The 57,671-nt window shown below is 43.9% G+C and carries 42 protein-coding genes (2 of these 42 cut by a window edge); 20 read left to right on the forward strand and 22 right to left on the reverse strand.

From position 1 onward, the window contains the following. Positions 1-403: the 3' portion of a hypothetical protein gene (locus tag BMX56_RS16900; protein WP_090650567.1), read on the forward strand. It extends 143 nt beyond the left edge of the window; the window shows 403 of its 546 coding nt (coding positions 144-546); its start codon lies beyond the left edge, outside the window; it ends in the stop codon at positions 401-403. 214 nt (positions 404-617) lie between these two features. Here BMX56_RS16900 and BMX56_RS16905 read toward each other — a convergent pair whose 3' ends face one another. The 3 genes from BMX56_RS16905 to BMX56_RS16915 all read right to left on the reverse strand — a co-directional run bounded on the left by BMX56_RS16905 (position 618) and on the right by BMX56_RS16915 (position 4,712). Beyond that, positions 618-2,012 (reverse strand): arginine decarboxylase, encoded by a 1,395-nt coding sequence (locus tag BMX56_RS16905; protein ID WP_090650569.1) that lies wholly within the window; start codon positions 2,010-2,012, stop codon positions 618-620. Positions 2,013-2,240: 228 nt separating this feature from the next. After that, the gene (gene ctlX / locus BMX56_RS16910; protein ID WP_255369861.1) at positions 2,241-3,164 is read right to left on the reverse strand and encodes a citrulline utilization hydrolase CtlX; all 924 of its coding nucleotides are present in this window, start codon (positions 3,162-3,164) and stop codon (positions 2,241-2,243) included. A 105-nt stretch (positions 3,165-3,269) separates the two neighbouring features. Further along, positions 3,270-4,712 (reverse strand): arginine deiminase family protein, encoded by a 1,443-nt coding sequence (locus BMX56_RS16915; RefSeq protein WP_090650573.1) that lies wholly within the window; start codon positions 4,710-4,712, stop codon positions 3,270-3,272. A 122-nt stretch (positions 4,713-4,834) separates the two neighbouring features. On the opposite strand from BMX56_RS16915, the gene BMX56_RS16920 reads away from it, so the two are divergent. Together BMX56_RS16920 and argS are read left to right on the forward strand one after the other, a co-directional pair. Continuing rightward, positions 4,835-5,464: a hypothetical protein gene (locus BMX56_RS16920; RefSeq protein WP_090650575.1), complete on the forward strand. Its 630-nt coding sequence runs from the start codon at positions 4,835-4,837 to the stop codon at positions 5,462-5,464. A gap of 62 nt (positions 5,465-5,526) precedes the next feature. After that, the gene (gene argS, locus BMX56_RS16925; RefSeq protein WP_090650579.1) at positions 5,527-7,455 is read left to right on the forward strand and encodes an arginine--tRNA ligase; all 1,929 of its coding nucleotides are present in this window, start codon (positions 5,527-5,529) and stop codon (positions 7,453-7,455) included. A 112-nt stretch (positions 7,456-7,567) separates the two neighbouring features. On the opposite strand, the gene BMX56_RS16930 is transcribed toward argS, so the two are convergent. The 6 genes from BMX56_RS16930 to BMX56_RS16955 form a co-directional block, all read right to left on the reverse strand. Next, positions 7,568-7,858 (reverse strand): YXWGXW repeat-containing protein, encoded by a 291-nt coding sequence (locus BMX56_RS16930; protein ID WP_090650581.1) that lies wholly within the window; start codon positions 7,856-7,858, stop codon positions 7,568-7,570. Between the two features lie 48 nt (positions 7,859-7,906). After that, a complete protein-coding gene (locus tag BMX56_RS16935; protein ID WP_090650584.1) occupies positions 7,907-8,812 on the reverse strand; it encodes a 3-hydroxyacyl-CoA dehydrogenase family protein in 906 nt (301 codons plus the stop codon). A 318-nt stretch (positions 8,813-9,130) separates the two neighbouring features. Then, positions 9,131-9,748, reverse strand: a complete 618-nt coding sequence (bioD, locus tag BMX56_RS16940; RefSeq protein WP_090650587.1) for a dethiobiotin synthase — start codon at positions 9,746-9,748, stop codon at positions 9,131-9,133. Continuing rightward, positions 9,738-10,868 carry an aminotransferase class I/II-fold pyridoxal phosphate-dependent enzyme gene (locus BMX56_RS16945; RefSeq protein ID WP_090650589.1) on the reverse strand — a complete coding sequence of 377 codons (1,131 nt, stop codon included), beginning with the start codon at positions 10,866-10,868 and terminating at the stop codon, positions 9,738-9,740. The genes bioD and BMX56_RS16945 overlap by 11 nt, the downstream gene beginning before the upstream one ends. 107 nt (positions 10,869-10,975) lie before the next feature. Beyond that, entirely contained in the window at positions 10,976-11,350 is a 375-nt protein-coding gene (locus BMX56_RS16950; RefSeq protein WP_090650592.1) for a Spy/CpxP family protein refolding chaperone, read from the reverse strand. A 74-nt stretch (positions 11,351-11,424) separates the two neighbouring features. Next, a complete protein-coding gene (locus BMX56_RS16955) occupies positions 11,425-12,201 on the reverse strand; it encodes an XRE family transcriptional regulator (protein ID WP_090651060.1) in 777 nt (258 codons plus the stop codon). A gap of 86 nt (positions 12,202-12,287) precedes the next feature. On the opposite strand from BMX56_RS16955, the gene BMX56_RS16960 reads away from it, so the two are divergent. Then, positions 12,288-12,644: a GIY-YIG nuclease family protein gene (locus BMX56_RS16960; RefSeq protein WP_090650595.1), complete on the forward strand. Its 357-nt coding sequence runs from the start codon at positions 12,288-12,290 to the stop codon at positions 12,642-12,644. Here the strand turns inward: BMX56_RS16960 and msrB are convergent. The 4 genes from msrB to BMX56_RS16980 all read right to left on the reverse strand — a co-directional run bounded on the left by msrB (position 12,634) and on the right by BMX56_RS16980 (position 19,601). Next, positions 12,634-13,107 carry a peptide-methionine (R)-S-oxide reductase MsrB gene (gene msrB, locus BMX56_RS16965; protein ID WP_090651061.1) on the reverse strand — a complete coding sequence of 158 codons (474 nt, stop codon included), beginning with the start codon at positions 13,105-13,107 and terminating at the stop codon, positions 12,634-12,636. The two genes, BMX56_RS16960 and msrB, sit on opposite strands and share 11 nt — an antisense overlap. Positions 13,108-13,240: 133 nt before the next feature. Next, positions 13,241-13,828, reverse strand: a complete 588-nt coding sequence (locus BMX56_RS16970) for a fasciclin domain-containing protein (protein WP_090650598.1) — start codon at positions 13,826-13,828, stop codon at positions 13,241-13,243. Between the two features lie 113 nt (positions 13,829-13,941). Then, positions 13,942-17,160, reverse strand: coding sequence for a PD40 domain-containing protein (locus BMX56_RS16975; RefSeq protein ID WP_090650601.1), 3,219 nt, complete (start codon positions 17,158-17,160; stop codon positions 13,942-13,944). A 110-nt stretch (positions 17,161-17,270) separates the two neighbouring features. Continuing rightward, complete coding sequence (locus BMX56_RS16980; protein ID WP_090650604.1) at positions 17,271-19,601, reverse strand: penicillin-binding protein 1A; 2,331 nt, start codon at positions 19,599-19,601, stop codon at positions 17,271-17,273. 273 nt (positions 19,602-19,874) lie between these two features. On the opposite strand from BMX56_RS16980, the gene BMX56_RS16985 reads away from it, so the two are divergent. Continuing rightward, positions 19,875-20,753, forward strand: a complete 879-nt coding sequence (locus BMX56_RS16985; protein ID WP_090650606.1) for a polyphosphate kinase 2 family protein — start codon at positions 19,875-19,877, stop codon at positions 20,751-20,753. 31 nt (positions 20,754-20,784) lie between these two features. Here the strand turns inward: BMX56_RS16985 and BMX56_RS16990 are convergent, their stop codons facing one another. From BMX56_RS16990 to BMX56_RS17020, 7 genes are all read right to left on the reverse strand, one after another. Continuing rightward, positions 20,785-21,138: a magnetosome magnetite crystal formation protein family gene (locus tag BMX56_RS16990; RefSeq protein ID WP_090650609.1), complete on the reverse strand. Its 354-nt coding sequence runs from the start codon at positions 21,136-21,138 to the stop codon at positions 20,785-20,787. A 79-nt stretch (positions 21,139-21,217) separates the two neighbouring features. Next, positions 21,218-24,265 carry a GH92 family glycosyl hydrolase gene (locus BMX56_RS16995; RefSeq protein ID WP_090650611.1) on the reverse strand — a complete coding sequence of 1,016 codons (3,048 nt, stop codon included), beginning with the start codon at positions 24,263-24,265 and terminating at the stop codon, positions 21,218-21,220. Between the two features lie 99 nt (positions 24,266-24,364). Beyond that, positions 24,365-27,505 (reverse strand): efflux RND transporter permease subunit, encoded by a 3,141-nt coding sequence (locus tag BMX56_RS17000; RefSeq protein ID WP_090650616.1) that lies wholly within the window; start codon positions 27,503-27,505, stop codon positions 24,365-24,367. Between the two features lie 133 nt (positions 27,506-27,638). Next, complete coding sequence (locus BMX56_RS17005) at positions 27,639-28,739, reverse strand: efflux RND transporter periplasmic adaptor subunit (protein ID WP_255369862.1); 1,101 nt, start codon at positions 28,737-28,739, stop codon at positions 27,639-27,641. A gap of 22 nt (positions 28,740-28,761) precedes the next feature. Next, positions 28,762-30,036, reverse strand: coding sequence for a TolC family protein (locus tag BMX56_RS17010; protein ID WP_090650621.1), 1,275 nt, complete (start codon positions 30,034-30,036; stop codon positions 28,762-28,764). Between the two features lie 563 nt (positions 30,037-30,599). After that, on the reverse strand, positions 30,600-31,385 hold the full coding sequence (locus BMX56_RS17015) for an amidohydrolase (protein WP_090650623.1): 786 nt from the start codon (positions 31,383-31,385) through the stop codon (positions 30,600-30,602). Between the two features lie 180 nt (positions 31,386-31,565). Beyond that, the gene (locus tag BMX56_RS17020; protein ID WP_090650626.1) at positions 31,566-32,711 is read right to left on the reverse strand and encodes a methionine aminotransferase; all 1,146 of its coding nucleotides are present in this window, start codon (positions 32,709-32,711) and stop codon (positions 31,566-31,568) included. A 491-nt stretch (positions 32,712-33,202) separates the two neighbouring features. Here BMX56_RS17020 and BMX56_RS17030 point away from each other — a divergent pair, with 491 nt between their 5' ends. The 15 genes from BMX56_RS17030 to BMX56_RS17100 all read left to right on the forward strand — a co-directional run bounded on the left by BMX56_RS17030 (position 33,203) and on the right by BMX56_RS17100 (position 54,844). Then, the gene (locus tag BMX56_RS17030) at positions 33,203-34,483 is read left to right on the forward strand and encodes a serine hydrolase domain-containing protein (protein ID WP_177183841.1); all 1,281 of its coding nucleotides are present in this window, start codon (positions 33,203-33,205) and stop codon (positions 34,481-34,483) included. A 17-nt stretch (positions 34,484-34,500) separates the two neighbouring features. Further along, the gene (locus BMX56_RS17035) at positions 34,501-35,079 is read left to right on the forward strand and encodes a cupin domain-containing protein (RefSeq protein WP_090650633.1); all 579 of its coding nucleotides are present in this window, start codon (positions 34,501-34,503) and stop codon (positions 35,077-35,079) included. Between the two features lie 17 nt (positions 35,080-35,096). Beyond that, entirely contained in the window at positions 35,097-35,579 is a 483-nt protein-coding gene (locus BMX56_RS17040; protein WP_090650635.1) for an SgcJ/EcaC family oxidoreductase, read from the forward strand. Positions 35,580-35,584: 5 nt separating this feature from the next. Further along, positions 35,585-36,424 (forward strand): hypothetical protein, encoded by an 840-nt coding sequence (locus tag BMX56_RS17045; RefSeq protein WP_090650638.1) that lies wholly within the window; start codon positions 35,585-35,587, stop codon positions 36,422-36,424. Between the two features lie 95 nt (positions 36,425-36,519). Continuing rightward, a complete protein-coding gene (locus tag BMX56_RS17050; RefSeq protein ID WP_090650640.1) occupies positions 36,520-37,113 on the forward strand; it encodes a dihydrofolate reductase family protein in 594 nt (197 codons plus the stop codon). Positions 37,114-37,552: 439 nt separating this feature from the next. Continuing rightward, positions 37,553-38,443, forward strand: a complete 891-nt coding sequence (locus BMX56_RS17055; RefSeq protein WP_090650641.1) for an SDR family oxidoreductase — start codon at positions 37,553-37,555, stop codon at positions 38,441-38,443. A gap of 6 nt (positions 38,444-38,449) precedes the next feature. Next, positions 38,450-39,376: an NAD(P)H-binding protein gene (locus BMX56_RS17060; RefSeq protein WP_090650643.1), complete on the forward strand. Its 927-nt coding sequence runs from the start codon at positions 38,450-38,452 to the stop codon at positions 39,374-39,376. A 16-nt stretch (positions 39,377-39,392) separates the two neighbouring features. After that, a complete protein-coding gene (locus BMX56_RS17065; RefSeq protein ID WP_090651062.1) occupies positions 39,393-40,316 on the forward strand; it encodes a helix-turn-helix domain-containing protein in 924 nt (307 codons plus the stop codon). Between the two features lie 327 nt (positions 40,317-40,643). Continuing rightward, positions 40,644-41,513 (forward strand): OmpA/MotB family protein, encoded by an 870-nt coding sequence (locus BMX56_RS17070; RefSeq protein WP_090650646.1) that lies wholly within the window; start codon positions 40,644-40,646, stop codon positions 41,511-41,513. A 178-nt stretch (positions 41,514-41,691) separates the two neighbouring features. Further along, on the forward strand, positions 41,692-44,010 hold the full coding sequence (locus tag BMX56_RS17075) for a PSD1 and planctomycete cytochrome C domain-containing protein (RefSeq protein WP_090650649.1): 2,319 nt from the start codon (positions 41,692-41,694) through the stop codon (positions 44,008-44,010). 1 nt (position 44,011) lies between these two features. Next, a complete protein-coding gene (locus BMX56_RS17080) occupies positions 44,012-45,469 on the forward strand; it encodes a DUF1501 domain-containing protein (RefSeq protein WP_090650651.1) in 1,458 nt (485 codons plus the stop codon). Positions 45,470-45,652: 183 nt separating this feature from the next. Continuing rightward, entirely contained in the window at positions 45,653-47,809 is a 2,157-nt protein-coding gene (locus BMX56_RS17085) for a c-type cytochrome domain-containing protein (RefSeq protein ID WP_090651063.1), read from the forward strand. A gap of 168 nt (positions 47,810-47,977) precedes the next feature. Next, on the forward strand, positions 47,978-51,337 hold the full coding sequence (locus BMX56_RS17090; protein WP_090650654.1) for a transglutaminase family protein: 3,360 nt from the start codon (positions 47,978-47,980) through the stop codon (positions 51,335-51,337). Positions 51,338-51,360: 23 nt separating this feature from the next. Next, a complete protein-coding gene (locus tag BMX56_RS17095; protein WP_090650657.1) occupies positions 51,361-53,913 on the forward strand; it encodes a circularly permuted type 2 ATP-grasp protein in 2,553 nt (850 codons plus the stop codon). A 55-nt stretch (positions 53,914-53,968) separates the two neighbouring features. Then, the gene (locus tag BMX56_RS17100) at positions 53,969-54,844 is read left to right on the forward strand and encodes a transglutaminase family protein (RefSeq protein WP_090650660.1); all 876 of its coding nucleotides are present in this window, start codon (positions 53,969-53,971) and stop codon (positions 54,842-54,844) included. Positions 54,845-55,261: 417 nt separating this feature from the next. On the opposite strand, the gene BMX56_RS17105 is transcribed toward BMX56_RS17100, so the two are convergent. Next, positions 55,262-56,359: a zinc-binding metallopeptidase family protein gene (locus tag BMX56_RS17105; RefSeq protein ID WP_090650663.1), complete on the reverse strand. Its 1,098-nt coding sequence runs from the start codon at positions 56,357-56,359 to the stop codon at positions 55,262-55,264. A 348-nt stretch (positions 56,360-56,707) separates the two neighbouring features. Continuing rightward, positions 56,708-57,671 carry the 3' portion of an alpha-2-macroglobulin family protein gene (locus BMX56_RS17110; protein WP_090650665.1) on the reverse strand. It continues 4,628 nt past the right edge of the window, so the window shows 964 of its 5,592 coding nt (coding positions 4,629-5,592); the start codon falls outside the window, past its right edge; its stop codon occupies positions 56,708-56,710.

The following is a 57,671-nucleotide window of genomic DNA, read 5'->3' on the forward strand; positions in this document are numbered from 1 at the left end:
TAGTGTGCTGAATAACCCGCAAAAGAAATACGGAATAGCCACCGCCAGCGACCCCTGTGTACAATGCCTGCTGCAGGTAATACACGAAAGTAAAAGCTTTAAGGCCAACACTGCCAGCCTATCGCCAGCGGATATCAACTATACGGTTAACTGGGTAAAAGCTGCCGACCCAGCCCTAAAGCCAGATACGAGCAACAAAACCAATGCAGTGCGTGTTGATGTTAAAAAAATAGAAGATGGTGAAGATAAAGTGCTATGCTCCTATGTGTATAATAATGTAAACGGCACCATGTACCTCATCAACACCCAAAACAAGCTGGAACATGCCGTATCCAGTATCACCCCCGAATTACTTAAAAAGATACGCAATAGTTGTTACTGGGGAGTAGCGTCGGGAAAGTAGGGTAGATGTGCAGATTTCAGATTACAGATGTGCAGATGAAAGGGAATATTTGAGGATTTGAAAATTTGAAGATTTGAAAATGGTCGTATTCATCGGACGAAATCCTGCATCACCTGAAAAATCTGTTTAATCCCTGTTCAGACAAAAAAAGCGATGAGTAAAACCCATCGCTAAATATTTTGCTGCAAACTGCCAACTCAAAACTGCCAACTGCTTAAGTGGTGTAGCCCAGTATCTTCAATACCTGTTTGCTGTTTTGCTCTTCGCCAAAAACTTCAAAGTTGAATGTTTCGTCGCGGTTGCGGCGGATGATGACGTGTTTTGGTGATGGTAATAAACAGTGGTGGATACCGCCGTAACCACTTAGCACTTCCTGGTAGGCGCCTGTGTTAAAGAAGCCAAGGTATTGTACTTTACGGGTTTTTGGCATAAACACACTGTTCATGTGCGCTTCCTGGTTGTAATAATCCTGGCCGTCACAAGTAATGCCGCCAAGGTTTACGCGCTCGTATTCGCTATCCCAGTTGTTTACAGGTAACAGGATGTATTTTTGGTTAAGTGCCCAAACATCGGGCAGGTTGGTGATGAATGAACCATCCAGCATTAACCAGCGCTCACGGTCATTTTGTTGTTTACGGCCCAATACTTTATACAGGATGCCCGATGCTTCGGCAACGGTATATTTACCAAATTCGGTAATAATATCAGGCTCCATGGTATCGTGCTCTGCGCAAATTTCTTTAATACGGCTCACAATCTCATTAATCATGTACTCGTAATCAAAATCAAACACCAGCGAATCCTTAAACGGCATACCGCCGCCAATATCAAGGGTATCCAGGTGCGGGTTGATTTTTTTGAACTTGCAATAAAGCGTTACGTATTTCTCCAGCTCGTTCCAATAATAAGGGGTATCTGAAATACCAGAGTTGATAAAGAAATGTAACAGTTTTACCTGGAAGTTAGGGTTATCTTCAATTTTGTTGTGGTAAAAATCGATGATATCTTCCATACGCACCCCTAAGCGCGAGGTATAGAATTGAGAATCGGGCTGCTCTTCGGCCGCTATACGGATACCCAGGTTACATGGGGTATCCATCTCAATTTCATCGTCGTAAAGGTTAAACTCTTCCTTATTGTCCAATACCGGGATGATGTTTTTAAAGCCATCATGCAGCATATCAATAATATACGTTTTGTATTGGAAGGTTTTAAAACCATTGCATATTACGGTAATATCTTTATTAACAGCACCTTTTTTCTCCAGGGCATCAATCATTGGCATATCAAAAGCCGATGATGTTTCCAGGTGAATCTCGTTTTTAAGCGCCTCTTCAACAATGTGCTTAAAATGCGAACTTTTGGTACAATAACAATATTTATAGCTACCGCGATAGTTATTTTTTATTATAGCCTGCTGAAACAACAGTTTGGCCTGCTGGATCTTTTTGGAGATCTGTGGCAGATAAGTAAAGCGTAGGGGGGTACCATACGTTTCAATCATCTCCATTAAATTAAGGTCCTGAAAGTAAAGTTCGTCGTCGATGATTTCAAAACCATCTTGCGGGAAACCAACACTTAAATCAAGAAATTCCTGGTAACTCTGCATCCTTAAAAAATTTGGGGCAAAAATGTGATTTTAAAACGGAATAATTGGCTATTTGTTGGGATAAAATTTATGGTTTGAATGTAATTTTAGTATCAAGTAGATAGTATCAAGTATCAAGACAGGAAAAAGCAGCAATCTATGTGCTATTCCGCTCTTGAAGAGGGCGAGCGGGCAGCGATGCTTTAATATGGTGGTGCCGTTGAGTATTGTTAAATGATGCAATAATTATTATTGAACCGGCAAATGCACCTCGGCCATCATACATCTTGCGCTTCCGCCACCATTGGTTTCAATGGTATTTATATCAGCGTAAATTATTTTTCCATACTTTTCCAGGCTGGATCGTTGTACATCAATCAAAACTCTGTAAGCGTTTTTCGACATTACAATTAAGGTCTCGCCTTTATTGTTTTTTACCTCCAGCATGTTGCCTGCAAAGTGGTTCATTTGCTCAAAGCTAATGGTGATAACTTCCTTTTGGGTTGATTTGAGGGTTTCTAAAACCACGATACGTTCATGTGGATTTGGGATACTATCGGCACAAATAACCGCGAATTTGCTGCTCACGCACATTAATACATTGGTATGGTAGATAGCTTTACCATGCTTATCTGCCGCGTCAAAGCTGATGGCTTTGTAGCCGGCCTGCTCGCAAAATAGATCTAACACCTGTTTATCAGTACGTGGTGACAAGCATGCATATGCAATTTTGTTTTCCCTATCCAGCACCATGCTGCCGGTACCTTCCAAAAAGCGGTCATCGGCCTCAAAGCGGCTCAGGTCAATAACGTGCCCCACTTTAAATTTATCTTCCAGGCCGGTTATAATATCCTCCCGGCGCTCCAACCTTCGGTTTTCGGCCTGCATGGGGTACAGAAAAATTGTGCCATCATCATGAAATGATACCCAATTATTGGGGAAAATTGAATCCGGGGTATGGGGCTGCGACGTGTCGTTTACCACGGTTACATGAACACCGGCGTGCTCCAAGGTTTTTACAAAATGATCAAATTCGGCAAGGGCCTTATCCTGAACGGCCTGCTGGTCGGCATCCCGGTTTTGAAAAGCATTACTTTCGGCAGTTTGCTCATTAAAGCCGAAACTTACCGGCCTTATCATTAATATGTTTGATGTAGATTGGGTGTTAGTCATTGGTCAATGGTCATTAGTCATTAGTTTGCTTGTCCGTCGTTGTTTACCAGACATTGCCATTTTAAAACTATTAAAGTCCAATGACTAATGACCAGTGACCAATGACTACAAAACTTTATCTCTCAAAAGCGGCATACTCATACAATGAAAACCGCCGCGGGCACGGGAAAGTTCAGCCGATGGCATTAAAATTAATGTGTCGGTAATAGTTTTTGAGTCAAGTTCGCCCGATTCAAACTTTCGTAGCAACTCATTAACCTTTATAACTTCAAACCCGCTTTGTTTAAAAGCTTCCACGGTTTTATCGTTACGGTCGTAGCCTAAAACTACGCCCTCTTTCAAGGCCAGTAAGTTGCATGAATCTGTCCACTGTTCGCGCGAGTCAAATGGAAATATGTTATTGCCCGAATAGATGAACCTGGTTTTGTCGTCGCTTTGCAGGTCTTTTTCGCTGATGCTGGATAACAGGTCTTCAAGGCAATTGAATACTTTTGGTTTCTTGTCTTTCCTGAACTGTACAATCTCGGTCTTGTCTTTTGACTTTTTATCGGCAAACCATGACATCGGCTCCTGCTCTTCCGGCGGCGCCTCGGCTATGGCCAATGAGCGCAGCAGCACCCAGGTATTACGTTTTACCTGGGTAAATACCGTATCAATGTGCATATAGTCGCGTTTGTGCGGTATTTTTACAATGGTTACCTTTTTTACAACATCGTTATCAAACAACAGTTTAATAGCTTCGTTGGCGCCGCTGATAGAGGTACGCTCGCTGCAACCAATCAACAGGTGCTGCGGGCTCACCATCATTACGTCGCCGCCTTCTAAAGTGGTTTTTTCCTGGTTATCCTCGCCGGGGCGCAAAAAATGCTGGGCTGTTTCGGGAATCTCTAATATATTATTTTGATAAGATGCAAACAGTGGGTGGTTAAAAAATATATACCGCATTAGCAAAGTCTCGCGGAAGCGGGCTTTTTTAGCCGGTTTGTTCAGCAGCATGTGGTTGTTTATGGCTATACCCAAATCGCGCGAAAAAATGAGATTTGGAATTGGGGCGAAGATCATTTCGTCGTCATTCAACGAACCCGAAATGAAAATTTTTGCCAATTCTATAGGATCTGTATCTATCAACTGTTGCTGTAACCGGTAATTGCAGCTCTCAATTGCACAAACAGAAGCCACCAGTTTTTTACGGATATCCGGCTGTTGTAAAATATCGGCCAGCAGGGTTTGTATCTCAATAACGTTGTTTGATGCGTGGAAATTGGTATGGTCGGGTTTAAAAAACTCACGTTGGTAATCGCTTTCTATCTGTTGCAGTTTGCCTTTTATTTTATCCGGATCTAAAAAATAAAGCAGCAGTTTCACATAATAATCATACTCGTTACGGCGCATGGTATCCAGGTGCACAATATCTTCAAATAGCCAATCCTGTGCTTTTGAAGGTACAACTTTGCCGAGGCCACTATCGGGGCTGTGAATGAGCAGGGTACGCAGGGTACCAATTTCGGAGGTTACATCTATTTTAAAATCGGAGTTTTTAACTGTCATAAATCGGAATGATCAAACACAAATCTATCAGAAAATAAATGAGAAAATGATTAGTCAAAAGAAAATTGTGACCATGCTTCCTAAGTTGAACGGAAATATTTAATAAGTTTGGGTATAAAACTATGTCACAAGAAATAGCAAGATTCTGGAATTGGTTTAAGGAGCAAGGCAAACAATTAGCTGACTTAAACAGACCTGGTATTGCTGATGATGAAAAGGAAGAGTTGCTTGATGCAATATTATACGCTTTACATCAATATTGCGATCAGCTGTTTTTTGATATTGGCGGATTATACGGCGAAGAGCAGGAGTTTGTAGTGACCGCTGAAGGGAATGTTGATTATTTTAGCAAAGTAGAAGAGTTAATTGACGATGCGCCCGAAATAGAAGGATGGTTATTTACGGCTTTTATGCCGCCGCGCGATTTGGAATATACCCGCATTTTTGAAGATGTTGAGCTGAAGCCACTTGAAATGTGGTTTCTGCCGCTCAATAATAGCAAGGAGCCAAAATCAATAGGTTTAAGGATTTGCCTGCCCAATTACGAATTGGTTGCTAATAGCAAGTGGTTACAGGCCGCTGTTTATAAAATACTCGATACTGCCTTAGGCGAAAAGGCATTTGCTTTAGACATAGATTATATTGAAATTAAAGGAATGCCGCCGGGTAAGCCCGAAGATTTCGGATTAATTGAGCTTAAGGATTTATCCGCTTTTGTTAAATGGAAAAAGAAAAAGCTCGCTGCTTTATAAACCTTTCCTAATCGGCTCAAATTTATTACAGCCCATATCCCCAATTTAATTAATTTTGCCGCATGGATTTTATTATTGAAGCGGCCGTTAAAGCCATTAAACATTTGTACCAAACAGATGTAGCCCCGGCCGCTATAAGCTTACAGGAAACCCGTAAAGAATTTGAGGGACAGGTTACCATAGTCACTTTTCCGTTCACCAAATTTTCCCGAAAAGGCCCCGAGCAAACCGGTGCCGAAATTGGTGAATACCTTAAAAATGAGTTAAAAGAAGTTGCCACATTTAACGTGGTTAAAGGGTTTTTAAATATTTCGTTAAGCGACGAATATTGGATTGGCCAGCTATATAACCAGATATTACCAGATGACTTTGCTGTTGCCAGGCCTAACGGGCAAAAGGTAATGGTTGAATATTCATCGCCAAATACCAATAAGCCGTTGCACCTGGGCCATATCCGTAATAACCTTTTAGGCTTTTCGGTGGCGCAAATTCTGGCAGCTGCAGGCTATGATGTTGTGAAGGCAAACCTGGTGAACGATCGTGGTATCCACATCTGTAAATCTATGCTGGCATGGCAAATGTTTGGCAATGGCGAAACACCTGAGTCATCCGGCCTGAAAGGCGATCATTTGGTGGGTAAATATTATGTGTTGTTTGATAAGGAACTAAGAAAACAATTAGTGCCGATCCTGGAACGCGTTTACGAGGAAAACGATCTAACGCCATTTAATGATAACCAAAAAGAGAAAATACAGGCACTGCTGATTAGTATCGATAAACTAAAATCAAAAAAATACGCTACACCCGAAGACGAAACCAAACTTATTGCTGAGTTAACCGATAAAATTGGCACCGAGGAAGATAAGATCAAAGAGATAGCAAAAAATGTTACCTCGTTGATGGTTGAAACCCAGCAGATGCTCCAGAAATGGGAAGCCGGGGACGCTGAAGTTCTTGACCTCTGGAAAACCATGAATGGTTGGGTTTATGCAGGCTTTGCCGAAACTTATAAGCAACTGGGCGTTGATTTTGATAAATATTACTACGAATCGAACACCTATTTGTTAGGCAAAGATATTATTGACGAGGGCCTGGAAAAAGGTGTTTTCTTTAAAAAGCCGGATGGTTCGGTTTGGATAGACCTGACTACCGACGGGCTGGATGAAAAACTGGTTTTACGCGGAGACGGAACATCGGTTTACATTACCCAGGATTTAGGTACGGCTCAATTGAAATATAACGACTTCCACATGGATAAATCCATTTATGTGGTAGGTAACGAACAGGATTATCACTTTAAAGTACTTTTCCTGATACTGAATAAATTGGGCAAGGCCGGTGCCGATGGGCTGTTCCACCTGTCGTATGGTATGGTCGATTTACCATCTGGTAAAATGAAATCTCGCGAGGGTACGGTAGTTGATGCCGATGACCTAATGGCCGAAATGGATGCTACAGCAAAAGAACAAACCGATGCCATGGGCAAGGTAGATAGCTTTAGTGACGAATACAAACAACAATTGTATCACACCATAGGTATGGGGGCCTTAAAATATTTCCTGCTTAAGGTTGATCCTAAAAAACGTTTGTTGTTCGATCCGAATGAATCGGTAGATTTTCAGGGCCATACAGGGCCTTTTATTCAGTACACTCATGCCCGTATCAGGTCGGTATTAAGCCGTGCAGAATACCAGGTTAGCAGCACAATTGAAACAACAGCCTTAGATGCGGTAGAACGCGACCTGATTGTACTATTAACCCAATTCCCAACGGTGATCAAGGATGCAGCCAATAGCTACAGTCCTGCTATAATTGCCAATTATGTATATGAACTGGCCAAAACATACAATAAGTTTTACCACGAAAAATCAATACTCCAGGCAGAAAACGAAGTGCTGAAGCAATTTAGATTGGAACTATCTGCTTCGTCGGCCAAAGTAATTAACAAAGGAATGGCTTTGTTAGGAATAGATGTACCGGAGAGAATGTAGAGGCCCCAGCCTCTGGAGAGAGAACTTAAAAGCAAAACGCATAGTTATTTGGTTGACTATGCGTTTTGCTTTTAAACTATTGTTCCTCCTTTAGGGGGTTAGGGGGCTTCGCTTACCTCCAATGGCCCCTATGCCATGCATAGCCATGGCGAACAGGGTGCCAGTAGCCTTGTACATAAACACGGTTAGCACGCGGCCTTGCATAGTACCCGTTTACATAAACATAGCTGCCGCCACGCCAGGCCCATTCGCCAGGTACCCAATAGGCGCCCGGATAGGGTGCAGCCGGTCGTACATATACAGGTTCGGCCGGTCGTTCGGCTACGTAATAGTCGGCTGCGCAAGATGTAAATAGTGATGCTGATAAGGCTAATACTAATCCGGTTTTCGCAATTGTTTTCATCTGTAAAATGTTTAGTAGTTACTTACAGATGTTTGACAGTTTCAGGGATTATTGGTTTAATGAGGATTTGGTGAACTTGCTTGCTACTACCAAATCTTTGCTGCCTGCAATATATTTATAAAATCCACTCCCGGTTTTTATGCCGCGGTGGCCAGCTGTAACCATGTTTACCAGCAGGGGGCAAGGTGCATATTTTTGATTGCCGAAGCCATCGTACAGTACTTTTAAAATGGCCAGGCAAACATCCAACCCAATAAAGTCGGCCAATTGCAGCGGGCCCATGGGGTGGGCCATGCCCAATTTCATCACAGTATCAATTTCCTGTACTCCGGCCACACCTTCGTATAGTGTATAAATAGCTTCGTTAATCATCGGCATTAATATGCGGTTGGCAACAAAACCTGGGTAATCGTTTACTTCAACAGGGTCTTTATCCAGCGTTTGGGCCAGTTGCATAATGGTTTTTGTAACCGAATCTGATGTAGAATAACCCCTGATTACCTCTACCAATTTCATTACCGGTACCGGGTTCATAAAGTGCATACCAATTACATTACCTGGATTTTTGGTAGCAGCTGCAATTTCGGTTATTGATATAGATGATGTGTTAGAGGCGAGAATAACGTTGTCCGAACAGATTTCACTTAGTTGCTTAAATAAATTGAGTTTAATTTCCCGGTTTTCGGTAGCGGCTTCAATAACCAGGTCGGCTGATGTAGCCCCTTCTTTCAAATCGGTATACGTTTTGATCCGGCTTAATGTATTTGTCTTACCCTGCTCATCTAAACTGCCTTTTTTTAGCTGCCTGTCAAGATTATTGGTAATCGTTTGTACGGCTTTTGCCAGGGCATCGGCATTGATGTCAACCAGCGCTACTTCAAAACCATATTGCGCAAAGGTGTGGGCTATGCCATTACCCATAGTTCCGGATCCAATAACGGTTATGTTTTTCATCATTTATCAGTTTATACAATTACTAAATTGATTCAAATTATTGGTTTTGCAAAACCTGGTCAGCCTATTATCAGGTCAACGCATCTAATGGGGTTAACATAACTTAACACATTTCAGAGGAAATATCTATAAATATTTGATATACAGTATTTTATATTTTATCATGGTTAACACTAAACTGAGCGCGCAATTTAGGCGCATCCAAATACTTGTGCCTGTTGTTGGCCAATAAAAACAAGGTATCGTTTGATGTTTTTAGCTTCCCGACGCCATAAGTTCATTCCATTAGTCTATTTAGGCGAGTTTGCCCTGAGCCTATTATAAGCTAATAAGCGCGCCGGCATCTGTAATTGCTTTCCTGGTTAGATTCTCGAATGTGGGTATGGTGCCCAATTCCGGTAGATTGGAATAATTTAGAATGTAGCTTTTCGAATAAATATCCTTGGCGCCATTAAATATTATACCCATAACCTCGATGTTGTATTTTTTAAGCGCGTGTATGGATAACAGGGTATGGTTAATGCTCCCCAGGTAATGCTGCGATACCAGGATCACTTTTGAGTTAAGCTGTTTAATCAGGTCGATCATTAAAAAATTGTCATTCAACGGCACCATCAGGCCACCTGCGCCTTCAATCACCAGCTGGTTATCTGTTTTAGGTAACACAATATTTTCCATTTCGATAGTAACCTTATCAATTGCGGCTGATTTATGGGGAGAAAATGGCTGTGTTAAGCGATACGCTTCGGGATGAAATTTTGTGCCGGGATTGGAAACCAGGCCTTGTACTTTTTGAGTATCGCTATTATCCAAATCACCGGATTGGATAGGTTTCCAATAATCTGCCTTTAATTTTTCGGCCACAATTGCCGATATTATGGTTTTGCCAATACCGGTGCCGATGCCGGTAATAAAAATGGGTTGTTTAGCGGGCATTAATAAAATTGTTTACTGTATTACACAGCAAAGCTAATTCATTTAAGGTATTAAAACTATGCAGGCATATTCTTATACGTTCTGTCCCGGCGGCTACCGTTGGGCTTAAAATGGGCCGTACATCTAAACCGGCTGACTGTAAGGTGTTTGCTATCAGGCGGGCTTTGTCATTGTTTTTTAAAATAATACATTGGATAGCGCTATCGCTTTTCAATAAAGGGTAATCACTATTGACGTTGGTATGGTTTTTAAAATATGCGATGTTGTTTTTTAGGTCGATAATTTCCTTTTCAACATTATTTAATAGCTGATAAGCCATTTTTATCGATGCTAAATGATGAAAGGAGGGTGCCGTGCTATAAATAAATGGCCGGGCAAAGTTGATGAGGTATTCCTTAAGCACCTTGCTGCCCAGCACAATCGCCCCGTGACTGCCAAGTGCCTTACCGAAAGTGACAACCGTGGCGAATATCCGATTTTGGAGGCCAAGTTGGTTTGTTAAGCCCTTTTTATACAAGCCAACTGCATGTGCTTCATCAACAATTAAATGCGCACCGTACTTTTCTGTTATATCAACGATATCTTTTATTGGGGCCGAATCGCCGTCCATGGAGTATATACTTTCTACAACCACATAGCAATTGCCTTTAGATGCCTTTAATTTGGCTTCCAGGCTATCAATGCTATTGTGTTTGAAGTTATACCGGTTGGCGTTACTTAGCCGCGCACCGTCGATGGCAGAGGCATGTATTAATTCATCAAGAATAATGGTGTCACCACGTTGCGCCAGGCACGAGAGCAGGCCCAGGTTGGCATCGTAACCGGAATTAAATAATAAGCCGGCTTCAAATCCATGAAACCCGGCAATTTCCAATTCGAGGTCTTCGGCATACTGTGAGTTTCCTGAAAGCAGCCTTGAGCCGGTTGATCCGTTTAGACTCAATGGATTGTTATCCAATTCGGCTTTAATACGTTCTTTTAATACCGGCGACCGGGCGAAACCCAGGTAATCGTTTGAACAAAAATCGACAAGGCTGTTCTCTGGCTTCAGGCTGCGGTAAATACCGGCTTCCTTTCGCTCATCAAGTTTTTTTTTCAGGTGTTCGCTGGCTGATGTCAATTTATGGGATGTTTTAATAGAGTATTTCTAATGCTGAGCTTTTTGCTCTACCGTGCAAAAATAAAAAAAGCGGCTCATCGCCGCTTCTTTTGTCGTATTATATTGAATTAGTTTTGGGAGCCTCCTCCGCCGCCACCTTGTCTCATCCTATCCATCATGTCCTTTTGCAACTTGTCAAAAGCAGTTGCTTGTTCCGGAGTTAAAATAGCTTTCACTTTATCGTTAGTTGCTTTTCTCATCGGCATCATAGCGCTGCGCATTGCATCCCTGTCGCCATTGGCGGCAGTTCTTACGCTGTCCATTTTTGTAGCCTGTTCTTTATAAATGGCTGTAACTTTAGCGGTTTGATCATCAGTTAATTTTAACTGTGTCTGCAAATCTTTAGCCCTGTCTTCGGGGCTCTTTCTCATACCGCCACCTTGTGCATGGCTTACTGCTGCAATCCCCATCAGGAAACAGCACATCAACAGAAATTTTTTCATAGCTCTTTTAATTTATTTACGTTTTAATCTTAAGATAAAGATATAACGTAAAGGTTTAAGAAAGCCGATGTAACTTAATTGTTGCTTTGCTGTAAGTTGGATATCGAACGCTGCATCTGGGCCATCATATTGGTAAGGCTTTCCATAGTTGGCTCGGGTGTTGGCTGTGGTAACTGTGTTGATATATAGCCTTTTGCCTTCCATATTTCCAGCACGTCTTCGCCATTTATTTCATACGGCTCATATACCGGATTATCAGATATCAGCTTTAGCTTTTTATTGTCTTTGAATTTGTTACCTATCCTTTTATATACAACGCCATCGTCTTTTGATATTACCACGTAAGTTTCGCCAGGTTTTACATCGGCCCAGTTTTCAAGGTACTCAGCAATGATGATATCACCTGATACTATCGGCAGCATCGAATCTCCTTTTATTTCAAAAGCGCGATAAGTTCCCTGCTTAAACATAGGTAAGTAAAACTTAGGGAGCTTGGCTACATATTCCGGATCGGCGTACCCATTTAAATAACCGGCGCTGGCCTTAAGGGGCACCATTTCAATGTTTTCGTTATCCTCTTTATCAACAGAAATACTTAGCACGCGCAGGTTTGCAGGGTTACCTTTTGGTTTTGGCGCCCACTTTTCGTTAATGGTTTCATTAATAAAATCATCAATGCTAATGTCAAAGTAGATTGCTAATTGTTTTAGTAATTCATATTTCGGCTCGGCACGCTCTTCTTCATAAGCACCTACCAATGAGCGTTTTATACCTACTTCATCAGCGAACTGCTGTTGGGTAATTCCCTTCTTTTTGCGAAGGAACTTAATATTTTGTGAAATTATTGACATAAAATTTGCATTTGCTAAATTTATTAGTAATTTTATGCTCATAAAGTTAGTAATATTTATTCATTCACCAAAATTTTTATCAAAAAATGAAACGTTTTGTATATATCATCACCGACAGAAACAGGAAAAACCTTCATGTAGGCTTATGTTCAGACCTGGTAAAAACGCTGCAGTTTTACAGCGATATGCCAACCTTATTTTTTGATAGCGCACAGCAGCTTAACCGTTTAGTGTATTTTGAAGAGATTAATACCGAAGAGCAGGCGATGGAACGCTTTAAAACAGTAAGCACCTATACAAGGCCCCAAAAAGAAAAAATGATCAGACCGGTTAACCCTGATTGGGTAGATCTGACCATTGGCTTAAAATATGAAAGCGGGATACGTACCAGGCCGCAATTGCGCCCGTCGGTAAACGCCAACAGGCGTGCTATTACTTTTTAATAAATTTTAAAGCACCCGAATTCATGCAAAAACGTTTGCCGCCGCGGTCGGCAGGGCCGTCGTCAAAAACGTGACCAAGGTGTAGCCCAGTGCTTTTTTCGATAACTTCGTCGCGGCTCATGCCGTAGCTGTTATCAGTAACAATAGCAACTTTTTTGGGGTCGACAGCTTTTACGAAGCTTGGCCACCCTGTACCGCTATCAAATTTATCCTCAGAACTGAATAATACTTCGCCTGTGGCAGCGCTTACATAAACACCCTTTTCGTGGTTGTTCCAGTATTCGTTTTTAAAAGGAGGTTCGGTTCCGCTTTCAACCATAATGTAGTATTGGTTGGGCGTAAGTGTTTTTTTCCACTCCGCCGCTGGTTTACTTAGCTTGTGTTTTGCCTGGCCGTTGCTGTTTTGGCAGCCAAAAGCTGTTATAACGCTTATTATAGCTATAGCAAAAATTGATTTTCTCATTACTTTATTCATTTCGTTTTTTTTTGAACTATGATTTTGCCCTGTTAGTCGTAAAATCGGATTTATCCTTACAACCAATTATAGTTAAAATACGAAATTGCAGTTTAGGCGGTTTGTCATCTCATAGTACAATTTATATAACTTTTGCCTTAGGTAGCAGTACCTTGTTTACCACATGTAGCATCCCGTTATTTTGCTCAATATCAAAACGGCTAATAATGCATTCTCCTCCATTTTCATCAATCAAAACAATATTGCGGTTTGCATCAATCTTTGCTTTAAGTTTATTGCCCGCAAGGGTAGTAAATGTAGCTGCACCTTTATTCTTATTAATCTGTTTTTCAATATCTTTTGCTTTAAACCAGCCGGCTATGGCGTGGTAACTCAAAATACTGGTAAGTTCCCAAATATGTGATGGTTTCATCAACGAATCGAGCCTTCCTGCAGGTAAATTCTGAAAGGCACCATTCACAGGAACAAATATGGTAATAGGTCCACGGCTTTGGAAAGTTAATGCAAGGTTTGCGGTTTTAATAAAATTGTAAAATACCGATAGGTCTTTGGATATAGCTAAGTTTTTAATAATGTCGTTAGCGGATCGCATGCTATCGCCCGCTGCAACTTTTAGCGGGCCAATTGCTTTAGGATTTACCGCCTTTGTTTGCGCAAATAACATAGTACCTAATAAAAGTAAGGCAGCAAGCATTATCAAATTTTTCATAGTGGTTGGTTACAGGTATAACAATCAAACAGTTAACTGTTTTTGCTAATTTAAGTTTTAAATAAAAAAAGCGGCGCACGGCCGCTTAAATATATTAAAAAAGGAGACGGGTATTACCAACCTGGTGTAAAGCCCAATCCAAACACAGGTTTCTTTACATCGGTGCGGTTAAAAGGAATTGCCAGGTACGGTTCCAGCACAAAAGCCCCAAAAACGTTTACCCTTAATGAAATGCCGGCGCTTAAAGCGGGTACACGGCCATATGTTGTATTAAATACAGGATTGCCGTTGCTATCAACTTGTGGTGCACCATTTTCATCCACAACAGCTGTCCGGCTTAAAACCGGAGGGTTTTTCTGGAAATAGATATGTTCGCCGGCATTCCAGGCCAGGCCTGCATCAAAAAACAGGTTCAGATCGGTAAACAGGAATTTAGATTTGATTTGGGCCAATTTTTCGGGCCCCGTAAATGGCAGGCGGGTTTCAAAGTTAAATATCGCCATCCTACTGCCTGATAGCTGGTCGATATTAAAGCCGTTTGACGCCTTGCTGTTGTTATTGTAAAAGGTTTGCCCTTCATAGCCCCTGATGTAAAAGGGATAACCTATAAATAGGGGATAAATGCCGTTTGAATCGCCAAAGCGGCCGTAGCCATAAAAGCGGGCTGCAAATGTAACCGGCTCAACACGTACGTATTTACGAAGATCAATAGTTGGAGAGAAGAATTTGTAGGTGCCAAAATTGTAACCGGCTTCTAATCGGTACCTGAAACCATTCAAAGGAGCGGTTACCCCAAAAAAGGAGTTATCGCCAACCAGGGCTGTCGACAGTTGGAAAAGCGCATATGATTTTAAATTATAATTAAGCAGGGCGCTTTCTTCAGCATTGGCAATTTTCTTTTTATCCGAGTTGAGATAGGTGTAGTTTAACGTGGTATTGTTATTGGCGTCGGTTAATGTATCAATTTTATAGGTATCGCTATACCGGTCAACACGATAAGAGTTATAAGAGGCACCGGCGCTTACTTCAAAACGGTTTGTTTTATTGATAGGATAGGAGGTAAATACCCTGGCGGCATCTTCAAAATTGCGGATGATATCCGTATTCTGCGATAATACTTTTACATTTTTGCCGCCTACATTTTGTGTTGGGAAAGTTTCGGTTTGTAAACCAAAAAGGTAGGGAATATGTGATATTCCTGTACCCAAATTCCACCTGCCGGTTTGGTTTACGTATGTTACGGCAGCGCCGGAATCGTAAATTTGCCCGTTGACGGATGCTGCAGCGAATATTTGGTTGCGGCCCAATATATCGCTGAACACACCCTGGATACCACTTGACAGACTGGTGCCGTAAAAGCTGCTTACCCCAATGCCAACACCGCTGCCTGCCAGGTAATCAAGCTTAAATTTAGGGCGATAGGGGATTTCTTTTACAGAATCTGCCGGGATTTTCCGGTAAGCCAGGAAGTTGTTCAGGTTCGAATTGATCAGATCGACGCCAACTGCACGAGGAGGGGGCAGCATAGCGGCGCTAAAATCTACTGCCTGCGGTTGTAATGCAATGGACTTAAACGCCGATGCTTTGGCGTTGTACAAGGCGTATTTTTGCGCCCGGTAATAGGAATATACCACATCATCATTAGCAGAGATACTTAACGCAGGCGAAAATTCGGTAATACCACAGATGCCGGTAAACAGATCGGTCATTTGTTCAACCTGGCCCGTGCTGATGGTGTAGCGGTACATGTTGCGGAAACCATCCCTGTTGGACAGGAAGTAGATTTGCGAACCATCGGCTGAGTATTGCGGATTTAAATTGTTGGCCCCGTTAAATATTTTTATATCGGTCACTTTGCCGGTGGCCAGGTCAAGTTCGGCCAGGTTAAAGGTGATGGCCTGTTCTAATGATTGGTCGTAAGTGGAGCGATCACTTGAAAACAGAACTTTTTTGCCGTCTCGGGAATAGGTTGGCTGGTAATCGGTGTATTTATCGTTGGTAAGCTGAGTAACTTTTTTTGTGTCGAAATTATAGGAATACAAATCGCTTTGGCCCTCAACAAGCCCGGTAAAAACAATGTCCTTACCATCGGGCGACCAGGATAAGTTACTAAACTGCTCTGCCTGCTCCATCGATACATCATCAAGAACTCGTCCGTTGTTGATATCAACTACTTCCATGCGGTTACGCCCCTTGCTGAACACACTGAACGCGAACCGCTTGCTGTCCGGCGACCAGGCGCCGGCCGACTCGATAAAGTTAAACTCATCTATGTGGGTATTTGATACCTTGCTTGTGAGCTTTCGTAAAATTTTACCCGTTCGGGCATCGGCCAGGTAAAGGTCAATACTAAACAAACTTTTGGCAGATAGAAAGGCCAGGTATTTACCATCGGGGCTTACCGCCGGGGCTACCACAAGGTCGCCGCCGTTGTCTTTATCTACCAGTTTTAAACCAACAGGCTTTTGTACAGTGTCCTTTAAAAATGGCTTGTAGGTGCTTTCTATTGAGTTTTTCCAAAGGCGGGATAGCGTTTTATCATCATATCCAAAAGTTCGCCTGATCCCATAAGCAAGGCCATAGCGGGCGGTATTTTTGAAGAAGGGTACAATTACGGTATCTCCGTAAGTTGACCCTAAAAACGACCAAAAGGCTTCTCCGTAGCGGTACGGGAAATATTTGTTACTCTCCGTCAGATCGCGAACCGTAGGGATGTCGTGGTTCAGATAAGCATCGCGCATCCACATCGCGGTGTAGGCATCTTTTTTACCTAAGGAAAGATACTCGGCCATACCTTCTATCATCCACAGTGGAATGTTATTGATGTTCTCGAAATTCTCATTTTGATTGCCACCTAACAGTGCATGGTATTGAAAAGCGTGCACCAATTCGTGCCCTATTACGTGGCGCGTCATTTGGTTTGTTTCCATCACCGGCATTACTACTCGGTTTTTTAAACCTTCGGTAATACCGCCTGTGCCTACACCAATTTCGCCATCAATTGCGGTAGTTTGCTGAAAATCGGGGTGATTGGCATATAAAATGATTGGGTTGGCTGTTTTGAATGTGTCCTTAAAAACCTGTTGGTGCAGGGTGTACCACAATTCGCTTTCCTGGGCAAAGCGTTTAATCATGCTATCGTTTTTGATGTAATAGTAGATTTCGAAATGTGGGGTTTTATAAACTTTAAACTTGAGGTTTTTATACCGTACTTTATTTTGACCGAAATATTGCGCCCTGGCACTGTTGCTGATGAGCAGCGAGCAGATAAGGCATACCAATATAAAGCTGAACTTTTTAGCGTTGTTTAACAATGAGTAGGTTTTATTCATAATTCAAACTAAATAGAATACGGCTAATTTAATGAATAATCGGCAGGCTGCAGGGCCTGCCGATTGATATTTAAAACTTGTATATGAACTTTTAATCCCCTTAAAATGCCCTATTTTTGATTGGCGGGCGTTGTTTCGGGGTTCTCCGGCGTGCTGGCAGCCGGTGTTGGTATAACGTTGGTGGTATCAATAGGGTTGCTTGTACTATCTACCTCTGTAGTATCAGCGGCAATATGCGGCGACGGACAATTATAGTTTTTGGTGATCTTGCTCCATGGTTTTGGAAAAGGCCCGTAAGTATAGCCCAGTTTTGGATCGGCATAAACCTTCTCCATAAAACGGCCAAAAATGGGCAGGGCAGTGTGTGATCCTTCGCCGGTTTCGGACGATGTAAAGTGTACGCTTCTGTCGTCAGCACCAACCCAAACACCGGTAACCAAATCTTTTGTTATACCCATGTACCATCCGTCGACATAATCAGATGAAGTGCCGGTTTTGCCGCCAATCTGGTTATCCTTTTTCCAAAGGCCAGGGTATTCCCACAGGGCTTGCGAGGTGCCTCCCGGTTCTTCCATACCACCACGGAACATATAAAGCATAAGCCACGCGGTTTCCTCGCTCAATACTTTTTCTTGTTTCAACTCAAATTCGTCAATTACATTACCCTGTTGGTCTGTAATTTTGGTGACCAGCAAAGGATCTATCTTTTGGCCTTTATTCAGGAATGTGCTGTATGCACGTACCATTTCATAAACCGAAACGTCATTAGATCCTAACGATACCGAGGGTACCGATTTTAATGGGCTTTCGATACCGCATTTGTGCGCGTACTGTACAATTTTATCCCAGCCAACTTTTTCGGTAAGCTGCGCGGTAATTGAGTTAACCGATTTACCCATAGCCCATCGTAGCGACATTTCCTGGTACGAAAAATGAAAATCGGCATTATTAGGCTGCCATACTTCGTCTTTACCGTTGTCCTTATATTTTATGGTTACTGGCTGATCGGTGAATTTATCGCAGGGCGTGTAGCCGTTATCAAGCGCCGTTAAATAGGCAAATGGCTTAAAGGTAGAACCTGCCTGCCTTCTTGATTGGTTTACGTGATCGTAATTGAAAAAACGATGGTCGATGCCGCCAATCCAAACCTTTATTTTACCGGTAGATGGTTCAAGCGTCATCATGCCGGTATTTAACAGTTTGGCGTAGTATTTAATAGAGTCGATAGTCGAAAATGTGGTATCCTGCTCACCGTGCCAGGTAAAAACGGTCATCCGTTTTTTAGTTTTAAAGTACTCGCTTATTTTTAAGGTGTCACCGCCAAATTTTTTATCCAGCAATTTGTATATAGGAAGTTTTTGCTCGTTTTTTAAAATGAAATCTTTAATTTCTACACCCTTCGAATCGCGCCACGGATTTTTATTGCCCCATAGGTTGTAAAAACGTTTTTGCAGCATTTTCATTTTTTCGGCAACAGCCTCTTCGGCATATTGCTGCATCCGCGAGTCTATGGTTGTATAAATTTTCAATCCATCCTCATATAAATCATACCCATTATCCTTACACCATTTATCCAGCCATTTTTCAACCGCGCGGCGAAGGTAGGAGTCGCCATGTGAATCTTCTTCTACATAGCTCAAATCGAGTTTTATGGGCGATTGTGAACTGCTTGTGTATTGGTCTTTAGTAATGGAACCATTTTTAAGCATCTGGCCTAAAACCGTATTTCTGCGTTCGGTAGCACGTTCAGGATTGCGGATAGGATTATAGCTGGATGTGGCTTTCAGCATACCTATAAGCAAAGCAGCTTCACCGGGACTAACCTGGTCAGGTTGTTTGTTAAAATATTTTAATGTGGCTGTTTTTATGCCAAAAGTATTGTTGCCAAAAGGGACCGTATTAAAATATAATTCAAGAATTTTTTGCTTGCTATATACGTGTTCAATTTTAAACGCAGTAAGCCACTCTTTAAACTTATATACAACGGTATTTATAAGAGGCACTTTGCGGATAAAGCCCTGGGATTTGCGCTTACGTGTTTCAAAAAGGTTTTTGGCAAGTTGTTGTGTAATGGTACTGCCGCCCCGCCGCTCGCCTTTAGCCGTTGAAACCATACTGGTAAAAAACGAATAAAAATCGACACCACCATGACTGTAAAAACGCACGTCTTCGGTTGAAATAAGCGCGTTTATAAGGTTGGGTGAAATATGCTTTAAATCAACGGGCGAGCGGTTTTCTTTATAGTATTGGCCTATCAGTTTACCATCGGCAGTAAAAACCTCCGAGCCCACAGAAAGCACAGGGGTCTTAATATCCTGCATGTCAGGTGAATAACCAAAAAGCCAAAGGAAGTTGAGCTCTATAGAGCAAAAAAAGATGATAACGAAGTATATGAAGATAACAAGGAATCGCAGAAACCGGTTTCGTATTTCTCTGAACATTGGGTAAAGATGTAAAATTATGGCGCTAAATCATAGCCCGAAACAAATATTAATATGTGTAGTTTATATAAAGCTAAATATATACCAGCCGACTGCCTTTTATTTAATAAAGGCCTAAAATTTCCATAATATAATTTGATGTTGCCTTAAACGGTAACTTATATTTAGGTTTGAATAGTGGCGTAGTACATTAGCTAAAAATAAACTTTTATTATCAACGCAATTTTAATACCTAAATTTCATGTTAACAACGTGTAAAACAAAATTTTTATCATGAGTAATATCGTCAAAAAGTTTAAAGTCGAAAATGGTAAGGGATTTAAGCTGGGAGACTTCGATCCGGCGTATTCTGACGGATTTAAAAAAATCGAGGCCCGAAAGACATTAAAAGACCTGATAGATGAAACATTTGACTTGCAGACAGAACTTTACGCGGCCAATAAATATGCCCTGCTCATCATTTTCCAGGCGATGGATGCCGCCGGGAAAGATAGCGCTATTGAACATACATTATCGGGCTTAAACCCGCAGGGCTGCCAGGTTTATAGTTTTAAACAACCCAGTCCCGAAGATTATGAACACGACTTTCTGTGGCGGCATTACCGGTCGTTACCAGAAAGGGGGCGCATAGGTATCCACAACAGGTCGCATTATGAAAATGTATTAGTAACCAAGGTACATCCCGATTTGTTGCTAAAAGAGCATTTGCCTGGGATTAACGATGTAAAAGATGTTGATGGAAAGTTTTGGGATAAACGTTACGAAAGTATCCGGGCATTTGAAAAGCACCTTACGAATAACGGTACAGTTATTATTAAATTTTACCTGAATGTATCTAAGCAGGAGCAAAAGCTGCGTTTTTTAAAGCGGATTGATAACCCCAAAAAGAATTGGAAATTTTCGGCTGCCGATATTCAAGAGCGGGAAAAATGGGGGGACTATATGGATGCTTATGAAAAGGCAATAAAGGAAACCGCTACCGGTGATTGCCCCTGGTATGTAATCCCCGCTGATAAAAAATGGTTTACACGGATTGCCATTTCTACTGTCATTCTTGATACTCTAAAAGGATTGAAGCTGAAATACCCGGTGCTTGAAAAAGAAGAGAAGGATAAATTGGATGAATCCAAAAAGCAATTGGAAAAGGAGTAAATCACCGCTCCAATTGCTTAATCGAACTTTGTTAAATGCCAGAAAATATATTTTGTGCAGGTTCTCCAATTAGCGGCATTGGTTTTCTTTCACCCTGGAGTGCGCCAAGCAGGCCAATCACCCAGATTACAAAAAGCGCAACCCGCACTACCCAAAGTATTGCTGCACCAAACGAAAAACCTACCGAAAAAAGTATAGCACCGGCGGCATACGATACGATCATAGACACGATGTGGAATAGCAGCGTTTGCCTCATTTGATAGCTTGCCTGATAGGTTTTGTTTTTTTGATACAGGGCAAAATAAGCAATAAGCCACCCTATAATGGTAAAATAACTGATGATGCCGGCTAATTTGCCATCATCGCTTGACGAATAGTTGCTCATAGTAAAGAAGGTAATTTTGAGTGATAATTAATTATTAAAGCTAACCATATTTTGATCAAAAGAATAGTTTAATCACAAATTATTCCACGGTTATTTCATCCGCAAAAATGTACGATTGGTTGCCTTTACTTTCATGCCAGTTGGGCAGTGCGCCATATTGTTTGGCTATTATTTTAATATAGCGGGTGTTTAAATTTAGCGGCGCAGTAAACTCCTGGGTTTGCGAATTTGTATCCTTAATATCTACCTTGGTATTCACGGTGGCTGCCAACTTATAATTCCTGCCATCGTCAGATACCCAATATTGAATATATTTAGGGAACACTATCCACGCATTGCTATCTTGTAATGTGCCAATACTGACTTGTTTTACAGGTTTTATGGCACCTATATCAATAATGGCTTCCAAATCTTTGCCCTGGTAGCCCTGCCAGTTGCCCACATGCCAGTTTGTTGTGCCATGGATGCCGTTGATAAGCGATTCGTCGCCTTTATCTGCATAGTTGGGCAGGTATTTATTGACGAGCGTTAGTTTGATGTCTGTTCGTAGTTTAATAAAGTTAGCTTCGTCAACAAAGCTGCTTTTACCGTTCATGATAGCTATCGCCTTAACGGTTGTATTCCCGGTAATGGCAATTGGCTTACTGTAAAGTGTTGAGTTTACGGTAGGGGTTGATCCATCTAACGTGTAATAAATCCCGGCATCCGGATCGGAGCTTTTTATTTGTACGCTGATAGCTTCTTTGAATGATTTGGCGGGGGCTATAATGTAAGGGTTAGCCACAATCAAGCTATCGGCGATTTTTGAAGTTGGGCGTTCCAAATCCTGTACAAAAAGTTTATTGGCCAGTTTGCCGGCAAATACTTCAAACTCGCCGCCATTGGCTATATCGTCAAAATTGAGGTATAATTTGTTATAGGTTTTCTTGGCGAGGCTCATGCCCTGTAAATAAATATTGCCTTTGCCTATGCTTGCCCCGGAGTTGAGGATGGTAAATTGCTTGCCGTTTTCTAAATTAATAACCGCTTTATCAAACTGTGGCACCCCAACCTGGAAAGCCTGCTGCCCGGGGGCAATATTGTAAATACCTAGCGAACTCATGACATACCAGGCCGACATTTGCCCGCAATCTTCATTTCCTGCAAGCCCATCGGGTTTATTGCTGTACTCTTCATGCAGAATCCTGTCTATATAAAATTGCGTTTTCTCGGGCGATGCGGTAAAGTTGTATAGGTAAGCCATGTGGTGGCTTGGCTCGTTACCATGTGCATATTGCCCTATCAGGCCGGCCACATCCGGGATATCGCTGCCCTTTAACTTTGATTCGGTTGTGAATAACTCATCCAGTTTGGCTTCAAAAGCTTCCTTGCCACCCATTTTTGCCATTAGGTTTTCAACGTCCTGGGGTACCATGAACGAGTATTGCCAGGAATTGCCTTCAGTGTAATTACCGTTAATCTCGGTAGGGTCGAAGGGGCTAAGCCAGCCGCCATTGCTGCGGGCCTGCATAAAGCCATTTTGGTTGTTGTAAACATTTTTCCAATACTGGGCACGTTGAATGTATTCGGCATAGTCGTGGGGTTTATCCAGCATTTTAGCCATTTGGGCTATACACCAATCGTCATAGGCATACTCCAGGGTTTTTGATACCGAAGCATCTTCCTGGTCGGATAATACCGCGCCGTTTTTACGGTAAACATCCAGCCCGAACTGGTTGCGGTTCACCGCAGCTTTCATAGCGGTAAATGCTTTTGCCGCATCAAAATCACGAATACCTTTTGCATAAGCATCTACAATAACAGGGATGGAGTGATTACCAATCATGCAATAGGTTTCGGTACTGGCCAGCGGCCAAATCGGCAACAAACCGCCCTGATCATACATCGCCAGGAATGATTTGATGAAATCGAGCGTCCGTTTCCTGTCTATCAGTGCAAGCAAAGGGTTTTCGGCCCGGTAGGTGTCCCACAGCGAAAAAACAGTATAGTAGTTAAAGCCTTGCGCGGTATGCACTTGCTGATCCATACCCCGGTATTGGCCGTCAACGTCGCTGTAAATGTTGGGTGCCAGCATACTGTGGTACAAAGCGGTGTAAAATATGGTTTGTTTTATACCTGCATAGTTAATAGGTTTTGTCTTTTTTCCGGCAGGGGCGGGACCATAAGGGCTGTTAACATTACCTTCGTCGCTCAGTGCTGATTGTTGCGACGAGGATGGGCCGCCGCCTTCTACCTGAATTTTATTCAACTCGGTATTCCAGGTTGCTTTGGCTGCTTTCTGGACCTTTTTAAAATCGAAATCGGGTACTTCTGCATCCAGGTTTTTCAAGGCGCCTTCGGTACTTACTGCCGAAATACCGACTTTCGAAATCACCTCGCCCGGATTGTTAAACTGCAGGTACATTTTAATTTTTTTGCCCTGCGCTTTGTTTTTCCCTTCCAGTAATTCGTCGTTATTGGCTATGCTGTAAGTTTTAAATGCTTTTGAGAATTTAGCGTAAAAATAAACCTGTTGGTTGTTGGCCCACGATTTTGATTTGCGGTACCCGCGAATTTCGTGATCGTTCACCACTTCAATCCACGAATCCAGCACCTCGTCGCGGTGTTGCAGATCTATGATGATGTTGGCCTTTTCGGCACTGGGGTAGCTATAGCGGTGTAAGCCAACGCGGGGAGTAGCTGTTAATTCGACGCCGATATTGTATTTATCCAGCAAGGTTTTATAATAACCGGGCGTGGCAATCTCATTTTTCTTTTTAAACCCAGAGCGATATTCGGTGTTCTTAAACTGCGGCTCGCCGGTGGTAGGCATAAACAACACATCGCAATAATCGGGAATGCCTGTGCCGCTTAAATGGGTGTGAGAAAAGCCGTAGACAACCGTATCAGTATAATGATAGCCCGAGCAGCCATCCCAGCCTTCCAGTCGTGTGTCAGGGCTTAGCTGCACCATGCCAAAAGGCATTACCGCGCCGGGGTAAGTGTGCCCATGCCCCCCGGTACCAATAAAGGGGTTAACCAGTTGGGCGTAATCTTTATCTTTTCTTTTTTGTGCCGATGAAATATGGGATAACAAAAGGATTGCAGCGATAGAAAAACTGCTTACAATGGCGCGCGACGATGGCATATTTTTAACGTGTGGTATAATAACGCAAATTAAAACTTAAAAGCATATAAACGAAAAAACGCCCGGTTTATTAGCCGGGCGTTAGTTTAGCAAGGGGTATTATGCGTTGCGTACAACGCCTATCTTTTTCAAAAGCTTGCGGTTTTCGCGGCGGTGGATTAGCCGGTGAACAATAGCATATATGATAGGCAATATCAATAGTGTTAATATGGTTGAAGTTACTAGGCCACCAATAACAACTATAGCCAGGGGTTTCTGCGTTTCGGAACCTATACCCGTTGATACAGCCGCAGGCATTAACCCTATGGCTGCCATCAACGCCGTCATTACTACGGGCCTTACGCGGCTGATAACACCATCTAAAATGGCTTTATCAAGTGGCATATGTTCTTCCAGGTTCTTTTTAAATACAGATACCAGGATTACACCATTTTGAATACACACGCCAAATAAGGCGATAAATCCGATACCTGCAGAGATACTGAAGTTGGTTCCGGTAATGTGCAAAGCTAATATCCCGCCAATTAAGGCGAATGGCACATTCATGATTACCAAGGTTGCATCTTTGGCATTGCCAAATGTGATGAATAAAATAAGGAAGATAACCAGCAAACATATTGGCACCACATGTGCCAGTGTCTTTGAGGCGCGTTGCTGATTTTCGAACTCGCCCGCCCATGCATATGAATAGCCATGATCCAACTTTACTTTTGAGTTAACCTTTTGTTGTGCCTCGGCGATGGTGCTGCCCAAATCACGACCCCTTATAGAGAATTTTACGGCGATATAACGGGTGTTATTATCCCTGTATATAAATGCCGGACCAGTTGTTGATTTGATGGTAGCAATCTCCTTTATTGCTATTTTTGATCCGTTAAGCGTAGGGATCATCAGGTTTTCGATCTTATCCTGCGTGTCCCGGAATTGTTGCTGATATCTTATCCTGATATCAAACCGGCGTTCGCCCTCATATAATTCAGTTGCGGCTTTACCACCTATGGCCATTTCAATTACCGAGTTGGCATCGGCTGTTGATACACCGTATAATGCCATTTTACGTTGATCCAGTTCGATCCGGAATTCTGGCTGACCTAAATTGCGCAAAACACCAAGGTCTTCAATACCCTGAACTGTTTTTAAAACACCCAATACGCTATCGGCTTTGTGATCAAGGGTTTCAAAATCTGGCCCGAATATTTTTACAGCCAATGATGCGTTAACCCCGGCTACAGCCTCGTCAACATTGTCCCTGATTGGCTGAGAGTAATTGAAAACTGCGCCGGGTATTTTGGTTAACTGTTTATCCATCATACTTATCAGTTCATCTTCAGATATACCTTTGCGCCATTCCTTTTTATTTTTAAGATCAACCTGGATTTGCACATTGAAAAATCCTTTAGGGTCGGTACCGTCATTAGTTCGGCCAACCTGGGCAAGTGTTTGTTTTACTTCAGGGAATTTCTCCAATATCTGCATCATTTTTTGATTGATGCTTTCGGCTTCATTTAGCGAAACACTCATTGGTAACTCGGCCTCAACCCATAGGGCGCCCTCATTAAGGTCAGGAAGAAATTCCGACCCTAAGAACTTTGCCGAAAAGAAGGTGATAGCCATAAAGGCAACCGCAACTATCAAACTCAGTTTTTGATTTTTATAGGTTAAGTTGAACATGCGGCGGATACCGTTCTCGAAAAAGGTAACAACCGGATTATGTTTTTCCTTTACGTTTTTCTGTAACAGGATACTGGAAAGCGCAGGTACAAGGGTTAGTGTGAATATTAATGCCCCAAGTAATGCGAAACCCAAAGTATAAGCCAAAGGTGAGAACATTTTACCCTCCACCTTCTGGAAAGCAAAAATCGGAATTAAACAGGTGATGATGATCAGCTTGGAAAAGAAGATGGCTTTACCCATTTCAGCACCTACATTTTTAAACAAACCCAGCTTGGCAAGGCCGTTAAACTTTTGCATGCCTACTTCTTTAGCCTTATGATCAAGGGCAACAAAAATCCCCTCAACCATTACAACTGCCCCGTCTATAATTATACCAAAATCTACAGCACCCATTGATAGCAGGTTGGCGCTCATCCCTTTTATGCGCATACACACAAATGCAAATAAAAGCGATAAAGGAATAATAATGGCAACTGTAAGTGTGGTGCGCCAGTCGGCCATAAACAGGAAAACGATAACGGTTACCAGGATTATACCCTCGCACAGATTATGGATCACGGTTTCTGTACAAAAATCCATCAGGTTGGTACGGTCGTAAAAGGTATCAATCTTTACATCCTTTGGCAGGATGTTTTCGTTCAGGTCTTTAACCTTTTCACGGATACGATCTAAAACCCCCGCCGGATTTTCGCCTTTACGCATTACAATAATGCCTTCAAGCACATCTTGTTGCTTGTCGCGGCTTACCTGTCCTAAACGGGGTAGGCCGGCCTCTTTTACATCCGCAATATCTTTTGCCAATATGGGTACGTTGTTTACGTTTTTGATGATGATATTCTGAATCTCATCGATGTTATTGATAACGCCAATACCGCGCACTACATAGGCCTGGTCGTTTTTCTCAATCACATCGCCACCCACATTGATGTTGCTGCGGTTTATAGCGGTATAAACATCCAGCGAAGTAAGCCCATACTTTTGCAACAGGGCAGGGTTAACAGCAACTTCGTAAGTTTTTTCCTCGCCGCCGAAGCTGTTTACATCGGCAACGCCGGGTACAGATTTAAACTGGCGGTCAAGTACCCAATCCTGAATAGCTGTAAGCTCGTGGATTGATTTGGTGCGGCTTTTAAGCGTGTAACGATAAATCTCGCCGGTGGGGCCGTAGGGTGGTTCAACTTCAGGTTTTACACCATCTGGCAAATCGGCATTGCCCAGGCGGCTTAGCACCTGCTGGCGGGCAAAAGCATCGTCCACGTCATCATCAAAAATGATGCGCACGTATGATAAGCCGAAGGCCGACGTTGTACGCAGGTTAGCCTTTTTTTGTACTGAGTTTAAAACGGTCTCCATCGGGATGGTGATCATTTTTTCAACTTCCTCGGCGCTACGGCCCGGCCATTGGGCAATAATGATGATTTGGGTATTAGTTACATCAGGAAACGTCTCGATGGGCGTATTCATGTAACTCCACACACCAAGCACAATCAGAACAAGTGTCATAAAAAACACGAAGTAGCGGTGCCTGAGTGAAAAGTAAATTATGTTTTTAATGAATTTATTCATCTTTTAAAGTATCAAGTAGTTAGTATCAAGTAGCAAGATTTTATGGTGGTATCAGGTGGTTGGTATTAGGTAACAATTAACTGGCTGGCTCCGGTCTTGATACTTGATACTAACTACTTGATACTTCTTAAAATTAATCTCCCGCTAATGCATCATATAAAAGCAGCCCGTTTTTGGAGATCACTTTGTCGCCGGCGTTTAGGCCTGATGCGATGTAGGTGACATCATCAACTGTTTTGATAACGCTTACCTCGCGTACTTTTAAATCGCATTTGCTGTTGTAAACCACCACAAAGTTTTTACTGCTATCGAAAATCACTGCTTTGGCAGGGATTGATACGGATGTTGCAGCATCATTATTGGTAATTACTACATTGGTAAACATTTCGGGTTTCAGCAGCATATCGGTGTTAGGTAATACTACCTTTATCTTCATTACCTTGTTATCAGGATCGAGCACCGAGCTTACTGCATCAATTTTACCTTCGAAAACTTTACCAGGGTAAGCCAGTGTAGTTACTTTGGCGCTATAGCCTGTTTTAACCTTACTGATGTCAGATTCAAATACGTTGGCCCAAATCCAAACATCTTTCATGTTCGATATGGTAAACATGCTGCCATTGTTATCCTGGCGGATAAAGCTGCCGGTAGTAACATTTTTTTCGACGATATAGCCGCTTTCCGGCGCCTTGATAACCAACGTGCCACCTGGGTTGGTATTACCCCCTCCGTTAATAGCAATCTGTTGCTGAATTTTACGGTTAGCTGCTTCGGCTTTGTTATAGTTTTCTTTGGCTTCGGTGTAATCACGCTCACTCGAGATACCATTTTTGTACAGGTACTCGGCCTGCTCCAACTGGCGTTTTGATATAGCCAGGTCTGATTTTGTGGCCGTTAAGTCGGTATAATTACCGGCAACATCGGCGCTGCGCATAATGGCCAGGGTTTGACCTTTGGTTACTTTATCGCCAAGGGAAACTTTAACATCCAGTATTTGCCCGCTTGAAAAAGGAAAAACTTTTACAACGTTATTTTCATCATTTGAAACCTCGCCCGACAGGGTAAGCTCATTTTTTATGGCAGTAGTTTTAGCAGTATCAATGGTTATAATTTTTGCCATCGAATCGCTTACGCAAACCTGCTTATTTTCGGCTACGGGTTGCGGCTTGCCCTTGCAGGCGGCAAGCAATAGTAAAGCGGAGATGCCGGATAACAGCGTTTCTCTTTTCATCATTATATATGTTTTATAAGGTGTTTTACGATTTAATTATAGTAGTGCCGGTAGCAAAGTTGAGGTCGGCAATGGCTTTTTGCAGGTTGTATTGCTGTTGTAGTATTTTTAGCTTGGTATCTTTATAGGTATCAAAAAAATCGACAAATTCAATCAGGCTGATTTGCCGTTGCTGGAAGCTTTTGAGCATGCTGTTAAACAGTTTATCGTATTGCTCATTAAACTCCAGTTGTTGGGTCGAGAAGAGTTGCTGGTTTAATTTGTACTGATTTACAGCCGCTACCACATCGTTTTTAAGCTGAAGTTCATTTTGTTTTACAGTTGCTTCCTGGCTTTGAATATTGTATTTGGCCGATTTAATGTTGCCCTGGTTACGGTTAAAAAAGGGCAGGGGCAAACCAATTTGCAGGCCATAATAATTGCGGGCATAACTGCTGTTTTGGTCATAAGCAGCGCCGATAGTAACATCGGGCACGGCCAAAGCTTTTTGATACGCCAGGTTATGTGTGGCCGAGCTTAGCTGATATTGATTTGATAGGTAATCGGGCCTGTTTGTTTTGGCCTGCTCAATCAAACCTGGGATATCGAGGGTTACCGTCTCAACAGGTTTGTCGCTTATTACCGGGTATACAAAGGCTGTTTCCTTGGCTTGTAGCAGGGTTTTTAGTTCGGTTTGTAAATCGTTAACCTGGCGGTTATTCTCTACCATATCATTCTGCAGGCCAAAAAGCAAAGCTTTCAGGCGGATCAGATCTTTCATGGAAGTATTACCGGCATCAAATGATTTCTGGATGGCCGCTACCAGGTTCTGGGCCGAACTGATCTCATTTTGATAAACTTTTTCCTGAGCATTCAATGTAGCCAGCTGACTAAAATCCAGCTGAAGATTGTAGCGCAGGTTGCGCATCAGATCGGCAAAGGCTGCTTCCTGAACTTTGGCATCATCTTCGGCCACTTTTACCTGTTTGCCGCGTTTGCCGGCGGTAGCAAATACCTGGCTTAACTGCACAAATACCTGGCCGCTGTTATTGCCGTGGTAAAAGAATTTTTTGCTGCCGCCATCCCAAATGTTTTGGTCGGTGCTTAGTACGGGGTTATCCCACAGTTTGGCTTGCTGTATCAGCGCTTTTGAAGCCTCAATATTATACTTCTGTGCCAGTAAGGCCAGGTTGTTTTCCAAAAACTGTTTTTCGGCATCCTGGAAGTTAATTTTGAGTGTGTCGGTTTGGGCGGTGGCCCGGTTTGTATTACAGCAAAAAAATACAATTAATAAAAATAGCAGGGTTTTTATCTTAAACATGATCCTCTTTCAATTCAACGGGGCAAAAATTCATAAAGGGTATGAATTTTCTATGAAGAGGGTAAAAGATGTGCAGATGTGCAAATTAACTCGCCTGGGCAAACGCATCTAATTGGGTTAACATAACTTAACATATTTCAGATAAAACATTTATAAATATCTAAAAATCAATGTATTGTGTTTTAGGGTAGTTAACACTAAACTGATGTATTGCGCAATTTAGGCGCGTCCAAGTATTTGTGCCTGTTGTTGGCCAATCCGGGTCGCTTCGGTACCAATTAACTAATTGGTATTTAGAAGTTTGTTTTGATTTTTTTTCGTTGTTTGCATTCGGTTTAGCGGGATGGATATCAATTTTACATGGTCGCGATATGCTATCTCAAGCATATGGATTTACGAAAAATAGCTCCAATGCGCAAGTTACTACTTGAATTTACGTCATCTCAAAATCAAAAAAATTTAAGGAAATTCAAACCATAACCAACTTAGAAAATTCACACCAATGACCAATGACCAATGACCAATGACCAATGACCAATGACCAATGACCAATGACCAATCGCCTAAAGGTTTATTTCAAATTCATCCGCGTCTTTCAAAAACGGTAAGGCACGGCGGGCTTTCTTTACCTCATCTGCAATGATGGAGAAGGTGTACACATCGTCCTCATCGCGTTTGTAATAAACCACGTTTCCATTGGGATCGATACAGGTCGAATCGCCCGAGTGGTAAACCTCGTTGCCATCGTGGCCTACCCGGTTTACGCCAATTACATAAGCCTGGTTTTCAACAGCGCGGGCGGGTAATAAAGTGCGCCAGTGCAGGGCACGGCGTTCGGGCCAGTTGGCTACAACTATCAATAAATCGTAAGGGTTATCGGCAAGATTGCGCAGCCATACCGGGAAACGCAGATCGTAGCAAATCATGGGGCATATTTTCCAGCCGTTCAACTCCACCATAATTTTTTTGTTGCCGGCGGTGTAGGTGTTATGTTCTTTGCCCAAAGCAAACAGGTGGCGTTTATCATAATACTCATAAGTGCCGTCGGTGCGCATCCAAATGAGGCGGTTGTAGTAATGGTCGTTTTCTTTGATAATGATACTGCCTGTAACCACGCAATCGTGTTGTTTGGCAGTTTGGTGCATCCATTGCATGGTTTTGCCTTCCATTGGTTCGGCAAGTGCAGCGGCATTCATGGTAAAGCCGGTGCTGAACATTTCGGGCAGGATAATAAGGTCTGTTTTTTCCCTTATTCCGCCAGATAAGCGTAAAGTGATATTTTGTAAATTTTTATCAGTATTTTCCCAAAAAAGGTAGCCTTGAAAAACGGTAATTTTAAGATTATCCATACTTTTTAGTTCATTGTTGATGGTTCATAGATCATAGTTCATGGAACTTTTTTATCATGGTCTTGAACCCCTGTGAAACAATAGCAATCCGGCTATGATCCATCAACAATGAACCATGAACCGAAGTTAAAACAATAGCAATCCGGCTATGATCCATCAACAATGAACCATGAACCAAAATTAAACTTTCAATAACCTATCAACGGCTTTATCCAAAGTTTCTTGCCTTTTGGCGAAACAAAACCTTAACACATGGTGGTCAATACCCTTGCTGTAAAAGGCCGAAACCGGTATCGCCGCCACGCCAAATTCCTTAGTTAAACGCAGTACAAAATCGGCATCTTTTTCGTCGGTTATATTGCTGTAACGTACTGATTGAAAGTATGATCCATGGCAGGGCAGCAATTCAAACCGGGTTTGTTCCAGCCCCTGGCGAAAGTAGTCACGTTTCTGCTGAAAAAACTCCGGCAAACCCGTATAAGTTTCTTCATTTTTTAGATGCTCGGCAATAGCATATTGTATGGGTGTATTAACCGCGAAAACCAAAAACTGGTGAATTTTCCTGAATTCATGCATCAGGTAGGCCGGCGCCATACAGTAACCCACCTTCCAGCCGGTAGCATGAAAAGGCTTGCCAAATGATGCCACTATGAAGCTTCGCTGTTGTAAATCCGGGTAGCGCGCCATACTGTGATGCGTTTGGCCATCATATATCAGGTGCTCGTAAACCTCATCGCTTAGTATTAAAATATCCTGGTTTTTAACCAATGCGCTCAACTCGTCAATATCCTCCTTGTGCAAAATAGTAGCAGTAGGGTTATGCGGCGAATTAAGGATAATCATTTTGGTTTTGTGGTTGATAAGCCGTTTTACCATATCCCAGGCAATGCGGTAGTTTGGCGGCTCAAGCGGTAATGATTTTACAACGCCACCCATCAGCTTTATGGCAGGGGCATAGCAATCAAATGCAGGCTCAAAAATAATAACCTCGTCATTGGGGTGTATAACTGCGCTAATGGCTGTAAATATAGCCTGCGTGCCGCCCGCAGTAATGGTTATTTCGGTTTCGGGATTATAAACGGCACCGTAAAGCCTCTCGGTTTTTTCGGCAATACGCTCCCTTAAACTCATTACGCCGGCCATAGGGGCATATTGGTTATGGCCATCAGTCATCGCCTTGTTAACCAGTTCGATCAGGTCGGCCGAGCAGTTATAATCCGGAAATCCCTGCGACAAGTTTATAGCACCAACCTCGTTGGCCAGGGCCGACATTACCGTAAATATGGTAGTACCCGTTTGGGGTAATTTTGAAACTACAGAAATCATCTAAGGGCTAAAGTAAATAAAAAAGCACGAACCGGTAAACGTATTGATACGTATTTTTAGTTTTTTGAAAGTATTTACCGTTGTAAGAAAAATAATAGCGCTGCTGTAAAACAGTAAGTATGCGGTATCTTAAGCTATATTAATCCCGGTACTTTGAAGCTGATTTGGTTCGGTTTGGCAATAGTTGCGGGATGTTTCTTTTGCGTAAATCGGAGGCACGTCACCTGCAAAAATTAACGCAACATTTATCTACCAATATCACGATCAAAATTTTCCGGCGAGCGCGGCTGTCAACGCTTTTACCTATAACTGCAAATAAATTGTGTTTAGCACAGGGTTGCCACATCGATAATGACGGCTCATCTTCCAGTTTGGTTTCATTACGCAACAAAATCAAATGGATTTGCAACAAACGCGAAAGAATTTTTCAGCCAGTTTCTGTCTCTTTGATTCCCTACAAGGCTTTGTTATTAAACAACTACCTATTACCTATGAAAAAAAATTATAAGTCCGCAACTTACCGCTTTGCTATTTACGCTTTAAAATTTACCAAATTAGTTGCAGTTGCCGGCATGCTGCTTTTTGCCGGTTGTAGCAAAGATTCGCCCCCGGGTACTAAAACAGATACTGGAACAGGCACAGGCACGGGAACAGGAACGGGAACGGGCACAGGTACCGGAACTGGTTCAGGAACGACGGTTGACACGCTTACTGCCAGCAAAATTGCGGTATCTGCTTTAGATGATGAAGTAAATGCTTTTATGACCACTTATAACGTGCCGGCAGTATCTGTAGCCATCACCAAAGGAGAAAAATTGGTTTACCTGAAAGCGTACGGCATAAGCGATAAATCTAAGGGTACCAAGGCTACGATAAGCGATCTTTACCGGTTAGCCAGCCTTTCAAAGCAGTTTACCTCCGTTGCTATAATGAAATTGCTTGATCAGGGTAAAATAAAACTGACCGACAAAGTATTTGGCGATGGCGCGCTTTTAGGTAAAACCTATGGCACTAAAGCCTACGGTGCACATATTACCGATATTACTGTTGATGAACTGTTGCACCATACATCGGGAGGCTGGGGTAACGAAGTGAACGACCCTATGTTCAGTAACCCGGCAATGACAGCGGCACAACTCATCACCTGGACTTTAGATAACCGCCCGCTTGACCATGTACCAGGCACAAACTACGATTACTCGAATTTTGGTTACTGTATATTAGGACGAGTTATAGAAAAAATAACCGGACAGACGTATGAACAAGCTGTGAAAACATTGGTATTAACACCTATCGGAATTACCGATATGACTATTGGCGGTAACACATTTGCCCAAAAACTTCCAAAAGAAGTTACTTACTATGGCCAGTATGGCGAAGATCCTTATGCAATGAATGTGAGCCGGATGGACTCGCACGGAGGGTGGATTGCTACAGCTGCCGACCTGGCAAGGTTCCTGGTTTATATCGATAAATTTCCGGTACGTCCGGATATCCTTACACCATCAACCTTAAATATTATGTATACCGGCTCAACTGCCAATGCAGCCTATGGATGCGGCTGGGCTATTGCCGGCAATAACTACTTCCACCAGGGAAGTTTGCCTGGCACAGCCACCGAACAGGGCCGGCTTGATAACGGGTTTAACTTTGTTATTTTGACCAATACTCGAAGTTTGAAAGTCAATTTTGACAATGACTTAGACCAGGTATTCTGGAGGGCTTACGCCAAAAATCCAACCTGGGCTACTGACGACTTGTTCACTAAATAAACCAAACTTCCACCATCATGAAACGTAACACCTTCCTCCGAATGATATCCGTAACGGGCGCCATTTTAGCCAGCCCCATAGCCACCATCGCCAAAAGCTCTACCTTGCTTAGAGAAAAAAACGGCTATAAAACAGATGCCGGGACCGACCGCTTCCAAAAGCCCATCAGCCTGTTTGATGGTGATACATTTTACACCAAAGTATCTACCAAAGATACCGATGGCGATTTTTATGTATATGAATCATCGCGAGTTAAAAAAGGAGGTCCTAACCTGCATCTCCATTATAACCAGGACGAGTGGTGGTATATTTTGGAAGGTGAGTTTGTAATAAAAGTGGGCGATAAAATGCACCATGTTAAGCCCGGCGATAGTGTGTTTGGCCCGCGTGGTGTACCGCACGCATTTTCAAAGGTAGGTGAAGGGGTTGGCCGAATGCTCACTACTTTTCAGCCGGCAGGTAAAATGGAAGAATGTTTTATAGCGATAAGCGAAGGGCAAATGAAAGGCAAACCCGAAGCCGAGCAGGACGAGTTCAGGAAACAACACGGCTTTGAACGCGTTGGGCCGCCAATTGATATACTAAAAGCGTTTTAAACTCCAGTCACCAGGTTATGAAAGTTAGTAGTTTTAAGTTCATAGTAGTTTGTTTGTGCTGGTTGTATGGCTTTAAAGCCTACAGCCAGCAAACAGATACCACTAAGGAAAATCCACAGATTAGGCAGCTCATAAAAAATTACGAAGACGCCTGGAACCGACACGATCCTAAAGGCCTTGCTGATAATTATACCGTTGATGCCACCTGGATTAACTGGTTTGGGGCCTATTATAAAGGACGTGACGATATTCAGTTTCATTATCAGCAGGTGCATACCACTTATTTTAAAGCAACGCGTTACTATACACGCGCCGTCGAGGATATTATTTACCTATATCCAAACTTTGCCATATCGCATGTGCGCACAGCATTAGATGGCGACGAACGGTTTCCCGGCCAAACGTTTGAGTTCAGGAGAATGATTGTCCTGGTAAAACGCGATGGCTCCTGGAAGATTCTCGCCGGGCAAAATGCCAAACTGGAAAAAGGAATAAAATAATTGAGATGTATAACGATTCTACCTCATTTAAACAAAAACTGAGCCTGGCATACCTATGGCTTGTTCCACCTGTAACCATGGCTATTGGTTTTGGCATAGGTTCGGTAAGTTATAAATTTTATTTTCCCGTTTGGGGTTTAAATGCCTGTCTGATGACCTTCTCCGCATATCATCTTGGTGTACACCGCCTTTGGAAACAAGATCGATCCGGTAAACAACAAGCTGTTACCGCGCTGTTACTATTTATACCATGGCTGTTATTTTCCATCTTTGCGGGCATGGGGCCGCCACCCTCAACACTGCAGGGCTGGGTTAACACCGCTGCTGAACAGCAAACCCGCTACACCATCCTTATAGCAGGCGGAATTTTACTTTTGTTGGGTGCCGCCCTGCTGAAAACCCGTTTACAGGAAGCGGGCGAAAATCTATATTCGGTATTAGCATTTGCAGCGCTAAGCATAGCAGTGCCCCTGTTTATCATCAATATGGCATTCTGGGGTTATTACCTTACCGATGCTTTCCGGCTGTTTGCTGCAAACCCGGCCGCGAAACGGCCGGATTTATATGTCGCGGTAAAAAGTCTATTTTATGTAATCAGCGTGGCCGAAGTTGTATTGATATACCTGGGCACCCTCCTTTTTGCCGTGGCGCTTAAAATAACGGGCTCACTCAGTAAACCTGCATCCCGTTGGTATATTGGCTGCAGTTTAATTGCCATTTTGCTGGAACTAATACCTCCTTCCTGGCCAGAACCTTTTGGCACAGCAGGCTACCTGGTGGCTATTCCCGCCATTACTTTTGTGATGTATTATCTTATTGGGGTGCGTTTACTTCTTCGACGGTAAAATGGCACACTTTTGTATCCGCAGTTCGCGTTAATAGCATTAAATTTGTAAAGAACGCGGTACTTAAATGGTGAATCATCACTGACGATATACACATGCGAAAAATCATCGTTACAACATTTATAACATTAGACGGTGTGATGCAGGCACCCGGCAGCCCTGAGGAAGATCCATCAGGTGGTTTTAAATACGGTGGCTGGTCGGCACCTTATGGCGACGAAGTTTCTGGTAAGGCTATGCAAAAACAGATGGAGCCTGCCGATCTTTTACTGGGCCGGAAAACATTCGAAATTTTTGCATCTTATTGGCCCCAACACTCCGGCTATTGGCCAGGTATTAATGAGGTAACAAAATACGTCTTGTCGGCCACCATGCAAAAGTCGGATTGGCAAAACACAACTTTCCTTACCAGTGTGGCGGATATCGAAAAGCTCAAAAATACTGATGGTGCCGACATTAAAGTTTGGGGCAGCAGCGAGCTTGTTCATTTATTGCTTGCGCATGATCTGGTAGACGAGCTTTGGCTCAAAATTTACCCCGTGCTGCTTGGCGAAGGAAAAAGGTTGTTTAACAACAGCACAATCCCGGCGGCATTTACATTAACAGAAAGTTTGGTTACGCCGGGTGGAGTTATTTTTGCCAATTACAAACGCGCCGGCGAAGTTAAAACAGGCACTATCGGAGCTTAACGGGATGGCTGTTTCAAATAGCTTTACTGCGCAGGATTTTATAAAAAATGAGGGTTGGGTAAAACCCATTATTTTTTTATTTCTTTCAAACCTACCGAAAACATCAGACCTTTAAACAGATACAATTTGAATTAATTAGTAAGTCAGCTCAATTTTAAATTGTACTGTAGGGGGCACTCCATTTCACTAATGATTGCATTAACCTACCCACTCAGATAGCCGGTAGGTTAATGGCTTCATCGTGGGGCTATAGGCTACAGGTTTAGGAGTTCGCCAAATAATTTAATGCCACCGCGCGTTTACACTGAGTAGATCGCACAATAATTCAAGTTCGGGCTATTTAGATACTTTTTACAGTTTTGGCTAAATCAAACGCAGATTTGGATAAATTCTGCCAGCTAAAGCATCCCATCTTTGTATCAACAAAATAGAATTATTTATGCGTGTATTTGTAACAGGAGCCACAGGCTTCATCGGTACTGCTATTGTGCAGGAATTAATAGGTGCCGGCCACCATGTGCTGGGGTTGGCCCGTTCAGATGCATCGGCCCAAAAGCTGGCCGATGCCGGCGCAGAAGTTCACAGGGGTGATCTGGAAGACCTTGATAGCCTGCGCAGCGGCGCCGCACAGGCTGACGGCGTTATCCATGCCGGTTTTATTCACGATTTTACCCGGTTTGCGGAAGTTTGCCAGGTAGATAAAATAGCCATTGAAACCATTGGCGACGTATTAGCCGGTTCAAACCGTTCGTTTATTGTAACCTCCGGTACGGCGCTGGTAAGCCCCGGGAAGCTGGCTACCGAAGATATTATTCCACCGTTAAACCCTGCATGGCCGCGGGCCTCTGAGCAAGCAGCAGACGTTGTAGCCTCGCAGGGTGTTCGTGCGGCAGTTATCCGCCTGTCACCATCGGTGCATGGCGACGGGGATAAACATGGTTTTATACCCATACTGGTTAATATAGCAAGGCAGACAGGCGTATCGGCATATATCGGCGAAGGGCTTAACCAATGGAACGCCGTACACCGGCTGGATGCTGCCCGTTTGTACAGGTTGGCTTTGGAGAACGCTGTACCTGGAGTCCGTTTTCATGGTTCTGCGGAAGAAGCCATCACGGTTAAGTCTATTGCCGAATCTATAGGAAAACAACTTAATCTCCCGGTAAAATCAATTGCTGCTGAGGCTGCTGCCGAACATTTTGGATGGTTTTCACACATGGCCGCTATCGACTGCCCGACATCGAGCAGCCGGACGCGGGAATATTTGAAGTGGCACCCAACGCACAACACCTTGCTTAACGATATTGAGAACGGTATTTATACCAGATAACAAGCAATGAAGATTATTGTAACCGGTTCATTGGGGAACATTAGTAAACCGCTGACAGAACTATTAATTGCCCGGGGGCACGCAGTAACTGTTGTAAGCAGCGACCCTAAAAAACAGGCAGCTATCGAAAACTTAGGCGCGGAACCAGCCATTGGCTCAATAGACGACGTACCGTTTTTGACCCATACTTTCAAAGGCGCAGACGCTGTTTATGCCATGATACCCCTAAGCTTCACCGAGCCCGATCTGGGCAATTATCTGTATAGGATAGCTCAAAACTATGTGCGGGCTCTTAGGGACACCCGCATCCAACGGGTAGTATTAATGAGCGGTTGGGTGGCAGACCTGGTTAAAACCGAAAACACCGAACACATATTTGACGACCTGGACGCCTCTATCACTATTATGCGGCCTGGAGCTTTTTATACTAACTTTTATCAGTCCATTAACCTTATCAAAGGCAAAGGCTTCATTGGTAATTTTTTAACGCTGCGTTATTCTGGCCTTGGGGCCCTGCTAACCGGTAAAACCGGCCTGCTGATGGGTAACTACGGCGGAGAAGACCGGATAGTTTTTGTTTCGCCAAAGGATATTGCGGATGCCGTTGCCGAGGAATTACTGTTATCGCCCAAAGAGAAAACCATCCGCTACGTAGGCAGCGATGAAATGACGTGTAACGAAGCGGCCAGGATCATTGGCAGCGCGGTAGGCAAGCCCTGGTTAAAATGGGTGCTGCTTACTGATAAGGAAATGCTGCGGGGATTAAAGATGGCCAAAGTACCGGAAAAGCTGGCACAAACCTTAGTTGAAATGCAGGCAGCCATGCACAGCGGTAAAGCGCTTGAAAACTTTCACAAGAGCCGGCCCAAAATGGGCAAGGTGAAACTGACTGATTTTGCTGAAGAGTTTGCCGAAGCATATCATAAAAAATAACGAATTTAGCATAGCTATGAACAGTAACCGGCTTTTTCATTTTCATACCATCACCGAATATCACCGTATGGCGGGTTTGCCTAAACCGGCGCACCCGCTGATTAGCCTGGTGCATATGGGCAACCTAAATAAACCCCTGGCAGAGGGGGCATTCAGTTTGATCTATGATTTTTATTCTATCTCGATGAAAAGAGTGAAGAATGCCAAGTTTAAATACGGCCAGCAAACATGCGATTTTGATGAAGGTGTACTGTTCTTCATGTCGCCGGGGCAGGTCTTTGGAATGGAGATTGAAAAAGGCGGCGTAATGCACCGTCGCGAAGGATGGATGATACTGATTCACCCGGATTTTTTATGGAACACCCCGCTGGTCAAAACAATCAGGCAATACGAATTTTTCAATTACTCGGTTTATGAGGCGCTTCACTTATCTGACAAGGAAGAAACCATGCTCACAACCATTGCACAAAATATAGAGCAGGAATATCATGCCAACATTGACAGGTTTAGCCAAAGCGTGATCATTGCCCAACTGGAACTATTGCTCACCTATTCGGAAAGGTTTTACCAGCGGCAGTTCATCACCCGCAAGATAACCAGCCATGAAATACTATCCAAACTGGAAGATTTACTCACCGCTTACTTTAGCAGCGGCGCACTCGCCCGGAAAGGGCTGCCCAGCGTTACTTATATTGCCGAAAACTTAAATATCTCACCCGGTTACCTGAGCGGCCTGCTCAAGTCGCTTACCGGCCAGAATACCCAGCAGCATTTGCACAACAAGCTGATAGAACTGGCCAAAGAGAAACTTTCGACCACTAATCTTTCCGTCAGCGAAATTGCATATGAACTGGGATTTGAACACCTGCAGTCTTTTAGCAAGCTGTTCAAAACCAAAACCAGTTTCTCGCCGCTGGAGTTCCGCAATTCTTTCAACTGATATTCACAAACAACAAATCTGGTTTTGGGTCGAGCGTGGCCAGCAGGTCAATGCCCGCGCCTAATCACATCAAATGGGCAAAGCCTTCGCCGCCATGCTATATATGTCATTATAAGGCACGAAGCAATTCCCGATATCCCAAGCCCCCAATATTAATGTTGTGTTTTGATTTTCATAGGCTGCCGTTTAATTTAATAGTTGATAATGAGGTTGTAAAGGTAATTTTACTGCACAAATATGGCATGGTAAACTTTTTGCTAAAAATGTTGTTGTAGATGCTATGCTGACTATAAATAAACTATAGCAGGCTATTAAACATTAACAGATATGAAAATTTACCATTTAATACCGTTGGTACTTATTGTAGCAACAGTAACCCAAAGTTGCGTTAGCAGCAAAAAATACAAAGAACTGGAGGGCAATTACACGCAATTGCAAAATAGCACACAAGACCTAAGTGTAAAATATCAAAGAAGCGAACAGGCGCTGGCCGTATCAAACACCAGGATTACCAGTCTGGAAGAGCAGTTGGCGTCCGAAAGGTCAAATAATAACTCGTTAAAGGATGCATTAAATAAATGTTTGGCCGGCAACAACCAGGGTGGTGCAAACATCTCGAAATTGGTTGATGAGATAAATGCTTCCAACAAATACATTCAATACCTGGTAGCTACCAAAAATAAAAGCGACTCGCTTAATATGGTGTTAACCAATAACCTCACCCGCTCATTAAGCAGGGAAGAAGCACAGGGAGTTGATGTACAGGTACTTAAAGGTGTTGTGTATATCTCATTGTCTGATAATATGTTATATAAATCAGGTAGCTATGAAATTTCAGACAAAGCAGGAACCGCTTTGGCCAAAATTGCTAAGATCATTACCGATTATTCAACCTATGATGTGCTGATTGAAGGTAATACCGATAATGTACCAATCAAGCAAACCAACATCCGTAACAACTGGGATTTAAGTACGCTTCGGGCTTCATCGGTAGTACAGGCCTTGCAAAATACTTATAACGTCGACCCCAAACGCTTAACTGCAGGCGGCCGTGGCGAGTATAACCCGATTGCCGATAATGCCACACCGGCAGGTAAAAGCCAAAACAGGCGTACCCAAATTATCATCACACCAAAACTGGATCAGTTTATGGATTTGATAGGTAAAGCACCGGATACCACACCGGTTAAACAGTAAGAGTCAAGAAATTAGAATTAAGATTCAAGAGGAAAAACGGGCTTAGCATTATTATTAGGCCCGTTTTTTTGTGCGTTAATTACTGTAGTTGAAATGTTACCAACGGCCCGGAAATCAAATTGCAGATTACAATTGAAATTAATAACTTTAATTTCTTAATTAACCAATTAGTAGACTGATGTTCCGGAAGTTGTATTTAGTGTGGCTTATAATAGCCGCCTGCGTTTTGTATACCCTGCATGCCTGCAACCGGGCAGGTAAAACAGATGCGGAGCAAATGCCCGATACCATCAGCTACAACTTTAACATCCGCCCCATATTATCTGATAAATGTTTTAAATGCCACGGACCCGACGCTGCACACCGCCAGGCCGATTTAAGGCTTGATATTCCCGAAAGTGCTTTTAAAGCGCTGAAAGATAACCCGACAGCCCATGCGCTTGTAGCAGGCGATCCGGTGATGTCTGAAGTTTACCGTCGCATCTCAACCAAAGATACTTCCGAACAAATGCCCCCGCCATCATCCAACCTCAAAAAATTAACACCTTTTGAAGTTGATCTGATCAAAAAATGGATAAAACAAGGTGCCCGTTATGAAAAACATTGGGCTTTTGTACCGCCCCGTTCGTATGCCGTTCCACAGGTTCAAAATACCGCATGGCCAAAAAATCCCATAGATAATTTTGTGCTTCAAAAAATGGAGCAAAAAGGTTTTGATCCTAATCCCGAAGCTGATAAGGAACGTTTGCTAAAACGCGTATCGCTTGATTTGACGGGCTTACCGCCAACATTGCAAATGATGGATAACTTTTTGGCCGATAACAGCGCCAACGCTTACCAAAAGGTAGTCGACCAGTTAATGTCAACCCCGCAATACGGCGAAAAAATGACCCTGCATTGGCTGGATGTAGCCCGTTACGCCGATTCGCACGGTTACCAGGACGATAATTACCGCAGCCAGTGGCCCTGGCGAGATTGGGTGATTCATGCCTTTAACGAAAACCTGCCTTACAATAAATTCATTACCTGGCAAATAGCCGGCGACCAGCTGCCTAATGCCACTACCGAGCAATTGCTGGCAACAGGCTTTAACCGCAACCACAAAATTACCGAAGAAGGTGGTGTAATTGATGAAGAGTACCGGGTAAGCTACGTAACCGATCGTACCAACACCTTCGGCAAAGCGCTGCTTGGGGTTACGTTGGAGTGTGCCCATTGCCACGATCATAAATATGATCCGTTTTCGCAAAAAGATTATTACCAGATGTTTGCGTTTTTTAATAATGTAAAAGAAGTAGGCATTGAGTCGGTTGTAGGCGGGCCCGAAACTTATGCCAAGCGGCCATTGATGCAGATAAGTAACGATGAAGTTAAAAAGGTGATGAAGTTTATCAATAAGCAGGATACGGATAAACTTATTGTATCTATCATGACCGATAGCGATAAAGTACGGCCAACCTATATACTCAAACGCGGCAATTACGATGCCCATGGAGATGTTGTTGAGCCGGGTACGCCCAAAGCTATTTTACCATTTGCAGCCAGCTATCCTAAAAATCGCCTCGGTTTGGCCGAATGGCTGTTTAATAAAAACAACCCGCTTGCGGCAAGGGTATTTGTAAACCAGGTTTGGCAGGAGTTTTTTGGCAAAGGCATTGTAAAAAGTTCGGGCGATTTTGGCATGCAGGGCGATTTGCCGTCGCATCCGGAATTATTGGATTGGCTTGCTGTTGATTTCAGGGATCATGGCTGGGACATCAAACGGCTGGTAAAACAAATAGTGATGTCGGCTACCTACCGGCAATCAGCAGTAATCAGCCCCGAAAAGTTAAAAGACGATCCTGAAAATACCTGGCTGGCGCGCGGTCCCCGCAGCCGCCTGCCTGCCGAGTTTGTACGCGATTTAGTTTTAGCCAGCAGCGGGCTGCTTAACCATACCATTGGAGGCCCAAGTGTTAACCCATACCAGCCGCCTGGCTTGTGGGAAAACGCCACATCCGGCCGCGGGCAGCTGGCCAGCTATAAACAGGTACATGGCCCCAACCTTTATCGCAGGGGTATGTATACACTTATCAAACGCACGGTGCCGCCAGCCTCGCTGGGGATATTTGATGCCAGCAACCGCGATCAGTGCGAAGTAAAACGTCTGCGCACTAATACTCCATTACAAGCTTTGGTAATGCTTAATGACCCTACAGTGCTGGAGGCATCCCGCGTTTTAGCAGCAAGATTGTTGCAGGATAACAGTCGTCCGCAGGATAAAATAACCAAAGCTTTCCGGTTGATTATGTGCCGCCATCCGCAGGAAAAAGAATTGGCCATACTTACAGCTTATTACAGCGATGAACTGAAAGGGATGAATAAGGCCGATGCCCAAAAGTTGTTATGCGTTGGCGAATACCCGATACCAGCCAACCTTGATAAAGTAACGTTAGCAGCCATGATGAAAGTGGTTGATGCTATGTACAATGTAGAAGAAGCGATAACAAAAACCTGATATGGAAAAAGATTTTTTAGAGAGCAGGCTCAATATAAACCGGCGCAAGTTCCTGTCCAGGTTAAGCCTGGGGATAGGGAGTGTTGCGTTAGGATCATTACTTATTCCCGATCTTTTTAGTGGCAGCGGTGCCGATGCCGAAGCTGATTTTGTGCCGGGCATACCCAACTTTGCACCCAAAGCAAAAAGGGTGATCTATCTTTTCCAGGACGGCGCGCCTTCGCAACTGGAATCATTTGATTACAAGCCCAAATTGCGCGAGATGATGGGGCAGGAGCTACCGGCTTCGGTGCGGGGCAACCAGATACTTACCGGGATGACGGCTAAGCAGGCCTCGTTCCCGCTGGTAGGGTCATTTTACGATTTTAAACAATATGGCGAATCGGGGGCATGGGTGAGCGATCTGTTTCCGCATATAGGCAAAATTGCCGATGATATCTGTATCATCCGCTCCATGAACACCGATGCCATCAACCACGATCCTGCGCTTACTTTTTTCCAGACCGGGGCACAGCAAGGTAACCGCCCCAGTATGGGCTCCTGGGTGAGCTACGGCCTTGGCAGCGAGAATAAAAACCTGCCTGCTTTTACGGTATTATTATCCAAGGGAAAAGGCAACGGCCAGGGGGTTTACTCCAAATTGTGGAGTAATGGCTTTTTAGATTCTATTCACCAGGGGGTACAATTCAGCAGCGGCGAAAACCCGATATTGTACCTGAATGATCCCGAAGGATTAAACCGGCACGAACGCCGCAAAATGCTGGATAACCTGGCCGCTTTAAATGATATCAACTATAAACAATTCGGCGATCCGGAGATAAACACCAAGATACAGCAGTACGAAATGGCTTACCGCATGCAAACTGCCGTACCCGAAATTATGGATGTATCCAAAGAATCGGACGACATCGTAAAAATGTACGGCCCCGAATGTTTAATTCCCGGTACTTACGCGGCCAATTGTTTGCTGGCCAGGAAGCTATCAGAAAACGGCGTTCGCTTTGTGCAGCTTTACCACCAGGGGTGGGATCAGCATAGTAACCTGCCCCAGGAAATGGCCGGGCAAGCTAAGGACGTAGACCAGGCTTCGGCCGCTTTGGTTACCGATTTAAAACAACGCGGCCTGCTGGATGAAACCCTGGTAATATGGGGCGGCGAATTTGGCCGCACCAATTACAGCCAGGGTAAGTTGGAGAAGGCAAACTACGGGCGCGATCATCACCCGCGCTGCTTTAGTGTGTGGATGGCCGGCGGTGGTATCAAACCGGGCATCGTTTATGGCGAATCGGACGATTTTGGGTATAATATTGTTAAAGATCCCGTGCATGTGCATGATTTTCATGCTACCATGCTCAACCAGTTAGGTATCGATCATAAAAAGCTTACATTTAAAAGCTTAGGCCGGAGGTACAGGCTGACCGATGTAGCCGGAAATGTGGTAAAGGGGATTATCACTTAACACGATTTTAGGATTTTACAGGATTGACGGGATTTCGATTTTTACGGCTGATATCTTTTTAGCGATATGCTTAAAACGTTTTAGCTTATCCGGTTTTGATAGATTTTACGGCTGATATCTTTTTGTCGATGTGTTTAAAACGTTTTAGCTTATTTGGTTTTGATAAATAATATTGTTGCTGGTATGAAGGGCAACCACAAGGTTTTCGCAGACGGGGCATTGTTTGCGCTTAATATTTTCATTTTAGTTTTACTGATAGCCGGCGATAGCCTGGTTGTACCACAATGGTTACAGCCGGTTGGGCGGTTGCACCCCTTAATTTTGCATTTCCCCATCGTGATACTCATGTTGGCTATGGTGCTGGAGTTTTTCCGGTTCAGAGCGGAGTTTATTAACGAGAGGTTTTATCAAAACTTTACCAATTATTTACTGGTACTGGGCGCGCTTTTATCGTCGTTAACGGTAATTATGGGGCTGCTGTTATCGCGTGAGCCGGGTTACGAGGGAGGTAATTTGTTATGGCATAAGTGGTTTGGTATCAGTGTGGCCTTTGTGGGCTATGGCGTTTATCTTATTCGCAACACATCAAAATATACAGCTACGCTGGCCAAAACAGGGGCTTTGGTCACAGTTTCCTGTTTAATAGTGGCCGGGCATTTTGGTGCAAACCTTACCCATGGCGATGATTTTGTTTTAGGGCCGGTAATGGATAAAGAAAAAAACAAAGTGCCCATTGACAAGGCCTTTGTTTACCAGGACGTTATCAGGCCAATTTTTGAAGCCAAATGCCAAAGCTGCCATAATGCGGATAAAATGAAAGGCGGACTAATGCTCACCAGCCAGGCTGCAATGTTAAAAGGCGGCAAAAATGGTAAACTTTTTATCCCCGGCGATCCGGCTATGAGCCTGTTGCTGCAGCGGGTACACATGCCCGAAACAGAGAAGAAGCACATGCCGCCTACCGGTAAACCGCAACTAACCGACGAAGAAAAAGTACTCCTTTACCTTTGGGTAAAAAACAAGCCCGACTTTAAGAAAAAGGTTATCGACCTGCCCGCAACCGATTCGCTCCGGATGATTGCGGCAACATTATTAAAACCCGCCGAAAGCGCGGAGGAGATATACGATTTTTCGGCAGCTGATGATAAGGAGATTAAAAAACTCAACAACAATTACCGGGTAATTTATCCGCTGGCTAAGGAATCGCCCGCATTGGCCGTTAATATTTACAACAAAAGCACCTACAACATCAAGTCGCTTGATGAGCTTAGCCCCATTAAAAGACAGGTGGTATCACTCGACCTGAATAAAATGCCGGTGAAGGATGCTGACTTGAAAACGATAGCCCAATTTGAAAACCTGCGCAGGCTTAATCTCAATTTTAGCGATGTTACCGGCGCAGGGCTAAAAGAACTGGCTTCGCTTAAGTTGCTTAAAAGCCTCTCGCTGGCCGGCGTGAAATTAAATGCTGCCGATGTAAAGCAACTGGCAGCCATCAAAAGCCTCACCGAACTGGCCATCTGGGATACCGGCCTTAAAACCGTCGATCTTTTGCCATTGCAAAAAGCAAATAAGCACATTACCCTATTAACCGGTTTTAAAGATGATGGCAAACCTTTAAAACTTACCAGTCCCCAGTTAAAGAACACGGCGGTAATATTTAAGCAAAGTTACCTGTTGCAGCTCGGCAACCCGATAAAAGGGACCGATATCCGGTATACTACAGATGGCAGCGCGCCGGATAGTATTCATGCTATATCCTATAAACCGGGCGTGTTGTTGACGCAAAATACGGTAATACGCGCCAGGGCATTTAAAGCCGGCTGGATAGGCAGCGACACAGTTCAGTTTAACATTTACAAATCTACCTATACCCCTGATAGTATCAGTTTTTTAACCTATCCCGATAGTAAGTACAAAGGAGAGGGCGCTAAAACAATGATAGATAAGGAATTGGGCAGCGGTAACTTTGGCGATGGAAAATGGCTGGCCTCGCAAAAAGACCTGGAATTGCTGATGTGGTTTAATAAGCCTGTCGGTTTGCATACTCTTAACCTGAACGTGATGCGCAATACTGGCCCGCAGATATTTTTACCGGCGAACATAGAGGTATGGGGCGGTACCGATCAATCTCATCTTAAACTGTTAGGGAGTGTTACACCTGCCACACCGCTAAAAAAAGATGCTTACAGCATCATGAACCTGGAATGTAAATTGAAGGCCCGCCACCTCGTATCCTGTATAAAACTGGTTGCCAGGCCACTTAAAAGTGTTCCAATATGGCACCCGGCAAAAGGAAAGCCTGCCTGGGTTTTTATGGATGAGGTTTTTTTGAATTAGGACGACTGATAAATACACAGCTTACCACCACGGCTTAACTGTAACCGTTGGTGTTATTGATATCGGCGATGCTGAATTTTATGAATATTAAAAAATCTATAAATAATTGCCGGTTTTGTTGAATATTTTACTGTAAATAGGCTATGTTTATAACATAAAACATAGCCGATGTCAATAAAAGTAGCAATTCGTCATTTTACAAGTTACAAGTACGATAAACATATCACGCTTTCGCCACAAGTTATCCGTTTACGGCCTGCCGCGCACTCGCGTACCATGATTAAAGGCTACTCGCTAAAAATATTCCCCGAAAAGCACTTTATAAACTGGCAGCAGGACCCCTTTGGTAATTACCTTGCCCGCATTGTTTTCCCGGAGAAGGTAAACGAATTTGTGATTGATGTAGAGGTGATTGCCGATATGGTAGTGATAAATCCCTTTGATTTTTTTGTGGAGGAGTATGCTAATCACTATCCTTTTGAGTATGAAGAATCATTGAAAAAGAACCTGGTGCCGTATCTGGAGATAACCGAGCGCGGCCCGCTGTTAATGGATTTAACAGAGAAAGCCGCCGAGCTGCTTAAGAAAAATGCCGTCACCCAGGATTTTTTGGTTACCCTTAATAGGCTACTTTATCTTGAGATTTCCTACAATATCCGCATGGAGCCGGGCGTACAATCATGCGAGGAAACGCTGGAACTTAAATCGGGCTCATGTCGTGATACGGCATGGCTGTTTGTGCAGTTGCTGAGGCATTTTGGGTTGGCTGCGCGTTTTGCATCGGGCTACCTGGTGCAGCTAAAGCCCGATATTAAATCATTAGACGGCCCATCGGGCCCCGAACAGGATTTTACTGACCTGCATGCCTGGACAGAAGTTTACCTGCCCGGCGCGGGCTGGATAGGACTCGATCCAACGTCTGGCTTGTTTGCCGGCGAGGGGCATATTCCATTGGCCTGTACGCCTGATCCGCAGAGCGCTGCGCCAATTAGCGGTGGTATCATCAGCGATACAAACGACCCCATCAAAACAGAGTTTCATTTTGAAAATACCATTACCCGTATTGAAGAAAAACCACGGGTAACCAAACCATTCTCTGACGAGCAATGGGAAGATATTATGGCCCTTGGCGATAAGGTTGATGAGGAATTTGCCAACAACAATGTACGCCTTACCATGGGCGGCGAACCAACTTTTGTATCTGTAGATAATAATGAAGCGCCCGAATGGAACTCGGCTGCCGATGGCGAGCATAAACGCCGCCTGTCCAATATCCTGTTCCACAAGCTTAAAAACGAGTATGGCGAAGGCGCGTTAATGCAATACGGGCAGGGCAAATGGTATCCAGGCGAACCGCTGCCACGCTGGAAACTGGCCTGCTATTGGCGTAAGGATAATGTGCCCTTGTGGAACAACGATACGTTAATGGCCGACCTGTCGAAAGATTACGGCCTTGGCCCTAAGGATGCAAAAAGCTTTATGAAGCTGCTTACCAAGGAATTGCATATCGACCCTAAAAATATTAACCCAACTTACGAAGACCCCTTTTATTTTTTGTGGGAAGAAAGTAAAACGCCCATCAATGTCGATCCGCTAAAGGTTGATCTGAAATCTCCGCTGGAGCGACAAAAACTGGCCGAGTTGCTGAATACCGGCCTGAACGAGCCTGTTGGCTATGTGGTGCCTATTAAATGGGATCTGGAACAAAGCAATTGGCAAAGTTGTAAATGGTCGTTCAGGCGACAAAATTTATTCCTGGTGCCAGGCAATTCGCCCGTGGGCTTGCGCCTGCCATTGGATTCTGTGCAATATTTTGACCCGGCAGAGCAGGAAGAGTTACCGGAAAGAAGCCTTTTTGCCGATGTGGATGCTTTGCCTGACGGCGATCACTTGATTCCCGAAACCGGGGCCAAGTTTAACAACAGCAAAACCATTTTTAAAACGGCTTTGGTAGTTGAGGTAAGGCAAGGCAAACTGTTTATATTTTTCCCGCCTACCAGCTATTTTGAGCATTATTTATACCTGGTGAATGCTGTTGAGCGTACGGCCGAGAAGCTAAAGATGCCGGTATTGATTGAAGGCTACGATCCGCCAACCGATAATCGCATCACCAAAATGATGATAACGCCCGATCCCGGTGTTATCGAGGTGAACATCCACCCCGCGGCAAGCTGGCGCGAACTGGCAAAAAATTACGATGTGCTGTATAAAAAGGCAGCAGAATCGCGCCTTGCGACGGAAAAGTTCAACATTGATGGCAGGCATACCGGGACGGGTGGGGGTAACCACGTAACCCTGGGTGGCGAAACACCGGCTGATAGTCCGCTATTGCGCCGGCCCGATATTTTGCGCAGTTTTATAACCTTCTGGCAGCATCACCCTTGCTTGTCGTACCTGTTTTCTACCCAGTTTATAGGCCCCACCAGCCAGGCGCCACGTGTTGATGAGGGCAGGATGGAAACATTGTATGAGCTGGAAATAGCGTTTCAGCAGGTACCCGACCGGGCCGAAAATGAAGTTCCCTTTTGGCTGGTTGATAGGATTTTCCGTCACTTTTTAACAGATATTACCGGCAATACACACCGCTCGGAGTTTTGTATCGATAAGCTTTACTCGCCCGATTCATCAAGCGGCCGTTTGGGTATCCTGGAGTTCCGGGGCTTTGATATGCCGCCGCATTACCGCATGAGCATGGTGCAGTTCCTGCTGATCCGGACGTTGCTGGCCTGGTTCTGGAAAACGCCATACAACCATAAACTGGTACGATGGGGAACCGAACTGCACGACCGCTTCCTGCTGCCACATTATTGCTATAAAGATATGACGGAGGTGGTAAATAGCCTGCGCGATGCCGGTTATGGTTTTGATATCTCGTGGTTTGAACCTTTCTTTAGCTTCCGTTTCCCGTTCCTGGGTGAACTGCAGGTGGATGATATCAATATCGAAATTAAGATGGCCATTGAGCCATGGCATGTATTGGGCGAAGAAATGTCGAGCACAGGCACCTCGCGCTTTGTGGATTCATCGCTGGAGCGTATCCAGGTTAAAATATCGGGCCTTACCGATTCGCGTTACACCTTTTTATGTAACGGTTTAAAAATACCGCTAAAAAGCACAGGTGTACAAGGCGAATATATTGCCGGCGTACGCTACCGGGCCTGGCAACCGCCATCGGCACTACACCCCACCATCGGTACGGATACGCCGCTGGTGTTTGATTTGTTTGACACCTGGACGCAAAAATCAGTGGCTGCATGCCAGTACCATGTATCGCATCCCGGAGGACGTAGCTACGATACCTTCCCGGTAAACAGTTATGAAGCCGAATCGCGCATCATTTCCCGCTTTTTTGATTTTGGCCATTCGGTTAACCTGGTTGAGCCGGCCGTTGCCCAGCAAACAGCAGGAGGGAGGTTTGTTACCAAAATGAATATACTGCCGCAATATACCATCACCAATGAAGTAGTTAGCCCGGAATATCCGTACACTATGGATTTGAGGCGATATAAAAATGCCAGGAATTTATAGCAGAAAAATCAGACATTTGGAAAATGATTGAAACTTACCTGGAGCGGAACGGTAAAACTGCCAAACCTTTTTTTGATGAGCTTGCCGCACCCGAAGGCGTGGTGCGCGAGCATTGGAAAAAGCTTGCCCATGCTTATGACGAGCTGGGCCTTGAAAAAATGGAGCAGCGGAGCCGGGAAATTAGCCAGGAGTTGCGCGATAATGGGGTTACTTATAACGTGTACAGCGATCCTGACGGCATTAACCGCCCCTGGAAGCTTGACCCTGTGCCAATGGTATTTAGCCAGCAGGAATGGGAAAATATTGAAAAAGGCTTAGTACAGCGTGCCGAATTGCTTAACCTGATTATAGCTGATATTTATGGCGAACGCAGGCTGATTAAAGAGGGGTTTATTCCCTTTGATCTGGTATTTACCCATAAAGGGTTTTTAAGGCAGGCCGATAAAATTAAAATCCCCGGCAAATTCCAGCTTATCCAATACTCTGCCGATTTGGTACGGGGGCCGCTTGGCAAAATGTGGGTGTTGCATGACCGTGCCGACGCCCCATCGGGTGCCGGATACACGCTTGAAAACAGGGCCGCCATGACCAGGGTTTTTCCAGATCTGATCCGTGAAAACCAGGTGCGTAAAATTTCGTCCTATTATCAAACATTAAAAAATACGCTTACCAGGCTTGCTTTACAAAATAAAGAGAACCCACGGGTGGTGCTTTTATCGCCTGGTACAGCCAACGAAACTTACTTTGAACACGCTTACCTTGCATCGTCATTAGGTTTTACCCTTGTTTTTGGGCAGGATTTAACCGTGAGCGATGGCTATGTATGGCTAAAAACCTTAAAAGGGTTAGAGAAAGTTGATGTTATTGTACGCCGTGTTGATGATATATTTTGCGATCCGCTGGAGTTTTTGGGCGATTCGCACTTAGGGGTGGTTGGGTTGATGGAAGCCGTACGGCAAAAAAAGGTGACCATTATTAACCCATTAGGTGGCCGTATATTGGAGAACCCGGGGTTGATGGCTTTTTTGCCGCGCCTGTGTAAGCACCTGTTAAACGAAGAACTGATATTACCATCGGTAGCCACCTGGTGGTGCGGGCACGAGAAAGAAAAAAAATATGTGCTGGATAACCTGCCCTTCCTTATTATCCGGTCTATTTACCGGAGTAACGAGAATCGCCCATACATCGGCAGCGAACTGAGCAAAAAACAGATAGAGGATTTGAGGACTGAAATAAACACCCGGCCTTATTTATATGTGGCACAGGAGGTAGTAAGCTTCAGTACCACGCCATCATTAATTGGCAACAACCTGGAAGCCTGTAACGCAGTGTTCAGGAGCTACATTGTAGCCGATATGGATAAAGAGGTTTACCATGTAATGCCGGGCGGTTTATCAAGGAGCTTTCCTACAAAAGGCGAGTTTATTATTTCTAACCAATCGGGTGGTATCAGTAAGGATACCTGGGTACTGGGGCCATCGCCCCAAAGCCAGGCAAAGCCGGCTGTTAATCAGCCGGTATTGCGGCAGGTGAAAAATATTTTGCCAAGCCGCACCGGCGAGAGCCTGTTTTGGCTGGGCCGGTACCTTGACAGGGCAGTTATTAACGTGCGGTTAATGCGAATTGTGCTTAAAATTTACAATGAGCGCGATGACGAAATTCACCCGGAAACCAACCAAACCCTGGTGATATTGCTTAAAACTTTAAGCGCGGTAACGGGTACTTTACCCGGCTTTGCCTCAGCCGATCAGACCCGCTTAAGGCAACCCGAAAAAGAATTATTATCACTGGCGGTTGAAACAGGCAGGGCAGGTACTTTGGCGCAATCCCTGCAATCATTTTTGACAAACGGTTATGCCGTACGCGACCGTTTAAGCCTGGATACCTGGAGGATTCTGGATAGCATATCCGAGGAGTTTGAGTTGATGAAGGAAAACGGCGACGATTTACGCAAGATTTATCATAACCTCGATCAGTTTATCATCAAGCTGATGGCTTTCATCGGCCTCAACAACGATAACATGACCAGGGCATCCAGCTGGCGGTTGCTTAACATAGGCCGGTTTTTAGAATCATCGTTAAATACATGCATCATTTTACAGGCTGCATTGGCCAACAACGTAACGCCCGAGGTGGAGAAGCAACTGATGGAACTGGTGCTGATGTGTAACGAGAGTTTGGTTACGTACCGGTACCTATACCGGTCAACACTTCAATTGCCGGGTGTGCTCAATTTGCTGCTTGTTAACGAGGATAATCCAAAATCGGTAGCCTTTTTAATCGCTAAAATTGATGAGCACCTGGCACACCTGCCCGATAACCATAAAGAAGGCGGCCTTAGCCCGGCGCACAAAAAACTGCTGGAGGCATTAACGATGATCAGGCTTTGCGATGTAAACAAGATGGTACCATCGGCCAATGCCAATGGTTTTGGCAAAAAAGAGCTTAGTGGCTTTTTGCACCACCTGATTACCTTATTGAGCCAGGCATCAACCATTATATTTGAAAGCTACTTTAGCCCTACGCAAAGCCAGTACAGCTTTGTGAAGAATAATAACGCCTTACCCGAACTATGAGAACCGCTAATACAAAGCCATTTTTTAACCGGTGTTTTCAAAACTGCCAAAGCTTATGAAATACCAGGTAACCCATATTACCAAATATGAATACCAGTTGCCGGCTTCGTTATGCCATAACCTGGTATACCAGGTGCCGGTTAACCATAGTTTCCAGGAAGTGGAGAAGGTGAACTACCAAATTCATCCCGTACCACATTTGATAGTAACCAGGGAGGATTTTTTTAGTAATAAATTTATCTATTTTTCGATAGAAGAATTTCATCAACGGTTAACCGTCGAGATAAAAAGCGAGGTTAAAATTTCGGAGCCGGTATGGATTAGCGCTGCACCCCAAAACACAACACCCTGGGAAAACGTGGTGATTTGGCTGAAAAGTACCGATGCTGAAAGTGACATCAGGCAATTTTATCTCGAATCGGATCATGTGGTGTTTATACCAGGCATCCGGGAGTATGCATTAAAATCATTCACGCCCGGCAGGCCAATTATGGAAGCCATGCTTGACCTTAATTCCCGCATATTTAATGATTTTGATTTCACGCCCGGCTTTACAGATGTTACCACCAAACTGGAAGAAGTTTTTTTGCATAAAAAAGGCGTTTGCCAGGATTTTGCGCATTTCTCGTTGGCCTGCCTACGTTCGATAGGCTTATCGGCCAGATATGTAAGCGGATACATCGAGACGCTGCCGCCGCCCGGAAAACCAAAACTGTTTGGCTCGGATGCCTCACACGCCTGGATAGCATTGTACATTCCGGATATAGGGTGGACAGAGTTTGACGCGACTAATAATATGCTGGTTAACGACCGCCACATCCGTACTGCCATCGGTCGCGATTTTGCCGACGTAGTGCCATTAAAAGGAGTGGTTTACAGTGGCGCCGGCCAAAGGATGTATGTAAATGTGGATGTGCGGAGGGTAGAATAGAACAACTATGACATCCTTCATACTTACAAATGACAAATTCGCTTTTCCTGTCATCCTGAGGCACGAAGGATCTATCAACTATGCATGACCGATAGAAAAGTTCGCGAACAGATGCTTAGTTCCTACCCATGACATGTTGTACTTTCGACGTGCGCAGGCCGGTCACCCTGAGCCTGTCGAAGGGTCGCGCGGAGAGGCCTTTGCCCGCTATGGTTCGACAGGCTCACCATGACAGCCCTTTTAACGATGTTATTCCCCTTTCAGAATTTCGCAAAATATTGCCATTCCAGATGACAATATTTTGTTGTTGAATGTTACGCCCCAGCGCTTTTGCGAAATTTTACCACACAACCTTCTTATTTTGAAAGTCATTCGTCCTTCAGTGCTTCCTTCAGCATTTTAAAGCCAATCCCTTTACTAATTCACCCTTGATGCATAACAAACCTTATGTATAAAGCTCAGTTTTTCTACCACATTTGGTGGTATTACAAAAGGATACAAATCCTTGTTGCCCATACTCCGGTTCATGCTGTTCATCGCAAAGGTTAACGGTAACCATAAATTAAGCAGGGTTTCAAAACTTTCCTGTTGATAAGGGCTCACATTGATGATTGCCTTTAGGTTGCTTTTTTTATCGGCGAGGCGTGGAGATACCGCCATCCCGAAGGCATCGGCGGTTTCAAGCGTATCCATGATATGCAGGTAATGGGCCCAGGTTTCGGCCCAATCTTCCCATGGGTGCGAGCTTGCGTAGGTGCTAATGAAATTTAAGTTCCAGTCGGCGGGTGGTCCCTGGCTATAATTCCGTTCAAGGGCCTGGGCATAATCCTGGCGTTCATCGCCAAATAATTGGCGGTACTCGTCAATAAATGCACTGTTATCAATTAGCCTGTCCCAGTAGTAATGGCCAACCTCGTGCCTGAAATGACCCAGCAGAGTACGATAAGGCTCGTTCATTTGCTTGCGCGATAGTTCACGTTTATCATCATCAGCTTCATCAACATTCAGGGTAATTAAGCCATCTTCATGCCCGGTTAAAACATGTTGAGCGGCATCAGCCTCTGTAAGGAAATCAAAACTCAGGCCTTTAACTGCATCCTGAATTTTACTTACCAGGGGCAGCTTCATTTGCAACAGCGTATAAATAAGCCTGTGCTTGGCAAATTCTATCAACCGCCACTGCCTTAAATGATCAGGGTCGGCTAAATTAGGTACAACGTGGTTTAATTCACATGCGCGGCAAAATATATTAGGGCTATCAGCCGGTATAAGCCAGTTGCAAACATCAAACTCATGGTTTTTGCAATATTTAAACAATTGCTTTTTATTGTTCATCAGTCCGCCTAATAACGGCTTTTTATTGCTGTGCAAACGATAAACGGCATTGTTATCCTGGACAAGCGTGGCCAGGTTCAGATCACCGGGAATAAAACCCAAAGGACTTTTGCAACATTCACATATACTGTTTTCAAAATATAATAGCTGACCGCAGTTGGTACATTTAAACAATTTCATAATCTGTGTTACGGCTGTTCATTGTTGAATAGCTTGTGAGTTAACAGATTATAAGGCGGCGGGTTTTGAGATAGTGAAAATAAGAGGAGTGTATGCGTGGGCTGTTCCTATATGTTTTGAAAGAGGCTATATTAAATAATATTGAGCCTCCAATTTCTTTGGCGTAGGATATCTCAAGTATTGAATATCCTCAATCGGAATTTGCAGAACACTATCAAAGCCGATATTTTCTCCTAATGAAAATACGATCAACCACAATCCATTTCGGATTAAAACATGGGTTAATTCCGGTCTGAAATAACATAACACCGAAATAACCCATGTGAAAAAACACCTGCTGACCTTGTTCTACTTCGTCACATCAACCCACTGTCCTTTAATTAAACTGTTTATCGAGCTGTTGTACATCGCCTCGCAATAAACGGCAGGCAGGTAATAGTGCCCCGCGTAGGCTGCATTCAGCATTACGTAGTAGGTAACCTCGCGGCCTTCCGGCAGGCTAAAATAAGTATTCACCCGGTCGTCACGGATATCGCGGTAATCGGATGGTGATGATTTAAAGGCCTCATCGTTATTCATCATCCGGCTGTTCAATATCTCCCAGCCCGAAGGGAAGATCTGGGTTAGCGCCAAATTATCATACCGGCCGCGTTTGCCCGGGTTTTTGATGTTTACCTGGGCCACAAAATCGGTACCCTGCCTTAATGATGATGGGTCTATCTGCTTACCGGATAACGTAAAGTAACCTACGCGCATCTGCAATATCCTCGGGTCGATAAAGGTTTTTACATCAAGGCCCGACGATGGTTGTCCTTTTTGTATTAGCCTTACATACAGCCTGTTGCCGCCGTTATTTTTAAGGCTTACTTTGCCGCCACCCGCGGCTAAAACGTTTTGCCAGATATACGATTGCGAGTTAACCGCGCCACCCTGGAAGCTGAATGTCATTTTACCCGATGATTTGTTTTGCCCGCAATATTGCGCAATTGCTATCAGCGAGTAGGCGGTTGTTTGCGTACTATACCAGTCATCCTGCGATAACTTTGCAGCTACTGTTCGTAACTGTGCCGCGGCACGCGCCTGCTGGCCAAGTAAGGTTAATGTTTCCAGTATCATGGCCTCATCCCTTAAGTCCGACCCATAGGTGCCAAACATGGTGTAATAAGGCTTGATAACGGTTGGTAAACCTGCAATCATCCGTGAACCTATCTCGGGCTGCCCCGCCAGCTTATAGGCTGCTGCAAGCCGCCATTTAGCTTCAATACTGATGTACTTAAACTCGCGCAGGCGGTTCATGGCACCCAACTCTGGC

It is taken from the genome of Mucilaginibacter sp. OK283, from assembly GCF_900110415.1.
Lineage (GTDB): Bacteria > Bacteroidota > Bacteroidia > Sphingobacteriales > Sphingobacteriaceae > Mucilaginibacter.

Excerpts from the sequence above, each read along its gene's own strand:
- BMX56_RS16960 (WP_090650595.1), top strand. The coding sequence starts at position 12,288 with ATGAAACGTTTTGTATATATCATCACCGACAGAAACAGGAAAAACCTT.
- BMX56_RS17030 (WP_177183841.1), top strand. The coding sequence starts at position 33,203 with ATGAAAAAAAATTATAAGTCCGCAACTTACCGCTTTGCTATTTACGCT.
- BMX56_RS16985 (WP_090650606.1), top strand. The coding sequence starts at position 19,875 with ATGAGTAATATCGTCAAAAAGTTTAAAGTCGAAAATGGTAAGGGATTT.
- bioD (WP_090650587.1), bottom strand. The coding sequence starts at position 9,748 with ATGCCCGCTAAACAACCCATTTTTATTACCGGCATCGGCACCGGTATT.
- argS (WP_090650579.1), top strand. The coding sequence starts at position 5,527 with ATGGATTTTATTATTGAAGCGGCCGTTAAAGCCATTAAACATTTGTAC.
- BMX56_RS16905 (WP_090650569.1), bottom strand. The coding sequence starts at position 2,012 with ATGCAGAGTTACCAGGAATTTCTTGATTTAAGTGTTGGTTTCCCGCAA.
- BMX56_RS16950 (WP_090650592.1), bottom strand. The coding sequence starts at position 11,350 with ATGAAAAAATTTCTGTTGATGTGCTGTTTCCTGATGGGGATTGCAGCA.
- BMX56_RS16930 (WP_090650581.1), bottom strand. The coding sequence starts at position 7,858 with ATGAAAACAATTGCGAAAACCGGATTAGTATTAGCCTTATCAGCATCA.
- BMX56_RS17075 (WP_090650649.1), top strand. The coding sequence starts at position 41,692 with ATGTTCCGGAAGTTGTATTTAGTGTGGCTTATAATAGCCGCCTGCGTT.
- BMX56_RS17095 (WP_090650657.1), top strand. The coding sequence starts at position 51,361 with ATGATTGAAACTTACCTGGAGCGGAACGGTAAAACTGCCAAACCTTTT.
- BMX56_RS17080 (WP_090650651.1), top strand. The coding sequence starts at position 44,012 with ATGGAAAAAGATTTTTTAGAGAGCAGGCTCAATATAAACCGGCGCAAG.
- BMX56_RS16995 (WP_090650611.1), bottom strand. The coding sequence starts at position 24,265 with ATGCCATCGTCGCGCGCCATTGTAAGCAGTTTTTCTATCGCTGCAATC.
- BMX56_RS16920 (WP_090650575.1), top strand. The coding sequence starts at position 4,835 with ATGTCACAAGAAATAGCAAGATTCTGGAATTGGTTTAAGGAGCAAGGC.
- BMX56_RS17055 (WP_090650641.1), top strand. The coding sequence starts at position 37,553 with ATGCGTGTATTTGTAACAGGAGCCACAGGCTTCATCGGTACTGCTATT.
- BMX56_RS17000 (WP_090650616.1), bottom strand. The coding sequence starts at position 27,505 with ATGAATAAATTCATTAAAAACATAATTTACTTTTCACTCAGGCACCGC.
- BMX56_RS17005 (WP_255369862.1), bottom strand. The coding sequence starts at position 28,739 with ATGATGAAAAGAGAAACGCTGTTATCCGGCATCTCCGCTTTACTATTG.
- BMX56_RS16970 (WP_090650598.1), bottom strand. The coding sequence starts at position 13,828 with ATGAAAAATTTGATAATGCTTGCTGCCTTACTTTTATTAGGTACTATG.
- BMX56_RS16980 (WP_090650604.1), bottom strand. The coding sequence starts at position 19,601 with ATGTTCAGAGAAATACGAAACCGGTTTCTGCGATTCCTTGTTATCTTC.
- BMX56_RS16955 (WP_090651060.1), bottom strand. The coding sequence starts at position 12,201 with ATGTCAATAATTTCACAAAATATTAAGTTCCTTCGCAAAAAGAAGGGA.
- BMX56_RS17015 (WP_090650623.1), bottom strand. The coding sequence starts at position 31,385 with ATGGATAATCTTAAAATTACCGTTTTTCAAGGCTACCTTTTTTGGGAA.
- BMX56_RS17070 (WP_090650646.1), top strand. The coding sequence starts at position 40,644 with ATGAAAATTTACCATTTAATACCGTTGGTACTTATTGTAGCAACAGTA.
- ctlX (WP_255369861.1), bottom strand. The coding sequence starts at position 3,164 with ATGACTAACACCCAATCTACATCAAACATATTAATGATAAGGCCGGTA.
- BMX56_RS17065 (WP_090651062.1), top strand. The coding sequence starts at position 39,393 with ATGAACAGTAACCGGCTTTTTCATTTTCATACCATCACCGAATATCAC.
- msrB (WP_090651061.1), bottom strand. The coding sequence starts at position 13,107 with ATGAGAAAATCAATTTTTGCTATAGCTATAATAAGCGTTATAACAGCT.
- BMX56_RS17050 (WP_090650640.1), top strand. The coding sequence starts at position 36,520 with ATGCGAAAAATCATCGTTACAACATTTATAACATTAGACGGTGTGATG.
- BMX56_RS16990 (WP_090650609.1), bottom strand. The coding sequence starts at position 21,138 with ATGAGCAACTATTCGTCAAGCGATGATGGCAAATTAGCCGGCATCATC.
- BMX56_RS17040 (WP_090650635.1), top strand. The coding sequence starts at position 35,097 with ATGAAAGTTAGTAGTTTTAAGTTCATAGTAGTTTGTTTGTGCTGGTTG.
- BMX56_RS17060 (WP_090650643.1), top strand. The coding sequence starts at position 38,450 with ATGAAGATTATTGTAACCGGTTCATTGGGGAACATTAGTAAACCGCTG.
- BMX56_RS17035 (WP_090650633.1), top strand. The coding sequence starts at position 34,501 with ATGAAACGTAACACCTTCCTCCGAATGATATCCGTAACGGGCGCCATT.
- BMX56_RS16915 (WP_090650573.1), bottom strand. The coding sequence starts at position 4,712 with ATGACAGTTAAAAACTCCGATTTTAAAATAGATGTAACCTCCGAAATT.
- BMX56_RS17100 (WP_090650660.1), top strand. The coding sequence starts at position 53,969 with ATGAAATACCAGGTAACCCATATTACCAAATATGAATACCAGTTGCCG.
- BMX56_RS17045 (WP_090650638.1), top strand. The coding sequence starts at position 35,585 with ATGTATAACGATTCTACCTCATTTAAACAAAAACTGAGCCTGGCATAC.
- BMX56_RS16975 (WP_090650601.1), bottom strand. The coding sequence starts at position 17,160 with ATGAATAAAACCTACTCATTGTTAAACAACGCTAAAAAGTTCAGCTTT.
- BMX56_RS17105 (WP_090650663.1), bottom strand. The coding sequence starts at position 56,359 with ATGAAATTGTTTAAATGTACCAACTGCGGTCAGCTATTATATTTTGAA.
- BMX56_RS16935 (WP_090650584.1), bottom strand. The coding sequence starts at position 8,812 with ATGAAAAACATAACCGTTATTGGATCCGGAACTATGGGTAATGGCATA.
- BMX56_RS17010 (WP_090650621.1), bottom strand. The coding sequence starts at position 30,036 with ATGTTTAAGATAAAAACCCTGCTATTTTTATTAATTGTATTTTTTTGC.
- BMX56_RS17020 (WP_090650626.1), bottom strand. The coding sequence starts at position 32,711 with ATGATTTCTGTAGTTTCAAAATTACCCCAAACGGGTACTACCATATTT.
- BMX56_RS17090 (WP_090650654.1), top strand. The coding sequence starts at position 47,978 with ATGTCAATAAAAGTAGCAATTCGTCATTTTACAAGTTACAAGTACGAT.
- BMX56_RS17085 (WP_090651063.1), top strand. The coding sequence starts at position 45,653 with ATGAAGGGCAACCACAAGGTTTTCGCAGACGGGGCATTGTTTGCGCTT.